The organism is Pseudomonas sp. H9, assembly GCF_004353925.1.
Lineage (GTDB): Bacteria > Pseudomonadota > Gammaproteobacteria > Pseudomonadales > Pseudomonadaceae > Aquipseudomonas.
This window is the reverse complement of sequence record NZ_SMOK01000012.1, coordinates 1-56,347: the sequence shown is the minus strand read 5'-3', so window position 1 is coordinate 56,347 and position 56,347 is coordinate 1. Positions and strand designations below refer to the sequence as shown.

At 59.0% G+C, this 56,347-nt stretch carries 53 protein-coding genes; 22 read left to right on the top strand and 31 right to left on the bottom strand.

Annotated elements, in window-relative coordinates; genetic code table 11:
• Window positions 1–29: 29 nt before the first annotated feature.
• The 5 genes from E1573_RS10795 to E1573_RS10775 are packed head-to-tail and all read left to right on the top strand — an operon-like array spanning window position 30 to window position 3,934.
• Complete coding sequence (locus E1573_RS10795) at window positions 30–770, top strand: SURF1 family protein (protein ID WP_133213458.1); 741 nt, start codon at window positions 30–32, stop codon at window positions 768–770.
• Window positions 736–1,329: a hypothetical protein gene (locus E1573_RS10790; protein ID WP_133213456.1), complete on the top strand. Its 594-nt coding sequence runs from the start codon at window positions 736–738 to the stop codon at window positions 1,327–1,329. The genes E1573_RS10795 and E1573_RS10790 overlap by 35 nt, the downstream gene beginning before the upstream one ends.
• Window positions 1,330–1,338: 9 nt before the next feature.
• The gene (locus E1573_RS10785; RefSeq protein ID WP_133213454.1) at window positions 1,339–2,421 is read left to right on the top strand and encodes a heme A synthase; all 1,083 of its coding nucleotides are present in this window, start codon (window positions 1,339–1,341) and stop codon (window positions 2,419–2,421) included.
• A complete protein-coding gene (gene cyoE, locus E1573_RS10780) occupies window positions 2,406–3,305 on the top strand; it encodes a heme o synthase (RefSeq protein WP_133213452.1) in 900 nt (299 codons plus the stop codon). The genes E1573_RS10785 and cyoE overlap by 16 nt, the downstream gene beginning before the upstream one ends.
• Window positions 3,302–3,934, top strand: coding sequence for an SCO family protein (locus tag E1573_RS10775; protein WP_133213450.1), 633 nt, complete (start codon window positions 3,302–3,304; stop codon window positions 3,932–3,934). The genes cyoE and E1573_RS10775 overlap by 4 nt, the downstream gene beginning before the upstream one ends.
• Window positions 3,935–3,999: 65 nt before the next feature.
• On the opposite strand, the gene E1573_RS10770 is transcribed toward E1573_RS10775, so the two are convergent.
• From E1573_RS10770 to E1573_RS10760, 3 genes are all read right to left on the bottom strand, one after another.
• The gene (locus tag E1573_RS10770) at window positions 4,000–4,770 is read right to left on the bottom strand and encodes a MetQ/NlpA family ABC transporter substrate-binding protein (RefSeq protein ID WP_133213448.1); all 771 of its coding nucleotides are present in this window, start codon (window positions 4,768–4,770) and stop codon (window positions 4,000–4,002) included.
• A gap of 62 nt (window positions 4,771–4,832) precedes the next feature.
• The gene (locus tag E1573_RS10765) at window positions 4,833–5,504 is read right to left on the bottom strand and encodes a methionine ABC transporter permease (RefSeq protein WP_133213446.1); all 672 of its coding nucleotides are present in this window, start codon (window positions 5,502–5,504) and stop codon (window positions 4,833–4,835) included.
• Window positions 5,504–6,511 carry a methionine ABC transporter ATP-binding protein gene (locus tag E1573_RS10760; protein WP_133213444.1) on the bottom strand — a complete coding sequence of 336 codons (1,008 nt, stop codon included), beginning with the start codon at window positions 6,509–6,511 and terminating at the stop codon, window positions 5,504–5,506. The genes E1573_RS10765 and E1573_RS10760 overlap by 1 nt, the downstream gene beginning before the upstream one ends.
• A gap of 227 nt (window positions 6,512–6,738) precedes the next feature.
• Here E1573_RS10760 and katE point away from each other — a divergent pair, with 227 nt between their 5' ends.
• Window positions 6,739–8,877: a catalase HPII gene (gene katE, locus E1573_RS10755; RefSeq protein ID WP_133213442.1), complete on the top strand. Its 2,139-nt coding sequence runs from the start codon at window positions 6,739–6,741 to the stop codon at window positions 8,875–8,877.
• A 37-nt stretch (window positions 8,878–8,914) separates the two neighbouring features.
• On the opposite strand, the gene E1573_RS10750 is transcribed toward katE, so the two are convergent.
• The 4 genes from E1573_RS10750 to zur all read right to left on the bottom strand — a co-directional run bounded on the left by E1573_RS10750 (window position 8,915) and on the right by zur (window position 11,797).
• Window positions 8,915–9,628: a PA5502 family lipoprotein gene (locus E1573_RS10750; RefSeq protein ID WP_133213439.1), complete on the bottom strand. Its 714-nt coding sequence runs from the start codon at window positions 9,626–9,628 to the stop codon at window positions 8,915–8,917.
• A gap of 132 nt (window positions 9,629–9,760) precedes the next feature.
• Window positions 9,761–10,543, bottom strand: a complete 783-nt coding sequence (gene znuB / locus E1573_RS10745; RefSeq protein ID WP_133213437.1) for a zinc ABC transporter permease subunit ZnuB — start codon at window positions 10,541–10,543, stop codon at window positions 9,761–9,763.
• Window positions 10,536–11,315: a zinc ABC transporter ATP-binding protein ZnuC gene (gene znuC / locus E1573_RS10740; RefSeq protein WP_133213435.1), complete on the bottom strand. Its 780-nt coding sequence runs from the start codon at window positions 11,313–11,315 to the stop codon at window positions 10,536–10,538. Before znuC ends, znuB begins: the two co-directional genes overlap by 8 nt.
• On the bottom strand, window positions 11,315–11,797 hold the full coding sequence (zur, locus tag E1573_RS10735; protein WP_133213433.1) for a zinc uptake transcriptional repressor Zur: 483 nt from the start codon (window positions 11,795–11,797) through the stop codon (window positions 11,315–11,317). Before zur ends, znuC begins: the two co-directional genes overlap by 1 nt.
• A gap of 66 nt (window positions 11,798–11,863) precedes the next feature.
• Between zur and E1573_RS10730 the strand changes: the two genes are divergently transcribed.
• Window positions 11,864–12,787, top strand: coding sequence for a zinc ABC transporter substrate-binding protein (locus tag E1573_RS10730; protein ID WP_133213431.1), 924 nt, complete (start codon window positions 11,864–11,866; stop codon window positions 12,785–12,787).
• A 66-nt stretch (window positions 12,788–12,853) separates the two neighbouring features.
• Here E1573_RS10730 and E1573_RS10725 read toward each other — a convergent pair whose 3' ends face one another.
• Together E1573_RS10725 and E1573_RS10720 are read right to left on the bottom strand one after the other, a co-directional pair.
• The gene (locus tag E1573_RS10725; protein ID WP_133213429.1) at window positions 12,854–13,804 is read right to left on the bottom strand and encodes a homoserine kinase; all 951 of its coding nucleotides are present in this window, start codon (window positions 13,802–13,804) and stop codon (window positions 12,854–12,856) included.
• Window positions 13,805–13,868: 64 nt separating this feature from the next.
• On the bottom strand, window positions 13,869–14,159 hold the full coding sequence (locus E1573_RS10720; RefSeq protein ID WP_133213427.1) for a DUF2782 domain-containing protein: 291 nt from the start codon (window positions 14,157–14,159) through the stop codon (window positions 13,869–13,871).
• Between the two features lie 74 nt (window positions 14,160–14,233).
• Here E1573_RS10720 and polA point away from each other — a divergent pair, with 74 nt between their 5' ends.
• Window positions 14,234–16,996, top strand: coding sequence for a DNA polymerase I (gene polA, locus E1573_RS10715; RefSeq protein ID WP_133213425.1), 2,763 nt, complete (start codon window positions 14,234–14,236; stop codon window positions 16,994–16,996).
• A gap of 301 nt (window positions 16,997–17,297) precedes the next feature.
• Here polA and yihA read toward each other — a convergent pair whose 3' ends face one another.
• Entirely contained in the window at window positions 17,298–17,930 is a 633-nt protein-coding gene (gene yihA / locus E1573_RS10710; protein ID WP_133213423.1) for a ribosome biogenesis GTP-binding protein YihA/YsxC, read from the bottom strand.
• 192 nt (window positions 17,931–18,122) lie between these two features.
• On the opposite strand from yihA, the gene E1573_RS10705 reads away from it, so the two are divergent.
• The 7 genes from E1573_RS10705 (at window position 18,123) to E1573_RS10675 (ending at window position 25,302) form a co-directional block, all read left to right on the top strand.
• Entirely contained in the window at window positions 18,123–18,425 is a 303-nt protein-coding gene (locus tag E1573_RS10705) for a cytochrome c5 family protein (RefSeq protein ID WP_133213421.1), read from the top strand.
• A gap of 33 nt (window positions 18,426–18,458) precedes the next feature.
• Entirely contained in the window at window positions 18,459–19,076 is a 618-nt protein-coding gene (locus tag E1573_RS10700) for a cytochrome c (RefSeq protein WP_133213419.1), read from the top strand.
• Window positions 19,077–19,243: 167 nt separating this feature from the next.
• Window positions 19,244–19,873 carry a thiol:disulfide interchange protein DsbA gene (gene dsbA, locus E1573_RS10695; protein ID WP_133213417.1) on the top strand — a complete coding sequence of 210 codons (630 nt, stop codon included), beginning with the start codon at window positions 19,244–19,246 and terminating at the stop codon, window positions 19,871–19,873.
• Between the two features lie 12 nt (window positions 19,874–19,885).
• Complete coding sequence (locus E1573_RS10690) at window positions 19,886–20,740, top strand: endonuclease/exonuclease/phosphatase family protein (protein ID WP_133213415.1); 855 nt, start codon at window positions 19,886–19,888, stop codon at window positions 20,738–20,740.
• A 28-nt stretch (window positions 20,741–20,768) separates the two neighbouring features.
• Entirely contained in the window at window positions 20,769–22,769 is a 2,001-nt protein-coding gene (locus E1573_RS10685) for a GGDEF domain-containing protein (protein WP_133213413.1), read from the top strand.
• Window positions 22,770–22,830: 61 nt separating this feature from the next.
• Window positions 22,831–23,604: an N-acetylmuramoyl-L-alanine amidase gene (locus E1573_RS10680; RefSeq protein ID WP_133213411.1), complete on the top strand. Its 774-nt coding sequence runs from the start codon at window positions 22,831–22,833 to the stop codon at window positions 23,602–23,604.
• A 78-nt stretch (window positions 23,605–23,682) separates the two neighbouring features.
• Window positions 23,683–25,302: an EAL domain-containing protein gene (locus tag E1573_RS10675; protein ID WP_133213409.1), complete on the top strand. Its 1,620-nt coding sequence runs from the start codon at window positions 23,683–23,685 to the stop codon at window positions 25,300–25,302.
• A 12-nt stretch (window positions 25,303–25,314) separates the two neighbouring features.
• Here E1573_RS10675 and E1573_RS10670 read toward each other — a convergent pair whose 3' ends face one another.
• Window positions 25,315–27,105 carry a KinB sensor domain-containing domain gene (locus E1573_RS10670; RefSeq protein WP_133213407.1) on the bottom strand — a complete coding sequence of 597 codons (1,791 nt, stop codon included), beginning with the start codon at window positions 27,103–27,105 and terminating at the stop codon, window positions 25,315–25,317.
• Window positions 27,102–28,448 (bottom strand): sigma-54-dependent response regulator transcription factor AlgB, encoded by a 1,347-nt coding sequence (algB, locus tag E1573_RS10665; protein WP_133213405.1) that lies wholly within the window; start codon window positions 28,446–28,448, stop codon window positions 27,102–27,104. Before algB ends, E1573_RS10670 begins: the two co-directional genes overlap by 4 nt.
• A gap of 356 nt (window positions 28,449–28,804) precedes the next feature.
• On the opposite strand from algB, the gene E1573_RS10660 reads away from it, so the two are divergent.
• The 4 genes from E1573_RS10660 to E1573_RS10645 all read left to right on the top strand — a co-directional run bounded on the left by E1573_RS10660 (window position 28,805) and on the right by E1573_RS10645 (window position 32,793).
• Window positions 28,805–29,077, top strand: coding sequence for a hypothetical protein (locus E1573_RS10660; RefSeq protein ID WP_256659516.1), 273 nt, complete (start codon window positions 28,805–28,807; stop codon window positions 29,075–29,077).
• Window positions 29,078–29,121: 44 nt separating this feature from the next.
• Entirely contained in the window at window positions 29,122–29,283 is a 162-nt protein-coding gene (locus tag E1573_RS10655) for a DUF1328 domain-containing protein (protein WP_008092060.1), read from the top strand.
• 764 nt (window positions 29,284–30,047) lie between these two features.
• The gene (gltP, locus tag E1573_RS10650; RefSeq protein ID WP_133213401.1) at window positions 30,048–31,379 is read left to right on the top strand and encodes a glutamate/aspartate:proton symporter GltP; all 1,332 of its coding nucleotides are present in this window, start codon (window positions 30,048–30,050) and stop codon (window positions 31,377–31,379) included.
• Between the two features lie 184 nt (window positions 31,380–31,563).
• Complete coding sequence (locus tag E1573_RS10645; RefSeq protein WP_133213399.1) at window positions 31,564–32,793, top strand: nucleoside recognition domain-containing protein; 1,230 nt, start codon at window positions 31,564–31,566, stop codon at window positions 32,791–32,793.
• On the opposite strand, the gene E1573_RS10640 is transcribed toward E1573_RS10645, so the two are convergent.
• The 9 genes from E1573_RS10640 to E1573_RS10600 form a co-directional block, all read right to left on the bottom strand.
• Window positions 32,775–33,410, bottom strand: a complete 636-nt coding sequence (locus E1573_RS10640; RefSeq protein ID WP_133213397.1) for an ABC-type transport auxiliary lipoprotein family protein — start codon at window positions 33,408–33,410, stop codon at window positions 32,775–32,777. The genes E1573_RS10645 and E1573_RS10640 overlap by 19 nt on opposite strands.
• On the bottom strand, window positions 33,407–34,345 hold the full coding sequence (locus tag E1573_RS10635) for an MlaD family protein (RefSeq protein ID WP_133213395.1): 939 nt from the start codon (window positions 34,343–34,345) through the stop codon (window positions 33,407–33,409). The genes E1573_RS10640 and E1573_RS10635 overlap by 4 nt, the downstream gene beginning before the upstream one ends.
• 1 nt (window position 34,346) lies before the next feature.
• Window positions 34,347–35,117, bottom strand: a complete 771-nt coding sequence (locus tag E1573_RS10630) for an ABC transporter ATP-binding protein (protein WP_371925159.1) — start codon at window positions 35,115–35,117, stop codon at window positions 34,347–34,349.
• Window positions 35,118–35,146: 29 nt separating this feature from the next.
• The gene (locus tag E1573_RS10625; protein ID WP_133213391.1) at window positions 35,147–36,289 is read right to left on the bottom strand and encodes an ABC transporter permease; all 1,143 of its coding nucleotides are present in this window, start codon (window positions 36,287–36,289) and stop codon (window positions 35,147–35,149) included.
• 38 nt (window positions 36,290–36,327) lie between these two features.
• A complete protein-coding gene (locus E1573_RS10620) occupies window positions 36,328–37,347 on the bottom strand; it encodes a DUF5924 family protein (RefSeq protein ID WP_133213389.1) in 1,020 nt (339 codons plus the stop codon).
• A 107-nt stretch (window positions 37,348–37,454) separates the two neighbouring features.
• Window positions 37,455–38,822, bottom strand: a complete 1,368-nt coding sequence (locus tag E1573_RS10615) for a pitrilysin family protein (protein WP_133213387.1) — start codon at window positions 38,820–38,822, stop codon at window positions 37,455–37,457.
• A gap of 34 nt (window positions 38,823–38,856) precedes the next feature.
• The gene (locus E1573_RS10610; protein ID WP_133213385.1) at window positions 38,857–40,515 is read right to left on the bottom strand and encodes a Na/Pi cotransporter family protein; all 1,659 of its coding nucleotides are present in this window, start codon (window positions 40,513–40,515) and stop codon (window positions 38,857–38,859) included.
• A gap of 218 nt (window positions 40,516–40,733) precedes the next feature.
• Window positions 40,734–41,507 carry a TerC family protein gene (locus E1573_RS10605; RefSeq protein WP_133213383.1) on the bottom strand — a complete coding sequence of 258 codons (774 nt, stop codon included), beginning with the start codon at window positions 41,505–41,507 and terminating at the stop codon, window positions 40,734–40,736.
• Window positions 41,508–41,580: 73 nt separating this feature from the next.
• Entirely contained in the window at window positions 41,581–42,888 is a 1,308-nt protein-coding gene (locus E1573_RS10600) for a CitMHS family transporter (RefSeq protein WP_133213381.1), read from the bottom strand.
• 303 nt (window positions 42,889–43,191) lie between these two features.
• Here E1573_RS10600 and E1573_RS10595 point away from each other — a divergent pair, with 303 nt between their 5' ends.
• Window positions 43,192–43,593, top strand: a complete 402-nt coding sequence (locus tag E1573_RS10595; protein WP_133213379.1) for a GFA family protein — start codon at window positions 43,192–43,194, stop codon at window positions 43,591–43,593.
• 10 nt (window positions 43,594–43,603) lie between these two features.
• Here E1573_RS10595 and E1573_RS10590 read toward each other — a convergent pair whose 3' ends face one another.
• The 10 genes from E1573_RS10590 to E1573_RS10545 form a co-directional block, all read right to left on the bottom strand.
• A complete protein-coding gene (locus E1573_RS10590; protein ID WP_133213377.1) occupies window positions 43,604–45,562 on the bottom strand; it encodes a DUF4105 domain-containing protein in 1,959 nt (652 codons plus the stop codon).
• Window positions 45,559–45,879, bottom strand: coding sequence for a DUF2388 domain-containing protein (locus E1573_RS10585; RefSeq protein WP_133213375.1), 321 nt, complete (start codon window positions 45,877–45,879; stop codon window positions 45,559–45,561). Before E1573_RS10585 ends, E1573_RS10590 begins: the two co-directional genes overlap by 4 nt.
• 27 nt (window positions 45,880–45,906) lie before the next feature.
• Window positions 45,907–46,200: a DUF2388 domain-containing protein gene (locus E1573_RS10580; protein ID WP_133213373.1), complete on the bottom strand. Its 294-nt coding sequence runs from the start codon at window positions 46,198–46,200 to the stop codon at window positions 45,907–45,909.
• 121 nt (window positions 46,201–46,321) lie between these two features.
• A complete protein-coding gene (locus E1573_RS10575; RefSeq protein ID WP_133213371.1) occupies window positions 46,322–46,639 on the bottom strand; it encodes a DUF2388 domain-containing protein in 318 nt (105 codons plus the stop codon).
• Between the two features lie 291 nt (window positions 46,640–46,930).
• Window positions 46,931–47,146, bottom strand: a complete 216-nt coding sequence (locus tag E1573_RS10570; protein WP_133213369.1) for a DUF1127 domain-containing protein — start codon at window positions 47,144–47,146, stop codon at window positions 46,931–46,933.
• A gap of 318 nt (window positions 47,147–47,464) precedes the next feature.
• Complete coding sequence (locus tag E1573_RS10565) at window positions 47,465–48,958, bottom strand: acetyl-CoA hydrolase/transferase family protein (protein WP_133213367.1); 1,494 nt, start codon at window positions 48,956–48,958, stop codon at window positions 47,465–47,467.
• 177 nt (window positions 48,959–49,135) lie between these two features.
• A complete protein-coding gene (locus E1573_RS10560; RefSeq protein WP_133213365.1) occupies window positions 49,136–50,572 on the bottom strand; it encodes an NAD(P)(+) transhydrogenase (Re/Si-specific) subunit beta in 1,437 nt (478 codons plus the stop codon).
• Window positions 50,573–50,890 (bottom strand): NAD(P) transhydrogenase subunit alpha, encoded by a 318-nt coding sequence (locus tag E1573_RS10555; RefSeq protein WP_133213363.1) that lies wholly within the window; start codon window positions 50,888–50,890, stop codon window positions 50,573–50,575.
• Window positions 50,891–50,901: 11 nt separating this feature from the next.
• Entirely contained in the window at window positions 50,902–52,023 is a 1,122-nt protein-coding gene (locus E1573_RS10550; protein ID WP_133213361.1) for a Re/Si-specific NAD(P)(+) transhydrogenase subunit alpha, read from the bottom strand.
• Window positions 52,024–52,429: 406 nt separating this feature from the next.
• A complete protein-coding gene (locus E1573_RS10545; protein WP_133213359.1) occupies window positions 52,430–53,356 on the bottom strand; it encodes a LysR family transcriptional regulator in 927 nt (308 codons plus the stop codon).
• A gap of 160 nt (window positions 53,357–53,516) precedes the next feature.
• Here E1573_RS10545 and E1573_RS10540 point away from each other — a divergent pair, with 160 nt between their 5' ends.
• Window positions 53,517–54,698 (top strand): acyl-CoA dehydrogenase, encoded by a 1,182-nt coding sequence (locus E1573_RS10540; protein ID WP_133213357.1) that lies wholly within the window; start codon window positions 53,517–53,519, stop codon window positions 54,696–54,698.
• 14 nt (window positions 54,699–54,712) lie between these two features.
• A complete protein-coding gene (locus E1573_RS10535; RefSeq protein ID WP_133213355.1) occupies window positions 54,713–55,933 on the top strand; it encodes a CaiB/BaiF CoA-transferase family protein in 1,221 nt (406 codons plus the stop codon).
• Window positions 55,934–56,347: the final 414 nt, after the last annotated feature.

The following is a 56,347-nucleotide window of genomic DNA, read 5'->3' as shown; positions in this document are numbered from 1 at the left end:
AGTATAGCGAGTGACCATGGGGTGACCGGGTGAAGCCATTTCGCCCAGGATGGGTGCCGACCCTGGTGGTACTGATGCTGTTGCCCGGGCTGATCGCATTGGGCTGCTGGCAATTGTCGCGCGCCCAGGAAAAGCGTGAGCTGCTGGCCCGCTATGCCGAGCGTCAGGCCGGTGAAGCCATTGCCGCGGCACAACTGCCACAGGTGCAAGACCCGGCGTATCGCCGGGTGCGCCTGTACGGACATTTCGATGCCGCGCATAGCTTGTTGCTCGACAACCGCCTGCGGGATGGCCAGGTCGGTGTCGAACTGCTGCAGCCCTTCCTCGACCAGAGCAGCGGGCTCTGGCTGTTGATCAACCGTGGCTGGTTGCCTTGGCCGGATCGGCGTAACCCTGTGCAGTTCACTACTCCGGAGCAGGCCTTGAGCCTCGATGCTTGGGTGTATGTCTCTCCCGGCGCGGCCTTTCAGCTACATGCCGACCCGCAAGGCGGCAGTTGGCCGCGGCTGCTGACGGCGATTGATGCCAGTCACCTGTGGCCAGAACTGGCTCGCGAAGGGTTCGCTCACGAATTACGTCTGGAAGCGGGGCCGGCCAGCTACCGGCTGGACTGGCCGGTGGTGGCGCTGGGCCCGGAAAAGCACTTGGGCTATGCCGTTCAGTGGTTTGCCCTGGCCCTGGCGTTGGTCCTGCTTTACCTCTATTTCGGCTGGCATAACAACAAGGAGAAACAGCATGGGAGCCGTCACGAGTCCACTCAACATGTCTGAAGGCAAGACGCCGTCCGGGCGCGCTCGTGGGCGTCTGCAATTGATCTTGATTCTGCTGGTGGTCATCGGCCCGATGATGCTGGCGACCGCCATGTACAAACTGCAGTTCTGGGTGCCCGACAGCCGCAGTTATCACGGCGAAATGATCGGCAACGGTCAGAGCCGTGCCGACCTTGGAGTCAGTGCCGATGAGCAGCGCTGGCAGCTACTGGTGAGCGCACCCAAGGACTGCGGGCTGGACTGTCAGCAGTTGGTGTACCTGGCCCGGCAAATCCAGATTGGCCTGGGTCGTGATGCCAGTCGCGCCAGCCATGCACTGGCCGTGAACCAGCCGTTGAGTGCCGACTACCAGGCGCGAGTCGAACGTGAATACCCACAGCTGCAACGCTACCCGTTGGACTTGAGCAAGTACGAGGCAGTCAGTCAGGGCAAGCAGGATGCACAGCTGTGGATCATCGACCCTCACGGCAACCTGGTGCTGCGCTACGACGCCAGGGTCAAGGGCAAGGACTTGCTCAATGACCTGCGCCACCTGCTGAAACTGTCCAACATCGGCTAGGACATCATCATGGCCAGACCCGGATTTCGCCTCGCTGTGTTCGCTACCTTGCTGGCACTGGTGGTTGTCCTGCTCGGTGCCTATACCCGTCTCACTCATGCGGGCCTGGGCTGCCCGGATTGGCCGGGTTGCTACGGTTTCATCAGTGTGCCCAAAACCGAAGCTCAGCTGGCCCATGCTGAGCGGCACTTTCCGGATACACCGGTGGAGGAGCACAAGGGCCGCAACGAGATGGTTCATCGCTACTTTGCCGGCACCCTGGCCCTGGTGATTACCCTGCTCGCTGTGCAGGCCTGGCGCCGTCATGGCCGTGACGGTCAGCCGTATCGCTTACCCTTGCTGCTGCTTGGTGTGGTGTTCGCTCAGGCTGCCTTCGGTATGTGGACGGTGACCCTCAAGCTGTGGCCGCAAGTGGTCACTGCGCACCTGTTGGGCGGCTTTGCCACCTTGAGCCTGTTGTTTTTGCTGAGCCTACGTTTGTCGCGGGCGTTCGCCCCACTGGCTAAGTTGCCGCTGAGTGTGAGGCGTGTGGCGGCCCTGGCGCTGCTGGTGGTGATAGGCCAAATTGCCTTGGGCGGTTGGGTCAGTGCCAACTACGCTGCGGTGGCCTGTGTCGATTTACCCACCTGCCATGGCCAGTGGTGGCCACAGGCAGACTTCGCCAACGGCTTTCATCTGACCCAGCACATCGGTCCCAATTACTTGGGCGGGCAACTGGACAGTGACGCACGCACCGCCATTCACCTCAGCCATCGCATGGGCGCGCTGCTGGTCACCGGGGTGCTGCTGATACTGAGCTGGAAGCTTTATCGCCATGGTCTGGGCGGGTTGGCACGGCTGGTGTTGCTGGCGCTGGCCGTGCAGGTTGGCCTGGGTATCAGCAATGTTCTGTTTCACCTGCCATTGCCGGTGGCTGTCGCCCACAATGCCGGAGGTGCCATGTTGTTGCTGAGCATGGTGCTGGTCAATTACCGCATTCGCCTGGTGGCCAGGGCGAAGGCCCGCCGGGTCAGCCAGGGCTGGCGCCTGACACCGCTGAGCAGCGGGGGTGTCGTTCATTATCTGGGAGATAACTCATGGCGACGCTTCTGAGCGAGCGCAAGCTCCAGGCGGGCTGGCGCGATTACCTGGAGCTGACCAAACCGAAGGTCGTGGTACTGATGCTGATCACCTCGCTGGTGGGGATGTTTCTCGCCACCCGCGCCGGTGTGCCCTGGACGGTGCTGCTGTTCGGCAACCTGGGTATTGCCTGCTGCGCTGGCGCCGCTGCTGCAGTTAATCATGTGTTGGACCGGCGCATCGATGCGCTGATGGCGCGGACCCACAAGCGCCCTTTGGTCGAAGGCCGGGTAGCACCACTGGCGGCAGTGACTTTTGCCTTGCTGCTGGCGCTGTCGGGCATGGCTTTGCTGTTGGTGTTCACCAATGCCCTCACCGCCTGGCTGACCTTGGCTTCGCTGCTCGGTTATGCGGTGATCTACACCGGCTTTCTCAAACGAGCGACACCGCAGAACATCGTAATTGGTGGGCTGGCAGGCGCTGCACCACCGTTGCTAGGCTGGGTCGCGGTCAGTGGGCACATCAGCGCTGAGCCGCTGCTGTTGGTGCTGATTATCTTTGCCTGGACACCACCACACTTCTGGGCGTTGGCCATTCACCGCAAGGCAGAGTACGCCAAGGCCGATATCCCGATGTTACCGGTCACCCACGGCGAGCATTACACCAAGGTCCACATCCTGCTCTACACCTTGGTATTGCTGGCGGTCAGCTTGCTGCCTTATGTCATCCACATGAGCGGGCTGCTGTACCTGGTGAGTGCCGTGGTGCTGGGTGTGCGCTTCCTGCAATGGGCTTGGGTGTTGTACCGTGGCAGTCGGCCGCACGCGGCGATCAAGACCTTCAAGTACTCTGTCTGGTACCTGCTGCTGTTGTTCATCGCGCTGCTTGTAGACCACTACTTACTGTTGAACCTATGACTCGAACCCAGAAAACCGTCTTTATCCTCGTTGCCCTGGTCGCCGTGATTCTTGGGCTTACTGTCAACAAGAAGCTCAATGAGCGCAGTGAGGGCAACCCGACCGAGTTGATCGATGCCGGCATTATCCTGCTGCCGCAGAGCCGCACCGTGCCAGCACTGGAGATGACCGACGAGAACGGCCAAGCGCTGCAGATGGATGAACTCAAGGGTAAGTGGTCGCTGCTGTTTTTCGGCTACACCTTCTGCCCGGACATCTGCCCGACCACACTGGCGCAATTGCGTCAGGTGAAAAGCGAGTTGCCTAAAGAGGCTGTGGAGCGGCTGCAAGTGGTGTTGGTCAGCGTTGACCCGAACCGGGACACGCCGGCACAGCTCAAGCAGTACCTGGGGTATTTCGACAAAGACTTCCGCGGTGTGACCGGTTCACTGGACAACCTGCAGAAGCTGGCCAATGCGGTGAGTATTCCGTTCATTCCGGCCGATACCAGCAAGCCTAACTACACGGTAGACCACAGTGGCAACCTGGCGCTGCTGGGGCCGGATGGCAAGCAGCGTGGCTTTATTCGTGCGCCATTCAACAATCAGAAGCTGGTGGCTCAATTGCCGGGGCTGGTTAAGCGGGACTGAAAAGCATCGCGGGGCAAGCCCGCTCCTACCGTAGGAGCGGGCTTGCCCCGCGATTAGCAGTTAAATCAGAACGCCGGCTTGACCGCGCCCTTGTACTTCTCTTCGATGAACTTCTTCACTTCCGGGGTGTGCAGGGCTGCAACCAGCTTCTTCACCGCGTCAGCGTCTTTGTTGTCTTCACGGGTTACCAGAATGTTCACGTAAGGCGAATCGGAGCCTTCGATAACCAGTGCATCGCTTTCTGGGTTCAGCTTGGCTTCCAGCGCGTAGTTGGTGTTGATCAGCGCCAGGTCGACCTGAGTCAGCACACGCGGAATGGTTGCCGCTTCCAGCTCGCGGAACTTCAGGTTCTTGCTGTTCTCGGCAATGTCTTTGACGGTCGAGAGGATGTTGGTGTTGTCTTTGAGCTTGATCACACCGGCCTTGTCCAGCAGCAGCAAAGCACGACCGCCGTTGGTGGCGTCGTTCGGGATGACGACGGTAGCGGTCGATGGCAGCTCATCCAGCTTCTTGTACTTGCTGGAGTAAGCGCCCAGTGGCTCCAGGTGCACACCGGCTACGCTGACCAGTTTGGTGCCCTTGGCCTTGTTGAACTCATCCAGGTACGGCTGGTGCTGGAAGAAGTTGGCGTCCAGGCGCTTTTCGGCCACCTGCACGTTCGGCTGGATGTAATCGGTGAAAACTTTCACCTTCAAGTCCACGCCTTCTTTGGCCAGGGCCGGTTTGACGAACTCGAGGATCTCGGCGTGCGGCACCGGGGTGGCGGCTACGGTCAGGGTCTCGGCTTGGGCCGAGAAGGCCGCAACGGCGGCAACAACAGCAAGCAGCTTTTTCATCAAATCACTCCTTGTGAGGGCCTAACCGGCCCCCGGTGCGTCGGCAGCGCCGACCCATGGGGTTACTTACGGGAAAAATGCACAACCAGTTTGTCGCCCACGCTCTGCAACACTTGAACCAGTATCAGCAGCAGGACCACGGTGACCACCATGACGTCGGTCTGGAAACGCTGGTAACCAAAGCGGATTGCCAGGTCACCGAGACCGCCCGCACCGACCACGCCGGCCATCGCGGTGTAGGACACCAGGGTGATGGCAGTAACGGTGATGGCTGCGAAGATGCCCGGACGGGCCTCAGGCAGCAAGGCGTTCATGATGATCTGCCGGGTGGTGGCGCCCATCGATTGGGTGGCTTCGATAATGCCGCGATCAACCTCGCGCAGCGCGGTTTCCACCAGGCGTGCGAAGAACGGCGTTGCCCCCACCACCAGCGGTGGGATGGCCCCGGCGACACCGAGCGAGGTGCCGGTGATCAAGACCGTGAACGGGATCATCACAATCAGCAGGATGATGAACGGCAGCGAACGCAGCACGTTGACCACAAACGACAGCAGCGCATACACGCCTTTCTGCTCGAACATCTGCCGCGGGCCACAAAGGAACAGCAGCACGCCCAACGGCAGACCCAGCAGCACGGTGAACAGCAGCGAGCCGAACAGCATGATCATGGTGTCGATGGTAGCGAGCCAGATTTCCGCCCAGTCGACGTTGGCAAAGAAACTCAAAGCGTCCATTAACGCAGTACCTCCATATGAACATCAGCCGCCGTGAAGCGGGCAAAGGCCGCCTCCATGTCGCCGCCAGTGACGGCCAGGGTCAGCTGCCCATACGGGGTGTCTTTGATGCGGTCGATGCGACCGGCAAGGATGCTGTAGTCCACGCCTGTTTCGCGGGCTACCGTGCCCAGCAGCGGCGCGTAGGTGGAATCGCCCTGGAAGGTCAGGCGCACGATGCGGCCCGGCACATGGGCGAAATCGTCGCGCTGCTCGTCTTCGTCGATCTGCTCGTCTTCCTGGACGAAGCGCTTGGTAGTCGGGTGCTGCGGATGCAGGAACACATCGGCCACCGGCCCGTGTTCGACGATCTGCCCGGCATCCATCACCGCAACCCGGTCACAAACCCGGCGGATCACGTCCATTTCATGAGTGATCAGCACGATGGTCAGGTTCAGTTCGCGGTTGATTTCGGCCAGCAATTGCAGGACCGAAGCCGTGGTTTGCGGGTCGAGCGCACTGGTGGCTTCATCGCAGAGCAGAATTTTCGGCTTGGTGGCCAGGGCGCGGGCAATACCGACGCGTTGTTTCTGGCCACCGGACAACTGCGCTGGATACTTCTTGGCGTGTTCAGAAAGCCCGACGCGGGCCAGCAGCTCACTCACCCGGCTATCGATCTCTTTACGCGACAGTTCGCCGGCCAGAGTCAGTGGCAGCGCGACGTTGTCGGCAACGGTCTTGGAGGCCAGCAGGTTGAAGTGTTGGAAGATCATTCCGACTTGCTGGCGGAAGCGCCGCAGGTCGTTAGCGTTGAATGCGGTGACATCTTCACCGTCAACGATGATCTTGCCGCCGCTTGGCGCTTCCAGACGGTTAATCAGGCGCAGCAGCGTACTTTTGCCGGCGCCGGAATGGCCGATCAGTCCGAACACCTGGCCGTTTTCAACGCTCAGGCTGGTCGGGTGCAGCGCGGGGATGTCCCTACCGGCAACGCGGTAGGTTTTATGCACATTTTGAAACTCGATCACGTAGCGAACCTTGTGGGGCGCATGGAATAAGGGTCAGCGGTTAGCCGGGGCGCGCATTTTAGCCTGTTCGTATAGAGGTTCTTAGCATTTATTTCGCAATTGACCAATGCTACGGGAATATCACGATCAGTGGTCAATCCGAATGAACGCTCGCCAGGCCTCGTCAGTCACTACAGAAAGGGCCCGCCGTGGGGTCAGAACCAAGACTGATCGAGGAGAGCGTTCCAATGCCCAGCAAGAAGAATCCACCCAAGGAAAGTCAACTGGCCGGGACCCAGACTCCGGACCGGGCCAATACCAACGCCAAGCTGCAAAGCCTGGAAGTATTTCGCAGTGATGCCACCGGCCAAGCCTTGCGTACCAACCAGGGCGTCAAGGTTGCCGACAACCAAAACAGTCTGCGAGCCGGTGAACGTGGTCCGTCATTGCTGGAAGACTTCATCATGCGTGAGAAAATCACGCACTTTGACCATGAGCGAATTCCTGAGCGCATTGTGCATGCCCGAGGCAGTGGTGCCCATGGCTACTTCCAGGCCTATAAATCCCATGCAGCGTTGACCAAAGCCGGATTTCTTCAGGACCCAGAGAAAATGACGCCGGTGTTCGTGCGCTTTTCTACTGTGCAGGGGCCGCGTGGGTCTGGCGATACGGTGCGTGACGTGCGCGGTTTTGCCGTCAAATTTTTCACCGAAGAAGGCAATTTCGACCTGGTCGGCAACAACATGCCGGTATTTTTCATCCAGGACGCGATCAAGTTTCCTGACTTTGTCCATGCGGTGAAACCCGAACCACATAATGAAATGCCCACCGGCGGCTCGGCTCACGACACCTTCTGGGACTTCGTTTCACTGGTGCCGGAGTCGGCGCACATGGTGATCTGGACGATGTCTGACCGCGCGATTCCAAAGAGTTTGCGCACTATGCAAGGTTTCGGTGTGCATACCTTCAGATTGATCAATGCCAAGGGCAAGTCCAGCTTCGTCAAATTCCACTGGAAGCCCAAAGCCGGGGTACGTTCCCTGCTATGGGACGAAGCGCAGAAACTGGCGGGTAAAGATGCGGATTACCATCGCCGAGACCTCTGGGAGGCGATTGAGACTGGCAATTACCCTGAGTGGGAGTTCGGTGTACAGATCGTTGCGGAAGAAGACGAGCACAAATTCGATTTTGACCTGCTCGACCCGACCAAGATCATTCCTGAAGAACTGGTACCGGTGACACCGCTGGGCAAGATGGTGCTCAACCGCAACCCTGACAACTTCTTCGCCGAGACCGAGCAGGTTGCCTTCTGCCCTGGGCATATCGTTCCCGGTATCGATTTTTCCAATGACCCGTTGCTGCAGGGACGGCTGTTTTCTTACACCGACACCCAAATCAGCCGCCTCGGTGGCCCAAACTTTCATGAGATTCCCATCAATCGGCCGTTGGCGCCCAATCACAATGGTCAGCGCGATGCTCTGCACCGGGTAACGCTGGACAAAGGCCGCGCTTCGTATGAGCCCAATTCCATCGATGGCGGTTGGCCGAAAGAAACGCCAGCGGCTGCCTCCGAGGGCGGTTTTGAGTCGTACCCGGAGCGGATCGAAGCGCACAAAGTTCGCCAACGTAGCCCGTCGTTTGCCGATCACTTCTCTCAGGCACGGCTGTTCTACCGAAGCATGAGCCCGACTGAGCAAGCGCACATCGTCAATGCTTACAGCTTTGAACTGGGTAAGGTTGAGCGCGTCGATATCCGCAGGCGTGAGGTGAACGAGATCCTGGCCAACATTGACCTCAAGCTGGCAGCGCAGGTGGCGGCGAGTCTTGGCTTACCGGCGCCGAAAAAAGGTACGGTTAACGTCCCGGAGCTGCCTCTCAAACAGTCACCTGCCTTGAGCCAGATGAATTTGCTGAGCGAAGGCATCCGAGGGCACAAAGTTGCTGTACTTGTGGCCGACGGCGTTGATGACAAGCATGTCGATGCCGTGGTCAAGGCGTTGGAGGCAGAAAGCGCGCAGATCAAACTGCTGGGGCTCACCTTAGCACCGGTGCAGACTGCCCAAGGCAAACTGTTGGCAGTGGATGCTTCGATCGAAGGCATGCCGTCGGTGTTGTTCGATGCCGTGTGGGTAGCCGCTGGCAAGACGTCGACACAAGCCTTGCTGGGTAGCGGTGATGCATTGCATTTCCTGCTGGAGGCTTACAAGCACCTCAAGCCTATGGGACTTGCCAGCGAGGCGCAGCCGTTGCTCGATAGGTTGGGCTTGAAATCTGATGGTGGCTTGCTGTCAGGGGACGATCCGAAAACGTACAAAGCTTTCATCAACGCAATGGGCAAGCATCGGGTGTGGGCGCGGGAGGGCGCGGCCGAGGCGATCCCCGCTTAAGTGCAGTAGCTGGGTGCCCGCTTGGGCACCCGCTCGCTCAAGGACGGCGCGGAATCAGCACTACCTGGGCTGGCTGATTGCGGTGGATCTCGTGGGACTGCTGCAGGGCGAATTCGCTGTCGAGCTTATGGACGCGCTTGCCTAGCAGAGTCTTCAGCCACGGAGCGTCATCTTTGCGCGGCACCTGGAATACCACGTCACACTGGTAATTCACCACATCTGTGGCGATGTCATCCAGTTGTCGGCGCATTGCGCGAATATCTGTAGTTTTCAATGCCACGACGGTGCTGGGAGCGGTTGGGTCGATGAGCTTGGCCGCAGGACGCGCTTCGGCCGCCTTGAGGGCTGCTTCGGCCTTTTCCAGTTCGGCTTTGCGCGCCTGGGCGATGGCACCGTTGACGCCACCAGTCAATGCTGGGGCTTTGGGCATCAGGGCACGCGCGCGGCTCAGGGCTGTGGCGGCGGCGTTGACGTCACCTTTTTGCAGGACGATCTGGCTGCGTTGCAGATAGGCTTCGGCCAATTGCCGTTGATACTGCTCGACGCGGGCGTCGTTGGGCGCCTGAGCCTGCAGAGCGGTCAGTTGATCTTCGGCGGTGGCCAGCTCGCTGCTGGCGATGCTTTGCTCCAGTTGCTGCCAGGCATCGGCCTGGGCAGGCGTATCAGCGCTGTCGGTCGGGGCGCTGGAGCATGCAGCCAGGAACAGCGAAAACGCGGCAAGGAGCAGATAACGGGAGGAGAACGGCTTCATTCCTGCGTCTCTCTAAGTTTGCGCAAAAAGCGAGCAAGTCTACACCCAGTCCGCAGACTCGAAAATAAATCTTCAGGGCCCTGCATGATTTAAATGTCGCAGGGTGCAACCGCCGAAGCTGCACCCTGAGGCTCAGCGGCGGGGCAAGGCCAGGCTCAGCAAGAATAGCACTGCAGCGCAGACCACGATCGAAGGACCGGCCGGGGTGTCTTTGAACCACGACAATGCCAGCCCCAAGCATACAGCCGTAACCCCCAGCAGGCTGGCGCCCAAGGCCATTTGCTCAGGTGAGCGCGCGTGACGTTGCGCCGCAGCTGCTGGGATGATCAGCAGCGAAGTGATCAGCAACACGCCGACGATCTTCATGGCTACGGCAATTACCACAGCAATCAACAGCATCAGCGCCAGGCGCAGCGCCGCGACTGGCAGGCCTTCAACCATCGCCAGCTCTTCATGCACGGTGACTGCCAGCAACGGTCGCCAAAGCACGGCCAGCAACAGCAACACGACAGCACTACCGCCAAGAATCCAGGTCAGGTCGCCGGGGCTGATGGCCAACAGATCACCGAACAAATAGGCCATCAGGTCGATGCGCACATCGTGCATGAAACTCAGTGCCACGAGGCCAAGCGACAGGGTACTGGGAGCCAAAATGCCCAACAGGGTGTCGGAGGCTAGCGGCTGGCGCTGTTGCAGGGTAACCAGCAGCATCGCCAGCAACAGGCAGCCGACGGTGACGGCCAGCGCCGGGCTGATGTCCAGCACGAAGCCCAAGGCCACACCCAGCAGGGCAGCGTGAGAAAGGGTGTCGCCGAAATAGGCCATGCGCCGCCAGACCACGAATGACCCCAAAGGGCCGGCGACTACTGCCAGGGCCAGACCTGCGAGCAGGGCGTAAAGCAGAAAATCAGCCATGCTTGCAGTGTTCTCCATGTACGTGGCCGCCTTGGGCCGGTGCAACCACCGACCCGTGCAAGTCGTGGGCGTGGTCGTGATGGTGGTGATAGATCGCCAGGCTTGGCGCATTGCTGCCGAACAGCTCGACGAAGGCTGGATCGCCGCTGACCTGCTCCGGGTGGCCGGAACAGCACACATGACGATTCAGGCAGACCACCTGATCGGTGGTGCTCATGACCAGGTGCAGGTCGTGAGAAACCATCAGCACACCGCAGCCGTGGCGGTCGCGCAAACGGGTGATCAAGCTGTACAGCTCGGCCTGGCCGGCCACATCGACACCTTGAACTGGTTCATCCAGCACCAGCAGTTCAGGTTCGCGCAGCAAGGCGCGAGCCAGCAGGACGCGCTGCATTTCACCGCCGGAAATGGTCTGGATCGGGCTATCAATCACCTGTTCGGCGCCGACTTCGTTCAGCGCGCTTAGTGCGGCCGCGCGGTCGACGCCCGGCACCAGGCGCAAGAAGCGCAGCACCGACAGCGGTAAGGTGGCATCTACCTGAAGCTTCTGCGGCATGTAGCCAACCCGCAGGCGCGGTTTGCGCCAGACTTTACCGGTGTGGGGTTTGAGCAAGCCCAGAACGGCGCGTACCAAGGTGGTTTTACCCGCGCCGTTGGGGCCGATCAGGGTGACGATTTGCCCGGGCTCGACGGCCAGGTCGATGCTGTCGAGCACGGCTTGCCCGGAGAACGTTACGCCAACCTGTTCGAGGCGAATCAGCGTATTGCTCATCAGGCGCTCCGGCAGTTGCCGCACAAGCCGACAACTTCGACGGTCTGCGCTTCAACGCTGAACCCGACGTCATTGGCGCTGGCGACGATGGCATTGCTGATGCTGGTTTGTTCCAGCTCAATCGCCACATGACATTCACGGCAGATCAGGAACTGTCCTTGGTGGGCATGTTCCGGGTGACTGCAGCCGATGAAGGCGTTGAGCGAGGCGATGCGGTGCACCAAGCTGTTTTCCAGCAGGAAATCCAGAGCCCGGTAGACGGTTGGTGGCGCTGCCCGACGCCCATCCTGTTCGCTCAACACTGCCAGAATGTCATAGGCCCCTAGGGGTTTATGGCTCTGCCAGACCAGTTCCAGTACGCGTCGACGCAAGGCAGTCAGGCGCAGGCCCTTGCGAGTGCACAGCACATCAGCCTCTGCCAGGGCGCTGTGTACGCAGTGGGAGTGGTCGTGGGGACGGTTGGCCAGCGGGGTTATAGGCATGAGCGGCGACGGTTCCGATTAGAGACGTTATTATGTTACCTGTTCCTGTCCCTGTGAGTGGTCATCGTGTCCCGATTTTTTACTCTTTTTGTCGCTTTTATCGCCACTATGGTGATGGCCCAGGCACAGGCCGAAGTCCGTGTCCTGACCAGCATCAAGCCTCTGCAGCAGATCGCTGCAGCGGTTCAGGACGGTGTCGGCAGCCCCGAAGTGTTGCTGCCACCGGGCGCTTCACCACATCACTATGCCTTGCGTCCTTCAGATGTGCGGCGAGTTGGTGATTACGAGTTGCTGTACTGGATCGGGCCCGACATGGAAGGCTTCCTGCCACGCGTGCTCAAGGGCCGTAGCAAGCCCAGCGTGGCCGTGCAGGATCTGCCTGGCTTGCACCTGCGCCATTTCGGTGAAGACAGCCATTCCCATGACCATGATGACGATGCCGACGAGCATGATCATGACCATCGCCCCGGCAGCCTTGATGCTCACCTGTGGCTATCGTCGGCCAATGCCCGAGTGATTGCCGCGAAAATGGCAGCTGATCTCAGCACCGCTGACCCTGCCAATGCCGCTCGCTACCAGAGCAACCTGAAGGCTTTTGGTGAGCGTCTGGATGCGTTGGATGCGCGCCTGAAGAAGCGTCTGGCGGGTATCAGCGGCAAGCCGTTCTTCGTGTTCCATGAGGCGTTCGACTATTTCGAGTCGGCGTATGGTCTCAAGCACACTGGTGTGTTCAGTGTGGCTGCCGAAGTGCAGCCGGGCGCCCAGCATGTGGCGGCCATGCGCAAGCGCTTGCAGGACGTGGGCAAGACCTGTGTATTCAGTGAGCCGCCACTGCGCCCGCGCCTGGCCGAAACGCTTACAGCTGGTTTGCCGGTAACCCTGGCGGAGCTGGATGCCTTGGGCGGGACTGCGCCGGCCAGTGCTCAAGGGTACGAGCAACTGCTGGAGAAGTTGGGTAATGATCTGGCGGGGTGCCTGGAAAAGCTATAGTGCTGTAATCGCGGGGCAAGCCCGCTCCCACATGACCTGTAGGAGCGGGCTTGCCCCGCGATGGGCTTACAAAGCAAACGGCAAGGCAATCTCTACGCGCTGGCGTGCAGCCAGGCGCACTTCAAAATCAGCCGGGTCATGAATCAGCACGTCCATACCGGCAAACGATTCGGCAGCGATCAGGCGTGACAACCAGAAACGCACGCAAGCGATGCGCAGCATGATCGGCCACACATGCGCCTCTGCCGAGGTGAATGGGCGCAGCTTCGCGTAAGCACCCAGCAGTGCCCGCGCCCGCGGCGCATCGATCAACCCGGCGTCGTCACAGCACCAGTCGTTGAGGGTGATCGCCAGGTCATAGAGCATCGGCCCTGAGCAGGCGTTATAGAAGTCGATCAGGCCGGTCAGGTGAGTGCCTTCGAACAGCACGTTGTCGCGGAACAGGTCGGCGTGCAGGTTAGCTCTGGGCAGGGCCATGATCTGCGCTTTGTGCTCAGCGATTTCGTCCAGGCAACCCTGCAGCAACTGGCGTTGTTGCGTGTTCAGACGCGGCATCAACTCGGCACCGGTTTCCAGCATCCAGTCCAGACCACGGTCGGTTTTGCGCTCCAGCACCTTGTCGCGTGTGGCCAGGTGCAGGTGGCCGAGCAGTTCACCAATCTGTACGCAGTGCTGGTTGTTGACCTCTTTAATGTGCTTGCCGGGCAGCCGCGGCTGCAGCAGCGCAGGCTTGCCGGCCAGCTCGCGCAGGGCTACTCCATCGTTGCCGCGCAATGCATAAGGCACGGGCAGATCGGCTTCGTGCAGCACATCCAGCAGCTCGATGAAGAACGGCAGGTCCTGGATGGGGCCGCGTTCTACCAGTGTCAGCACGTACTCTCCCTGTTCCAGACTGACAAAGAAGTTGCTGTTCTCGGTGCCAGCGGCAATGCCCTGGAAGTCCCGTAGGCGGCCCAGGCCGTATGGCGCCAGAAAAGTTTCCAGCTCAGGCCGGGTCAGGGGGGTGAAGACTGACATGATCAAAAATTGCCCATACGGGCACTTCTGCAGGGAAGTGCCAGGTTGATGTAAAAGGTACGGCTTACTTCCACTCGAAGATTTTCCACGAGGGGATCAGCATGTCGGGTTGGTCGGAGCGAACGAAGTTGCCGTCCGAGCCATCTGCGCGCACCAGGAAATAAGGTTTGCCGCCTTTCGGGGTGACCTTGATTGCATACAGGAAGCCATTTTGACGGTATTCCTGAATGGTTTTGTCGCCTTCCGTGCGAATGGTTACTTCCGGGTCAGCCGATGGCGCGTCATCCGCAGCCAGAGCGACAACCGGTGTGACTGCAAACAGGCTGAGCAGCAACAGGCGATTTAGTGTGCGCATGATAACCTTGTCCCTTTGTCGTCAATGTTCCGGACATTCTAGCGCCGGGCCCGTCGAAAAGGTTGATTCTGCTCATGAGCCAAGCTCCCCTCGTCCTGGTGGACGGTTCCTCATACCTCTACCGCGCCTTTCACGCGTTGCCGCCGCTGACCACGTCCAAGGGCATGCCGACCGGTGCGGTCAAAGGCGTGCTGAACATGCTCAAGAGCCTGCGCAAACAGTACCCTGACAGCTTGTTCGCGGTGGTCTTCGACGCTAAAGGTGGCACCTTCCGCGATGAAATGTTCGCGGAGTACAAAGCCAACCGCCCGAGCATGCCTGACGATCTGCGCGTGCAGATCGAGCCGTTGCATGCCAGTGTGCGCGCGTTGGGCTATCCGTTGTTGTGCGTCGAGGGTGTTGAAGCCGACGACGTGATCGGCACCCTGGCGCGCAGCAGCGCCGCAGCCGGTCGCCCAGTCATCATTTCAACCGGTGACAAGGACATGGCGCAGCTGGTGGACGGTCACATTACGCTGGTCAACACCATGACCGGTAGCGTCCTCGATGTCCCTGGCGTGCATGAGAAGTTTGGCGTCGGTCCTGAGCACATCATCGATTTTCTTGCGCTGATGGGCGACAAAGTCGACAACATTCCCGGTGTTCCGGGTGTGGGTGAAAAAACTGCCGTGGGGTTGCTGACCGGTATCGGTGGCGGCCTGCGCGACCTGTACGAGAACCTCGACAAGGTGCCCGGTCTGGCGATTCGTGGCGCCAAAACGCTGCCTGCCAAGCTGGAAGAACACCGCGACGCGGCGTTTCTGTCTTATGAACTGGCGACCATCAAGATCGATGTGCCGCTGGACGTTGAAGTGGATGCATTGGTGTGCGGTGAGCCTGACCGCGAAGCACTGCTTGAGCTGTACACCGAGATGGAGTTCAAGAGCTGGATCGATGAGGTGCAGCGCGACGCCAAGCGGGCTGGCCTGGAGATCGTTGCTGAAGCGCCTGAGGAAGTGGTCGAGGCGAAATACGAAACCATCCTCGATCAGGCTCGTTTTGAGGCCTGGCTGGAAAAGCTGCATAATGCGCCGCTGTTCGCCTTTGATACCGAAACCACAGGCCTGGATGCGCAGCAGGCGCAACTGGTAGGGCTTTCGTTCGCGGTGCAAGCGCATGAAGCCGCTTACGTGCCGTTGGCTCACACCTACTTGGGCGCACCTGAGCAACTGGACCGTGACCGTGTGCTACTGGCGCTCAAACCGCTGCTCGAAGACCCGAAAAAGCTCAAGGTCGGCCAAAACGCCAAGTACGACATGAACATCTTGGCCAACTGCGCCATTGGCGGCGACATTGCCAACGGCATCCAGATGCAGGGTGTGGCCTACGACACCATGCTCGAGTCTTATGTGCTCGACTCCACCGCCACCCGTCACGACATGGACAGCCTGGCACTCAAGTACCTGAACCACACGACGATCGGCTTTACCGATATTGCCGGTAAGGGTGCCAAGCAGTTGACCTTCGACCAGATCAATCTGGAGCAGGCCGGCCCTTACGCCGCTGAAGATGCGGATGTCACTCTGCGCCTGCACCAGGCATTGCAACAAAAGCTGGCCAAGACGCCGAGCGTGCTGCCAGTGCTGAACGAAATCGAAATGCCACTGGTCCCTGTGCTGGCGAAAATCGAGCGTCAAGGCGCGCTGGTCGATGCCAAGCTACTTGGCATCCAGAGCATTGAACTGGGTGAGAAGCTGGTTCAACTGGAACAGGAAGCCTTCGAAATCGCCGGTGAGGAGTTCAATCTCGGCTCGCCCAAGCAGTTGGGTGTCATCCTCTATGACAAGCTGGGCATGCCGGTGCTGAACAAAACCGCCAAGGGCCAGGCGTCGACGGCCGAAGCCGTGTTGGCTGAACTGGCCGAGATGGATTACCCGCTGCCCAAGGTGTTGATGCAGTACCGCTCCCTGAGCAAGCTCAAAAGTACCTACACCGACCGTTTGCCAGAGCAGATCAACCCACGCACCGGGCGAATTCACACCTCCTACCAACAGGCAGTGGCAGCTACCGGTCGTTTGTCGTCCAGCGACCCGAACCTGCAGAACATTCCGATCCGCACCGCCGAAGGCCGACGTATCCGCCAGGCGTTCATCGCGGCGCCTGGCTACAAGCTGCTGGCGGCGGACTATTCGCAAATCGAGCTGCGGATCATGGCCCATCTGGCTAAAGACGAAGGTCTGTTGCACGCCTTCCGCAACGACCTGGACGTGCACCGGGCAACGGCTGCGGAGGTTTTTGGCGTCGATCTGGCCGATGTCACCACTGACCAGCGCCGCAGTGCCAAAGCTATCAACTTCGGCCTGATCTATGGCATGAGCGCCTTTGGCCTGGCCAAGCAGATCGGCGTCGACCGCAAGCAATCGCAGGCCTACATCGACCGCTATTTTGCCCGCTACCCCGGCGTATTGGCTTATATGGAGCGCACGCGTGCGCAGGCCGCTGAACAAGGTTTTGTTGAAACGCTGTTCGGTCGTCGCCTGTACCTACCGGACATCAATGCAAAGAACCCGGCCTTGCGCAAAGGCGCAGAACGCACGGCGATCAACGCGCCGATGCAGGGTACTGCGGCCGATATCATCAAACGGGCCATGGTGGCAGTGGATAACTGGCTGACTGATTCGGGCCTGGACGCCCGGGTTATCCTGCAGGTGCACGACGAACTGGTGCTGGAAGTGCGCGAAGACCTTGTTGAGCAAGTGCGTGAACAAATTCGTCCACACATGAGCAACGCGGCAACGCTCGATGTACCTCTGTTGGTGGAGGTCGGAACAGGGGCAAATTGGGACGAAGCGCACTAAAAATGCCGCTAAATGTTGGGAAAAGCTGCGACATATCGTCGCGGCTTTTTTGAGGGGAAAAGTGCAGGTTGTAAAAATAACCGGGGCTATCGCAAATAGTTTCAAAAACGTTGGAACTAAACCGGTGAACTGCGACTCAGAGTAACTGAATGGCTGGTGAAGCCCTTCGATGCTCCTATGTTGTGTTAAGTGTTGGCAGATATCTGGACCCCGCCCTAGCGGTCCGGAACTTGAACCCCGAACTTCCCCCTCCCCATACGAAGTCCGGGGTTTTTTTTGCCCGGCGTTTGCCGGGCAGCCCTTATTCTGCGGGCTTGTCTGCCAGTTCCATCCAGTTCGCCAGCACGCCGTAGGCTTCTTCCAGGCCTTGGCGCTTCGGCGCCGAGAACAGCTGGATGGTTACGGCATCTCCCCAGCCTTTACGGATTTCCGACTGAACCTTCAGTAGGGTGTTTTTCGCGGCACCAAAGGTCAATTTGTCGGCTTTTGTCAGCAAAATGTGCATAGGCATGCCCGCGGCCTGGGACCAGTCGAGCATCATTTTGTCGAAGTCGGTCATTGGATGGCGCACGTCCATCATCAGGATCAAACCCTTCAGGCACTCACGGCTGCCCAAGTAGGCTTCCAGGTGCTTTTGCCAGTGTTGCTTGAGCGGAATCGGTACTTTTGCATAACCGTAACCCGGCAAGTCGACCAAACGCCGTTCATCGTCCAGACTGAAGAAATTCAGCAACTGGGTACGCCCCGGGGTTTTCGAGGTGCGGGCCAGGCTGGCGTGGGTCAGGGTATTCAGGGCGCTGGACTTGCCGGCGTTGGAGCGGCCCGCGAAGGCTACTTCATAACCCTGGTCGTCCGGGCACTGGTCGACCTTGGCAGCGCTGAGAGCGAATTTGGCCTGTTGGCAGAGACCGAGGATGGGGTTTTTGACTTGCATGGTTTATCCGGTTGGGCGTTGCGCGAGGGGGTCTCGGCAAGCGGTGTCGTTTCCGTTTCAGTAACGGGAGTATATAATGCCCCAGTTTTTGTGTGCGCATTATCCCGGCGTAGGAGGATGTGCACGGGGGCGGTTGATTCAAGCTTGCGCGGTAGAACGCAGTGCAACCCCCAACCCTGAAAGGTCGTTCGTATGACGAAATGGCTGCTTGCTGCAGGTGTCTTGATACCGTTGTTCAGCGCTCAGGCTACACAGGATCCCCAGGCAGTGTACAAGCGAGCATGTGCCGCTTGCCATGCCGGACAGCTACCACAGGCACCGCAACCGGGTGACCGGGCAGCATGGGAGCCACGGCTGGCGCAGGGGATGGAGACGCTGGTGAAGCATGTCACACAGGGTTTTAAGGCTATGCCGCCGCGTGGATTGTGCATGGACTGCAGTGCCGAGGACTACCAGGCGATCATCCTGTGGATGAGCCGGAGTCCCGATACATAACTCTTTCACCCTTAGCCGTAGTTGGATTAGCTGATGAACAAACTACTCGTGAGTCTGCTGTTGACCTTGGGCGTCACTGGTGCAGCCAATGCCGCAGAGCCTATCAAAGGGGATGCCGCTGCTGGTCAGGCCAAAACTGCTGTATGTGGCGCCTGTCACAATCCGGACGGCAACAGCCTGGCGCCGAACTTCCCGAAACTTGCAGGCCAGGGTGAGAAGTACCTGGAAAAACAATTGCACGACATCAAGTCGGGCAAGCGCACCGTGCTGGAAATGACCGGCATGCTCGCCAACTTCAACGATCAGGACATGGCCGACATCGCTGCTTACTTCGCTAGCCAGAAGGGCAGCGTGGGCGCGACCGATCCGAAGCTGGTCGAGCGCGGTCGTGCCCTGTTCAACGGTGGTGATATCGAGAAAGGCCTGCCAGCTTGCACCGGTTGCCACTCGCCTAACGGCGCAGGCATTGCCCTGGCCGGCTTCCCGCACCTGGGTGGCCAGCACTCGCAGTATGTGGCCAAGCAACTGACTGACTTCCGCGAAGGCAACCGTACCAATGACGGTGATGCCACCACCATGCGCACCATTGCGGCCAAGCTCAGCAACAAAGACATCGAAGCGCTGTCCAGCTACATTCAGGGGCTGCACTGATCCGCGCATTAACGCTGGGTTAATACTGCGGTGTAATGATGAAAAGGGTGGCTTAGGCCGCCCTTTTTTGTGCCCGCTGCCGTTACACTAACGAACTCGGGCCCGCTTCGACCTGTCTTACTGCAGGTCGTGTCGAGGCGACCAAATAGATTGCTCAGGAGTGAAGCATGCGTAATTTGATTCTCAGCGCCACGCTGGTCGCTGCCAGCGTATTCGGTATGACCGCCCAGGCTGCAGAGCCAGTAGCGGGTAAGGAGTATGTCGAGCTGAGCAACGCGGTACCGGTGTCGGTGCCCGGCAAAATCGAAGTGGTTGAGCTGTTCTGGTACGGCTGCCCACATTGCTACAACTTTGAGCCGTATGTGAATAAGTGGACCGAGAAGCTGCCAGCAGACGTCAATTTCAAGCGCGTGCCTGCCATGTTCGGCGGCGCATGGGATGCTCATGGTCAGATGTTCCTGACCCTTGAAGCGATGGGTGTAGAACACAGCGTTCATGCTGCTGTTTTCGATGCTATTCAGAACCAGCGCAAGCAGTTGACCAAGCCTGAAGACATGGCTGACTTCCTGGCCACCCAGGGTGTCGACAAGGAGAAGTTCCTGGCCACCTTTAACTCCTTTGCTATTAAAGGCCAGGTGCAGAAAGCTAAGGAACTGGCGAAGAAGTATGAAATCACTGGCGTTCCAAGCATGGTCGTCAACGGTAAATATCGCTTTGACTTGGGTACCGCTGGCGGTCCGGACGGCGTCCTAAACGTAGCTGACTCCCTGATCGAAAAGGAGCGCGCCGCCAAGTAAGCGGCGCTCACCATGCGTCGTTGGAGAGCTGAGCGAGGCGTTGGCCTGCACGATCCGCGGGTCAACGAACATCATCTGCAGGCCAATGGTCTGCCGGAGGATGGTCGCCTGCGTCTGCTCAGCTTCAACATCCAGGTGGGTATCAACACTGAGCGTTACCGGCATTATCTGACCAAGAGCTGGCAGCATCTGCTGCCGCACACTGGGCGTGCCGGTAACCTGCAGAAGATCGGCGATCTGCTCGGCGATTTCGATTTAGTGGCCCTGCAGGAAGCCGATGGCGGCAGCATGCGTTCCGGCTACATCAACCAGGTTGAACACCTGGCTCAGCTCGGTGCCTTTCCTTATTGGTACCAACAGCTCAATCGCAACCTCGGGCGTCTGGCCCAGCACAGTAACGGTGTGCTCAGCCGGCTCAAACCCCAATTGATCGAAGACCATCCCCTGCCCGGCCCAGCTGGACGTGGGGCAATCCTGGTGCGCTTCGGTGAAGGTGAAGACGCCCTTGTAGTGGTCATGATGCACCTTGCGCTGGGCTCCAAGACCCGTGTCCGGCAGTTGGCCTATATCCGTGAGCTGATTGGTGGCTATCGCCATCAGGTGCTGATGGGTGACATGAACACCCATGCCAATGACCTGCTGGAGCACTCTCCCCTGCGGGATTTGGGGCTGGTTGCGCCGCAAGTGCAGGCAACCTTCCCCAGTTGGCGCCCACAGCGCTGCCTTGATCATATTTTGCTCAGCCCAAGCCTGACCCTGGAACGGGTCGAGGTGTTGGCACAGCCCATTTCCGATCATCTTCCGGTCGCGGTTGAGATTCGTTTGCCTGATGCCCTTACTGTGGATACGCTGCCCGCTTTGAGCTAATTGCCATCACCCCTTTGTGGACCCAGGCATGACCGACGAAGCCCAGCGCTGGAAAGAAAAGTACCTCAAGAGTATCGAACAGCAAGAGAAGCTCGAGCGCCGTTGGGAAGCCCGCCTCGACCTGTTGCGCCGTGGTCTGGTGCGTAGCACGCTGGCTGCCGAAGGCAGCGACCGGGCGGTGGATCAGTGCATGAAAGAGATGCGCGAAGTCATCCGCACCGACAACATGGACGCCGCCCTCGCCGGGTTGATCCCGCGACTGGAAAAGGCCGTGCTTGATTCCGAGCAGCGCCGCGAAACTCGCATTGGCCAAGTCAGCACGGCCCTGAATGCGCTGGTGAGCCAGTTGCAAAGCTTGCCTTTGCCCAGTGACGTCAGCCGGCCTTTGAAGAAACTGGCCAAGCAGGTCGAAGTCCGCGCCAGCCAGTCTCGCGAAGTGCCTTTGCTGCTGGGGGAACTGAGCAATTTACAGGGGCAAGCATTAGCGGCGCTTGAGCGCCCTGAAGACGCGCATCGTCCTGGTTTTTTGCAGCGTTTGTTTGGCACCCGTGAAACCGAGGCGCAAGCGCTGCAACCTGCTATGGCGGGTGCTGGGCCGATTGTGTCTGAGGTCTTTGAGGTGCCTGCGCCGGTATCACGGGCTCATGAAAGCACCGAGCCCCAAGCACAAGTACTTGCCGATGCCGACGAACTGCAACCCCTGGAGGCCAACCCGGAAGGTGTTGCCGAAGCAGTAGAACACGCAACGGTCGAGACGCAGGTCTGCGACGAACCTGTGCCTGAAAGCTGTCCGCCCGACAAACCCGAGCCTGTGCTTGAAACCGAGGTGGCTGCGTCGCTCGATCAGCCTGAAGCCCCAAGCGAAGCCGAGCTGCTGGCGCAACCCGAACACCCTGAGGATGAGCCGGAAAGTCGCGAGCCTGAGGTCGCACAGGCGCTAGAGGAAGATCCTCAGTACGCCCTGCCCGATAGCACCGAGCCTTCCTACAGTTCGGTTGCGGCACACATCGAAGAGACCCTGTTGGGTCTGCTCGATGACCTGACGTTACCCGAGCGTTACAAGGCCCAGGCCCAGTCCTTGCGGGCGCGCCTGGAGCACGGCCTGAACTGGTATGAGCTGCTGCCGGTGCTCGATGACCTGGCGGTGCTGATGCTGGCGATCAACGACAGTGGTCAGCATGAGTTCGAGGCCTACCTGCAGCAACTCAACGAGCGCCTGGAGTCATTTCAGAGCCACTTGCATGAAGCCAGTGAAGGCCATGCCGACAACAGCTCGGCGGCACGTGATCTGGACAACCAGTTGCGTGAGCAGGTCGATGGCCTGCAAAGCAGCGTGCAGGGTGCGGCTGACCTGGGCAGCCTCAAGCACATTCTGGAAAAACGCCTCGAAGGCCTGCTCGGTACCATGGACGAGCATCAGCACAAGCGTGACCAGCGCGAGCAAGACATGGCCAACCGCTTGCAGGGCCTGGCCGAGCGCGTCGCCAGCATGGAGCAGGAGGCCATGGGCTATCGTGAGCACTTGGAAGAACAGCGGCAAAAAGCCCTGATCGACCCCCTCACCGGCCTGCCGAACCGCGCCGCGTGGTCTGAGCGGGTAGATCAGGAAGTGCTGGAGTGGCAGGAAAGCGGAGGCCATCTGTTGATGGCAATCCTCGACCTCGATCACTTCAAGCGTATCAATGACAGCTACGGTCACCAGGCGGGTGACAAAGTGCTGAAAATCGTCGCCAGCGTGCTGCGTAAGCGGCTGCGCAGCCGAGATTTCATCGCTCGTTTCGGTGGTGAAGAGTTTGTCTTGCTGATCCCGCAGACAGCTCTGACTGCAGGCTGCCAGTTGGCGGAAAGTCTGCGTGCAGCCATTGAAGCGTGTCCGTTCCACTTCAAAGGTGAGCGGGTGACGATTACGCTGTCGATCGGGATCAGTGCGTTTCGCAGCGGCGAACGCAGCGAGATCGTACTCAAGCGTGCCGATGAGGCGCTGTATCGGGCGAAACATCTCGGTAGAAATAGAGTTGAACAGGGCTGAGTGGCGCCCGCGAGGATACGTTATGCTATTGCATTACAAGTCATCACATGTGCCCTTTTCCATGAAAGCCATATTCACTGCGCTCCTGCTGCTCGCCCTGGCAGGCTGCAGCAGTGGCCTGCGGATTGACCGCAGCCACACGTCGGTCAACCAGGACAACCGTATCCAGTTCGTCGTCCTGCACTACACCAACGCCTCGCTGGAGCGCTCCCTCAAGCTGCTGACGCATGGCGAAGTCAGTAGCCATTACCTGGTTGGTGATTCTCCTGCGACCGTTTATCAACTGGTCGATGAAAGCCGCCGTGCCTGGCATGCTGGCGACAGCCAGTGGGATGGCCGTACCTGGCTGAACTCCAGCTCCATTGGTATCGAAATCGTTAACCCAGGATTCACCGACACCCCGACCGGGCGTGTCTGGCACCCTTATACCGAAGCGCAAATCGAAGCGTTGATTGCGTTGCTCAAAGATATCGTCAAACGCAACAACATCCAGCCGCGCTACATCATTGGCCACAGCGACATCGCGCCAGCGCGCAAACTCGACCCGGGTCCGCTGTTTCCCTGGAAGCGCCTGGCTGATGCTGGCCTCGGCGTCTGGCCGGATGCGCGCGCGGTAGCCCAACAGCAGGCGCGGTTCAGCGTCAATCCGCCGAGCATTACCTGGTATCAGCAGCAACTGGCGCGCTTTGGCTATGCCATCGAGCAGACCGGCGTCTACGACGTGAACACCAAGCATGTAATCGCGGCGTTCCAGATGCGATTCCGCCCTCAGCGTTTCGACGGTGTGGCGGACGCGCAAACTGCAGCCATGCTGCAGGTGCTCAACAGCCGTTAAGCAACGGCGCCGCCAAACGGGCAGGCTGACTTCATCAGCAGTTGCTATACCTCTTGGTATTCAACTGGATGCTTCTTAATGTCATCTGCCCTTGCCGTGCTGCGCCACTTGCTTTACCGCCCCTGGTTACTGGCCACACTTGCGGCTGCGGCCAGCGCAGCGCTGTTGCTGGTTGCCAGTATCGGTGTCGCGATGCACCAGATGCAGCAAAGCGAAAGTGAGCAGATGAACGCCAAAGGCGAGCGTTTTCTCGAACGGCTGGAGCAAATCTTCGGGCAACTGCGTGAAGGCGTCGATGAGCTGCAGGCACAACCCCTGCGCGGTTGTGATGCGGCAATGCTGAGCATGCTGCAACAGATTGGCTTCAGGTACCGCTTTGTTTATGAAGCCGCCTATGTCGATGGCACGATTGCCTGCTCCAACCGCATAGGCGAGCGCACCATCAATCCCTTACGACCTCCGGACATTCAGGGGCCGACGTACAGTTATTGGCTCAATACCACCAATGAGCCTGATGACAATATTGCGGCATTGATGTTGGGCCGAGGCAAATTTCTGGTGGCGACCTCTCGTGGCCATTTGACCGATGTAGTCGACTTGCCTCCGGAAGGCAGCTTGCTGGTGGTATTGGACAACGGTGCACGTGCCGTACCGGTGTTAGGCCCACCCCAGGCCTGGCCACCTTCGGCAAATTGGCCGCCGAACTCCATGGATGCGTTGCTGGAGTTACCCGACCGCTTGATTTACCGCATGTCGACCAAGTCGCCAGATTATGAGTTGGTGTTGATTGCGCCCCGGGCCAGCTTGCCCTTGAAGATGAACGGTGTGCTCTGGCTGCTGTTCCCCGGCAGCCTGGTGTTGGCCTGGTGTATTGGCTGGCTGGTGCTGCAGTTGGTACGCCAGCGCCGCTCGATGAGTTCCGAGCTGCAGGGTGCGCTGCGCCGTGGTGAGCTGCAGGTGTTGTACCAGCCTATCTTCGAGCTCAATAGCCGCCGCTGTGTGGGCGCTGAAGCATTGGTCCGCTGGCGTCGTCCTGATGGCACCTTGACCAGCCCGGATTTATTCATTCCCTTGGCGGAAAATACCGGCCAGATTCGTCAGATCACCGATTTTGTTTTGCAGCGTGTCCTTGAGCAGCTGGGGCATTTGTTACGCGCCAACAAGCACCTTTATATCTCGGTCAACCTTGCCGCCTGCGACGTGATGGTACCCAGAATTGGCCGGGTCGCGGCACGTTTGCTGGCCATGCACCATGTCGCTGCCAGTCAGATTGCGTTTGAGGTCACCGAGCGCGGGCTGATCGATGTGGTCGTCGCCCGTGACAACCTGCAAGCGCTGCGCGAAGTCGGTCATCAGGTACTGATCGATGACTTCGGTACAGGCTATTGCAGCCTCGCTTACCTGCAGACCTTGCCAGTGGATTGCTTGAAAATCGACAAGGCTTTTATCGACGCGCTGGGACATGATGCTGCCAGCAGCGGTGTGGCGCCCCATATCATCCGTATGGCTCACGCGTTGCAATTACGTGTGATCGCGGAAGGTGTCGAGTACGAAGATCAGGCCATGTTGCTCAACAGTGAAGGCGTGAATTATGGCCAGGGCTGGCTGTTCGCCCATCCTCTGAGCGCCCGGCAGTTCGTTGAGTTGGTTACCCGTGGCCGGCGTGCCGCTGCGCGGCGCTTCGATGACGAGGCGTAAGGCAGCAGCCATTTAGACCGGTAGGGCCATATAAAACTGTGTGCCTTGCCCCGGGCGCGAGTAAACACCCATACGCCCACCATGCAGTTGGATGATCTCCTTGCAAAGTGCCAAGCCAAGCCCTGCCCCGCCTTTCTTGCGTCCGACCTGAACGAAGGGTTCGAAGATCCGCCCCTGCTGGCTGTAAGCAATACCTTCACCACTGTCTTCAATGCTGATAATCACCCGCTCGGCATGACGTCTGGCGTGCAGGCGAATGTTTCCGGCAACCGGGGTGTGACGCACGGCATTGTCCAAGAGATTGTCCATGACCCGGTCGAGCTGCAGGCAGTCGGCCTGGATGTGCGGCAGTGGCGGTACCAGTTCTACCTGCAGTTGGATCTGCTTGTCGCCTGCAGGCCCGGCAAAGCGTTCGCAAGCCCTGGCCAGTAGTTCATCAATGGCACAGGGCATCAGTTCGAGTTTTTGTTGGCCGCTCTGGTAGCGGGAGAAGTTCAGCAGGTCATTGATCAGTTGTGTCAGGCGTTGCATCTCTTCGCCGATGGTCTCGAGCAGATCGGTCTCTCGCGCCTGTGGGGGGAAGTCCAGGCGCTCGCGCAGCAACCCGAAGGCCATGTGCATACCGGTGACTGGCGTACGCAGTTCGTGAGAGGCACGCAAGACAAACTCACTGCGCACACGCTCGAAGGCACGTTGTTCGGTGACGTCGCGCAGCACCATGACCGCGCCGAGAATCTGTCCGTCAGGGTGACAGACCGGCGTCAGCTGATACGCCAGCAGGCGAGGTTCTTCATCGATATCGAAGCTCAGGTCTACTGGTGCCCGATCCAGATTGGTGCCGCGCAGCACCTGTTGCAGTTGTTCATCCAGCTCCGGCCGTTGCAGCGCTTCGCCCAAGCCCTTGCCCAGATGGCTGTCATTCCAGCTCAGTTGCCGCTGGGCGACTGGGTTGATGTGTTCCAGATGACCTTGGCGGTCGATGATCAACAAGCCATCGTCGATGCTGTCGAGTACCGCTTGCAGGCGCTGCTGCCCAGCGAGCAGCTCATCGATATTGGTTGCCTGATGTTTGCTCAGGGCCTCAGCCATCAAACCAAAGCGCCGGGTTAGCAGGTTCATTTCCACGGATTGAGACACTGGCAAGGTAACCTTGAAGTCACCCTGGCCTATCTGGTCGGCGGCTTTGGCCAGTGCTTCAATTGGCTGACCGAAGCGCCGGGCAATGCCGTGGGCAGTGACGAAGCCCAGGATCAGCACGCTCAAGCCTACCAGGCCAAGCAAACTGGATATCAACAAGGCCCGGTCATAGGTCACCTGTTCACTGTGGTTGATGTGATCCAGTGCGCGTTTATGGGCGCCGAGCAGATCGTTGCGCAGCACACCGAAGGCTTTACCCAGTGGTTGCTCGGTGCCCAGGCCGAGAGCGGGGTTGACGGTGTCGCGATACGCCTGGAGGTAGTGTTGGTAGTGTTGAGTGGTGTCGGCAAAGTATTTGCTGGATTCGTGGTCCTGCTCTTGTTGGATGCCCTCGTTCAACAATAGCTGGAACTGCGTTTGCAAACCTTCTATCGCGGTTCGATCCGCCGATTCGGTGAGCATCAAGGTGAGTTGTTCACCGAGGTTCTGTCGTAGCTTCAGGCCAAGGTCCAGGGTGGCGGTGTTTTCCCGGATCAGGGCCTGTTGCGAGCTGGCCATCTGCAGGACACTCACCAGGCCCAGTAACAGACCAAGCAATGCCACGGTGATCAGCGCCGAAATGCTGAGAAAAAGCCGCGTACGCAGCTTCATCATCGCCCATTTCATAGGTTGTACTGCTTACGCTTGCGATACAGGGTGGAGGCATCGATCCCCAGGGTTTTGGCGGCTTGGTCCAGGGTTTCGCTGGTGGCCAGCACGGCTTCGATGTGGGCGCGTTCCAGTTCATCGAGGCTCAGGGCAGCGCCGATACGTGGCGCATTGTTGGTGGCTTGCTCGCCCATGCCAAGATGGCCGAGCTCGACGCGTTCCTGTGGGCAGATGATGCTGGCACGTTCCACCACGTTGCGCAGTTCACGGATGTTTCCCGGCCAGCGGTAATTGAGCAGTGCAGCCCTCGCTTCGTCGCTGAATCCGCGGGCGGGCCGCGCATACTCTTTGACGAAGCGTGCCAGGAAGCGATCGGCAAGGGTCAGGATATCTTCGCTGCGTTCGCGCAGAGGCGGCAGGTGCAAAGTGATGACATTCAGGCGATACAACAGGTCTTCGCGGAAGCGCCCTTCGCGGACCATGTCCTCAAGGATAAGGTTAGTGGCGGCCAGAATGCGCACATCGGCACGTCGTGTAACCGGGTCGCCGACCCGTTCGTACTCTTTGTCCTGAATAAAGCGTAGTAACTTGGGTTGGAGAGTCAGGGGGAAATCGCCGATCTCGTCGAGGAATAAGGTGCCGCCATCAGCCTGGTTCACCCGACCCAAGGTGCTTTCGCTGGCTCCGGTAAAGGCGCCGCGGCTATGCCCAAACAGCTCGCTCTCCATGAGTTCGGCAGTGAGTGAAGGGCAGTTGATCGTTACACAGGCTTTGCGGGCGCGCTTGCTCCAACCGTGAATGGCTCTGGCCAGCTCGCCCTTGCCGGTGCCGGATTCGCCGAGAATCAGAATATTGGCGTCAGTGGTAGCGACCTGGCGAGCGGTCTCCAGCACCGCCATCATCGCGGGGCTATGCGAATCCAGCCCGTCTTTGCTTTTCTTTACTTCACCTTCCAGCGCTTCCAGCCGAGCTGACAGTTGGCGTATTTCTAGCTGCTTGGCCGCAGCCAGGCGTAGCTGGTCGGGGCTGCAGGGTTTCACCAGATAGTCGGCCGCGCCTGCCTGGATCGCATCAACTGCTGTGTCGACCGCCGAGTGAGCCGTGACGATAACGATGCGCATCCAGGGTGCTTGGATACGCATTTGTGCCAGTACATCCAGGCCATTGTCTTCACCCAGACGCAGGTCGAGGAAACACAGATCGAAGACCTGGCGCTGCAGCAAGGTTTCGGCCTGAGCGGCACTGTTGGCAGTGGCAACGCTATAGCCTTGGTCTTCCAGGCAGTAACGGAAGGTACGCAGGATGGCAGATTCGTCGTCGACCAACAGGATACGGCCTTGATGTTCCTGGGTTGACTCCATTTCCTACGCTCCTTTTAAGAATGTTCTCTATTAGTGCCGGAGAAATCGGGCAAGTTGCATGCTTTTTTCTGATTTATTTCGTTTCCTGCATGGTAGCCGTTGGCCTACGACATATCTAACCCGCCTCAGCGTCGACTTCGGCACCTGAAAGTCACCTCAGCTGTGGTGGGGGCCGGCCAGCGCATCATGCAAATCGCACGACCCTTCAGCAGCCATCGTGCAGGATACGCCCCGTACGAACGCATGCCATGCTTCTAACGTGTTGATTCAATTCAGCTTTTATTTTTACAAAAGCCTGGCATGCACAGTGCAACACCTCTTGCAGACAACAATGAATGCGGCAGGAGGAGTTCAGCATGATTCGGCATCCCGCCACCCTCGCGCAGGTTTCTCCACTTCAATTGCGCCAGGGGCTGTTCTTTAGCTTGGCCTTGCTGCTGACGCTCATTGCCGGTCAGCTCTATCACCACTGGCAGCACGCTCAGGTGGTTCGTGCAGTACCTGAGCACGTCACCCTGCTGCACAAGGCATCCGTTTCAGCACCCAGGCTGCAGATGCAGTCGCGGCCTGCAGCGCTGAGCAGCACCTCGGATGAAGTCAGCCCAGCGCAGCAACGCTGGGTGTTCTGAGCGCCAGTAGACGGTTTCTTTCAAGAACGGTAAGGAGAATCACCATGTTAAGTTGGGCTATCACCTTCCTGATTATCGCGATCATCGCCGCCGTGCTGGGCTTTGGTGGCATAGCCGGTGCAGCGACCGGTATTGCGAAGATCCTATTCATTGTTTTCCTGGTGCTCTTCGTGGCGTCCTTCTTCTTTGGCCGCGGTAGAGGCTGAGCATGAACAGGTACTGAGTGTGACTGGACACTTATGTACATATATAGAAGCTGAACCTTTTTTGATTCCAGGCTTCTATGTTGTGCCCGCCTGAGGAAGGCCGGCACATGACCAAGGGGCTGGGCTGCTCTGATTGTTCCAGGATCGGAGAGGCCTAGAGGTACATGGAGTGCCTCCGATGAGGGCCGGGTCGGGTGAAGCGGTCACGGGAGTTTCAGGTCTGGCGGTTCCCATCAGAAGGGGATGCTTGAACTGGCTTCCGTATCGCTTTGGAAATTGTTCGCCTCCTATCGAATTTTTCGAATGCTCCCGCCAAGTACGTCAAGGCACATTTCAGTGCGACCGTATATCGATATTTTTTCACCCTCCTACGTTGCCCGATCCGAGGTGATTTCACGCATTCGGATTGTCGAACAACGCCCTTTCACACTCAGCTGGATACGTCCAAATCTGCCGAAATGTGGCGCTTTGGCCATCGTCGGAATTCCGAACGCCTCTCGCGTAACCCTCTGGGACGCTCGTTTTGGCTCGAAAAGATCATGCCGATTCGGCATAGGCTAGTCGTTTACGGCATTAGACGCTCCCCCCTCACGTGGGAATAGTTGCGCCTTTTTTCGCTGGCCTGAGCGTTCAAACGCTCGCTCGCGGTGACCTTCTACGGAGTCACCTGCCGACAGCCATCAACGACCAGAAGTCACTGGAAACAGCTCTGGATCGCGGTTGTTAGCTAGGTGCCCGTGGCCACTTGAAGAAAAGGTAATGATATGAAGAAGGCAAAGCTAAGCCTCGCCTGGCAGATCCTCATCGGTCTGGTATTGGGGATTGCAATTGGCGCTTTACTGAATCATTTCAGTGCAGAAAAGGCATGGTGGATCAGCAACGTCCTGCAACCTGCCGGTGACATCTTCATTCGCCTGATCAAGATGATCGTCATCCCGATCGTGATTTCGTCGCTGATCGTGGGTATCGCCGGAGTTGGCGATGCGAAAAAACTGGGCAGTATCGGCCTCAAGACCATCATCTACTTCGAGGTGGTGACAACCATCGCCATCGTGGTCGGTCTGGTGCTGGCTAACCTGTTCCACCCAGGTGCCGGTATCGACATGAGTACCTTGGGCACCGTCGATATTTCCAAGTATCAGGCTACTGCCGCAGAGGTTCAGCATGAGCATGCGTTCATTGAAACCATCCTCAACCTGATCCCGTCGAACATCTTCGCAGCGCTGATGCGTGGCGAAATGCTGCCGATCATCTTCTTCTCGGTCCTGTTCGGCCTGGGCTTGTCGAGCCTGCAGGCAGAGATTCGCGATCCGCTGGTGAAGACCTTCCAGGGCGTCTCCGAAGCCATGTTCAAGGTCACTCACATGATCATGAACTACGCGCCAATCGGTGTGTTCGCGCTGATCGCGGTGACTGTTGCCAACTTCGGTTTCGCTTCGCTGTTGCCACTGGCCAAGCTGGTGCTGCTGGTTTACTTCGCCATCGCCTTCTTCGGCTTCATGGTGCTGGGCCTGATTGCTCGTCTGTTTGGTTTCTCGATCCTGAAGGTGATGCGCATCTTCAAGGACGAACTGGTTCTGGCCTACTCCACCGCCAGTTCGGAAACCGTACTGCCGCGCGTTATCGAGAAGATGGAAGCCTATGGTGCGCCGAAAGCCATCTGCAGCTTCGTGGTGCCGACCGGTTACTCGTTCAACCTTGACGGCTCGACCCTGTACCAGAGCATCGCGGCCATCTTTATCGCCCAGCTGTACGGTATCGATCTGTCGATCAGCCAGCAGTTGCTGCTGGTATTGACCCTGATGGTTACCTCCAAGGGTATTGCCGGCGTGCCAGGCGTGTCTTTCGTGGTACTGCTGGCTACGCTGGGCAGTGTGGGCATCCCGCTGGAAGGTCTGGCCTTCATCGCTGGTGTCGACCGCATCATGGACATGGCCCGTACCGCCCTCAACGTTATCGGTAACGCCCTGGCCGTGCTGGTTATCGCACGCTGGGAAGGCATGTACGACGACGCCAAAGGTCAGCGCTACTGGAACTCGCTGCCGCACTGGCGCAGCAAAGAAGCCGCCCCTGCCGGCAAGACTGCCAACCACTAATGTTGCACGTTGGCTAAACGAAGAGCCCCGACCTGGTCGGGGCTTTTTCGTTCCGGTAGGAGCGGGCTTGCCCCGCGATAGCGGTTTGTCAGACACACCATATCGCGGGGCGAGCCCGCTCCTACGGTTTTCCGCAGCGGCGGCTACCGCTATCATTCTTCGCAACTGTGTGGGGGAACAACGGATGCTCAACGGCCTTTGGCTTGGTTTTTTCTTGGTCGCGGCCATCTCCGCGCTGGCGCAATGGCTGGTAGGGGGCAATGCCGGTGTGTTCGCCGCCATGGTTGAAAGCATCTTCGCCATGGCCAAACTGTCGGTTGAAGTGATGGTGCTGCTGTTCGGCACCCTCACCCTCTGGCTGGGTTTCCTGAAGATTGCCGAGCAGGCCGGTATCGTTGAATGGTTGGCCAAGGTACTCGGCCCGCTGTTTGCCCGTCTGATGCCGGAAGTCCCACCTGGTCACCCGGCTCTGGGTCTTATCACCCTGAACTTCGCTGCCAATGGTCTGGGTCTGGATAACGCGGCCACTCCAATTGGTCTCAAGGCAATGCGCGCGCTGCAGGAGTTGAACCCCAGCTCGACCACCGCCAGTAACGCGCAGATCCTCTTTCTGGTGCTTAATGCTTCGTCTTTGACCCTGCTGCCGGTGACCATCTTCATGTACCGCGCCCAGCAAGGGGCTACCGACCCGACCCTGGTGTTCCTGCCGATCTTGCTGGCCACCAGCGCTTCGACCCTGGTCGGCCTGCTGTCGGTCGCGGTGATGCAGCGCCTGCGATTGTGGGATCCGGTGGTGCTTGCCTATTTGGTGCCCGGTGCCCTGCTGCTGGGTGGCTTCATGGCGTTTCTAGGCACGCTGTCGGCCACCGCGCTGGCCGGACTGTCGTCGATTCTCGGCAACCTCACGCTATTCGGCCTGATCATAGTGTTCTTGGTGATTGGTGCCTTCAAGCGGGTGAAGGTCTATGAAACCTTCGTGGAGGGCGCCAAGGAGGGCTTTGACGTCGCCAAGAGCCTGCTGCCCTATCTGGTTGCCATGCTGTGCGCAGTCGGCGTGCTGCGCGCCTCAGGCGCTCTGGAGCTGAGCCTGGATGGTATCCGCCATGTGGTGGAGTGGCTGGGGATGGACACGCGTTTTGTTGAGGGCCTGCCTACGGCGCTGGTCAAACCGTTCTCGGGCAGTGCCGCCCGGGCGATGTTGATTGAAACCATGCAGACACACGGGGTCGATAGCTTTCCGGCGCTGGTTGCCGCGACTATTCAGGGCAGCACCGAAACCACCTTCTATGTGCTGGCGGTGTATTTCGGTGCTGTCGGTATTCAGCGCGCCCGCCATGCGGTGGGGTGTGCGCTGCTCGCTGAGTTTGCCGGAGTGGTCGCGGCGATTTGCGTTTGCTACTGGTTCTTTGCCTGAAGCTGCGCCTGGTTGGCCTGGGCCAGGGTCCAGGCCACCAGTTGCGCCATCAGTTGGTCGCTGGCGCTGCCGAAGCCGTTGACCACGGCTGGCACTTGTTTGTCACTCACCGGCTGGCGCACTTCAAAGCGGCGACTGGCGAGAATACGCTGGCTACGCCCTTGTACCAGTCGCGCGTCATAGCGAATCACCACGGCCAGGCCGCTGGCACTGTACTCACTCTGGAAGGCTTGTAGCTCGCCTGCCAACTCATAGTCAGCCTGCAGGTTGCTGTCATCGGCACTCAGCCGAGGCACCCTGCCATCGCGCTGGAAGGCATCGAGCATACGGTTGCGTAGCAGCAAGGGTGCCGGGTCGCTCCAGCGTGCGCCTTTGTAGTTGCTGATGAGGTTGCCTTCGGGCACCACGGCGATCTTTGAATTGTTGAGAGTGTCACTGGCCAGCGGCTTGTTTATCCGCAGTGACCAGTTGGCTGCTGCGCTCGCAGGTGCTACCTGACTGGCGTGTGCCGAAGGCAGGCGATAAACGTCGGCAGGTTCGGCCTTGGGCAGAATCGAGCAAGCACTGCTGAGGCTCACCACCACAGCCAAGGCCAGAAAACGGCGGGTGCGACTCATGGCGTGAACTCCTTGTTGTTGTCACGGCCGAGCAGGTAGCCGCTTGGGTTGGCTTCCAGGCGCTGAGAAATGGCCTTCAGTGAATTGAGGGTCTCGCGCAGTTCACGGATGGCCGGGGCCAGTTGATTCAGGCCTTGCGCGCCACCGTCGAGGGCTTCGCGGTTGTCGTTAAGCAAACTGTTGATGGTTTCGGTGCTCTGCGCCAGCGACTGCATGGCCTGTTCGGCGCTGCCAAAGGCCTGCTTGCCCTGATTGCTGAGCAAGCCGTTGGCGTTGCGCATCAGCGCGCTGGTTTGTTCAAGCATGCTGCTGGCCTGGTTACCAACTTGGGTCAGTTGCTGGAGTGCCGTGCGGATATCGCCGCGTTGCTCGCTGAACGCCGCCGTGGTCTGCTCCAGGTGATTGAGGGTGTTGGTCAGGCTCTTGGCGTTGTCTTCGGAGAACAGCTGGTTGGCGTTGTGCACCAGCATGTTGATGTTAGTCAGCAGGTCACTGCCGTCATCGAGCAGCCGTGCGATAGGCGATGGTGACGCGACGATCACCGGCAGTTTACCGTCTTTGCCTTTGAGCTCCGGGCTTTCTGGCGTACCGCCACTGAGCTGAATGAATGAAGTGCCGGTGATGCCGGTCAATGTCAGCTTGGCCCGGGTATCTTCCTTGACCGGTGTGTCGGCGCTCAAACGCACGCGGGCGAGCACGCGGCGAGGGTCTTCGGGGTCCAGGCGCAGGCTGGTGACATCCCCCACCTTGATGCCGCTGTACTGCACCGAGCTGCCCCGGGACAGGCCGGACACCGCTTCGTTGAACACCACTTCGTAATCCTTGAAAGTGCTATCGACACTGGACTTGGTCAGCCACAGGCCGAACAACATGGCGCCGGTGACCACAATGACGGTGACCAGGCCGATCAGCACATGATGTGCACGGGTTTCCATCTCAAAGCTCCTTTGCCGCTGTGGCGGCCTGATACGCTGCACGACCACGCGGGCCGTGAAAGTATTCATGAATCCAGGCGTCGTCGGTGTCTTCGACCTGGGCAATCGGGCCCGCCACCAGTACCTTTTTCTGCGACAGCACCGCGACCCGGTCGGTGATGGTGTAAAGCGTGTCCAAGTCGTGGGTGATCAGGAACACACTCAGGCCCAAGGCATCGCGCAGGGTCAGAATCAATTGGTCGAAGGCCGCTGCCCCAATCGGGTCGAGGCCTGCGGTGGGTTCATCGAGAAACAGTATGTCTGGGTCCAGGGCCAAGGCCCGGGCCAGTGCGGCGCGTTTGATCATGCCGCCGGACAACGACGCGGGGTATTTGTCGGCAGCGGAGATCGGCAAGCCGGCCAGGGCCAGCTTGACCCCGGCCAGGTGCTCGGCATCAGCGCGGGACAGGCCGGCGTGCTCGATCAGCGGCAAGGCGACGTTCTCGGTGACGGTCAGTGATGAGAACAGCGCGCCCTTCTGGAATAGCACGCCAAAGCGACGTTCAACTTTCGAGCGCTGATCGTCGTTGAGGCCGCTGAGGTCTTGGCCAAACACTTTGACCTGGCCCTCGTTGGGGCGGCGCAGGCCAACGATACTGCGCAGCAATACGGATTTACCGCTACCAGAGCCGCCCACTACAGCCAGGATTTCGCCACGGTACAGATCCAGGTCCAGTTGTTCATGCACGCTTTGAGTGCCGAAGCGGTTGCAGATGCCGCGGGCCTCGATCACTGCCTCGCGGGTGTTGGGGGTTGTCTGGCTCACCAGCCCATCTCCATGAAGAACAACGCGGCCACCGCGTCCAAAACGATGACCACAAAGATCGATTGCACCACGCTGGAAGTGGTATGAGCCCCCACCGATTCGGCGCTGCCGCTAACCTTGAAGCCTTCCAGGCAACCAATAGCGGCGATCAGGAAGGCAAAGAACGGTGCTTTGGCCAGGCCGACCAGGAAGTGCTGAACCCCGATGTCGCTTTGCAACAAAGACAGAAACATGGCCGGTGAGATATCCAGCGACAAGGCGCACACCACTGCCCCACCGATAATGCCGCAGATCATCGCGACGAACGTCAGCAGTGGCAGCGCAATCAGCAGCGCCAGAACCCTGGGTACAACCAGCAGCTCGACCGGGTCCAGGCCCAGGGTACGAATAGCGTCGATTTCTTCGTTGGCTTTCATCGAGCCGATCTGCGCGGTAAAAGCGCTGGCAGTACGGCCAGCCATGAGAATGGCGGTGAGCAACACGCCGAATTCACGCAGGAAGGAAAAAGCCACCAGGTCGACCGTGAAGATACTGGCGCCAAACCCCGCCAGCACGGTCGCGCCGAGGAAGGCCACTACCGCACCTACCAGAAAGGTCAGCAGGGCAACAATCGGCGCGGCATCCAGGCCGGTTTGTTCAATATGGGCGACCACAGAAGTGACCCGCCAACGCTTCGGCTGAAACAGGCGTAGTACCAGGGTTTGCAGGATCAGGCCGATAAAACCCAGTACCTGCAAGGTATCTTGCCAGAGGGTGTCGACCGCACAGCCGATGCGGCTGAGCAACTGAATCAGCACTGATTTTTCAGGCTGCTTTTCGGGAATGCAGAAGTCTTGCACCGAGCAGTAGACCGTTTGCAGCAATGCCCGGCTCGCTTCTGGCAGTTGTGCGTTCTGGGCCAGGCGAGACAAGCGCTCAGAGCCTAGAAGATCGACCAGCAGTGCGGCACCGGCGGTGTCCAGGTGACCGAGCTGGTCGAGATCGACTTCAGTGCTCTGATCGTACTGGCCGATCAGGCTCTCGCTGGTGCGCTTGAGGCTGGCGTAGTTGGCCAGGGTCCAGTCACCGACAATGCGCAAGCGCGCAGGGTTGCTTGTAGTGTCCAGGGTTGCGCTGGCTTGTGTAGTCATAGGCTCCATGCAGTTCGACCGACGGTTCGCAGCTTCAGAGCATAGCGTTACTCGGTCTTTGCTGCTTGACCATCGTCAACCACCTTGAAACGCAGCACGCCGATGACCTGCCCATCTTCGGTCAGCACCCTGACCTGCCAGCGCCCGACCGGGTTGCCCGGGAAGTTCTGCTTGTGTGTCCAGGCTCGGTAGCCTTCCTTGCGCCCGCCGTGGATGTCCAGGGCGATGCGATCAACCTCTTTACCGTTAAATTGCCATACATGGTAAATCCGTTCGTTCAGCCCGCGTGGTGCATTGATGGCGGTAAAGGCATAAAGCCCGGCGCGCATTTCGCTCGCTTTGACTTCCTTCAGGCTTTTTCCGGGTGTGCGGTTCTCTACCTGGGTGCTGACGGCTACCTCGGTCATCCATAGCGTTGCAGGCGGCACCCAGGAACGCAGCATCCAGCCGCTGGCGCCCACCGCGAGGGTAATCACCACAAGCATCACACCACGCCGCCAGTGGCTGATCGGGAAGCTGCTGGCCAGGCTTGGGAATGACAGCAACATGGCAATGCCCAACGCCAGTTTGAAGCTCTGCGAAGTGGTCAGGTGCAGAATGATCGGTAGAGCGGTAAGCAACGCGGCGAACAGGGTCAGGGTGTGCAGGGCGAGGAACAGCCAGCGTCGCGGCGCGAGCCATTTGTAGTACAGCGGGTCGATGATCGATATCAGACCGGCTGCGCCGAGCAAACCGGTGAATACCATTTGGCCGCTGTTCCAGGTAGTGGTGACGAAAAAGAACGGCAGCACAAAGAACAGGCTTTCCTGATGGATCATCTGCGTGGCGTAGCGCAGCAATGGCTGCGGTATTTCACGCTTGAACACCTTGGCGAACAGTTGAGTGAAGGTGTTTTCCAGCATCAGCCAGATCCAGCTGATGAGCATGACGATGGCGATCCAGCTGGCCAGGCTTTCCTGGCGGTCGACCAGCATGAAGCTGGCAATACCTGAGATAAAGCCGCCAAGGGCGATGACGCCCGGATAGCGTTTGATCAGCTCGATCAAACGCTGAACGTAGTGAGGCATGAAGGTGTTCGCAGGGTGAGGTTCAAACCAGCACAGGATACGCTGGTTTGTAGGAGCGGGCTTGCCCCGCGATTGCAATTCAACTGACACACCGCTATCGCGGGACGTCAGCGACGCCGCCAGATCAGCCCGCCAACGATCAGAATCCCCAGCCCCAGCGCAATGAGCCCGTACAGCCCGTCATAACTGAGCAAAGGCTGTTCGATACGCACATAGCCGGGTTTGGCCAGCAACCGCTGCAAGGCCTGATTGGCATCTTTCAGGCTGACCCGGCGTAGGGTGCGCACCGGGTCGGCAAAGTGATCGTCGAGGTAATCGTTCAGGGCTCCCCAATAATAGTCCGCCAAGGCGGCGTTACCTTGGGTAGTCCAGGCTTCGCGGTCAATTGTGGCTTGTTTGACTCGCTCGAAGGTGGCCGGGTCCAGGCCATTTTTGCGCAGTCGTTCGAGCATATCGCTTAAAGCTTGCTCGGCCTGCGGGAGGTCTGCGCGATCAAGGTCGGCGTTAAGGCTCATCAATCCGGTGTCGCCGAAGCTTTCCCGCTGGGTGAACGGCCCATAAGACAAGCCGCGCTTAAGCCTCAACTCTTCATACAATTCCCAGTCCAGATAGCGCTGAAGCAAGTCGTAGGTCTGGCCGTGGTCGTTGTCCAGCACAGGTTCCAGGAAAAACCAGTGCAATCGGGCGCTGTCACCCAGCCAGCCGCGGGTCAGCGTTCGATGAACTTCGGCTTTCTTGGTGACACCATCCAGTGTCCGGCGTTCGCCCGGTTCGGCCGGTGGCAACTGGGCATAGGTGCGCTCCAGATAGGCCGGAAGCATGCGATCCAGGCCGCCGACGATGATCAGGCTCATGTTGTTGGCGGCATACCAGTGCTCTCGCACGTTATTCACCTGTTCCACGGTCATGTCAGCAACTGCCGAGCGTTCGGCGCATTTCAGCCCCAACTCCACCGCCAACTGGTCACTGGCACGATGGCCGAGGTCCTGGCGGTCGAGCCAGCGCTGCAAGTGTGTGTAGTGCCCGCCGTCTTCTCGCTCAACGATCTTCTTCGACAGCGCCAGGGTCTTTTCGTCGATGCGAGTGTCTTTAATCACGGCCAGCAACAGGTCGAGCACCCTGCGCAAGTTGCGCGAAGGCGCTTCGATGACGAATGTGGTGTCGGCGCTGCTGGTATAGGCGTTCCATTCACCGCCCAGGGCTTGCATGCGCGCCTCCAGGCCGCCTTCGCCACTGTCGTCGATACCACTGAACAATACGTGTTCGAGCAAGTGCGGCAGTTCTTGCTGCTCGCAGGGGAAGTCGTCGAAACCGACCCCAACCACCAGGCGAATCGACACATGGTTGCGTTCATAGCCCGGCTTGAGCAGCACCTGCAGGCCATTGGGCAGCAGGTAGCCTTCGACCTGTGAACGGTCGAGGGCAAAACTGGGCAAAGCGCCCAGTAGCAGGCACAGGAACATCAGGCAACGCATGGCGAGCTTCCTTGCGGGAGTTCTGGGGTAACGCTCAAGGTGAATGGGCATCGTCCGGCACACTGTCGAGCAGTAGGCCGCCGGTATCGGATCCGCCCAATACCACATAGGCACTGCTGCAAAACAAGGAGTTCAAACGCTTCATATCGGCAATCAGTTCCAGGTGCAAGGCACTGGTCTCGATACTTTGCAACACTTTACGTTGCAGTCGGCTGACATGGGCATGGGCGAGGCGCCGTTCCTGGGCGCGAAAACGACGTTTCTCCCGCAGTAGTTGGCGGGCACTCTCTGGGTCAGCGCTGAGAAACACCGACAGGCCAAGGCGCAGGTTGGCGAGTAACTGGCTGTGCAACCCGGTCAACTCTTCCAGACCGACGTCAGAGAACTCCCGGCGTTGGGAAGTTTTTTGCTGCTGTACCTTGCGCAACATACGTTCGATCAGGTCACTGGCCAGCTTGAGGTTGATCGCTAGCTCAATGATCTCGGCCCAACGCTTGCTGTCCTGGGCGCTCAAGTCTTCGCGGGGCATCTGCGCCAGGTACAGTTTGATTGCGTTGTTCAGCGCTTCAACATCTTCGCCCAGGCTGCGCACTTGCTGGGTCATTGCCGTCTGGGTGCCGAGCAGCACACTGTGCATGGCATCGAGCATGTTATCGACCAAGTCACCCACCCGCAGGGTTTCGCGTACGGCGTTGGCCAACGCCAGGCTGGGAGTACTGAGAGCGGCGGGGTCCAGATGGCGTGGCCGGGCGCGACCGTTGACCTCTTCCCGTTCTGGCAGCAACCAACTGCAAACGCGTGCCATGGGCGTGACCGTCGGCAGCATAATCAGGCAGCGCAGGCTGTTGTAGAGCAGGTGGAAGCCAATCACCAGTTCCTGGGCACTGAAACTTAAGGAGTCCATCCAGTGCACCAGCGGATCGAGCACCGGGATGATCAGCACCAGGCCGATCAGTTTGTACAACAGGCTGCCCAAGGCCACTTGGCGACCGGCCGCGTTCTGCATGCTGGTGCTGAGAAACGCCAACAGGCCACTGCCGATGTTGGCGCCAATCACCAGACCGATGGCCACCGGCAAACTGATCAGGTCGGCGCCAGCCAGGGTCGCGGTGAGCAGGACGGCAGCCAGGCTGGAATAAGAAACCAGCGCAAACAGCGCACCGACCAGGGCGTCGAGGAGGATATCTCCGGTCAGTGAGGCGAACAGGACTTTTACACCCTGCGCCTGAGTAATCGGAGCGGCGGCTTCGACGATCAGTTGCAGGGCAAGGATGATCAGGCCAAGGCCGATGCCTACGCGGCCCAGTTGCCCGGCGCGGGTCTGCTTGCGGGAAAGGAAAAAGATCACCCCGAGGAAGATCAGCAGCGGTGACAACCAGGACAGGTCGAAGGTCAGCACCCGCGCCATCAGCGCCGTACCAACATCGGCGCCAAGCATGATTGCCAGGGCCGGGGTCAGGGTCATCAGGCCCTGGCCGACAAACGAGGTCACCAGCATCGCCGTGGCGTTGCTGCTCTGGACCATGGCCGTCACTAGGATCCCGGCAATGAAAGCCAGTGGGCGCTTGGCCATGTTCTGGCTCAGCACACGTCGCAGGTTAGAGCCGTAAACCCGCAGGATACCGGTACGCACAATGTGTGTGCCCCAGATCAACAGCGCCACGGCGGAAAGCAGATTGAGCAGGGTCAGCATTGAACAGGCCCCCTGTTGACCGCGCCCCAGCGGGGCAAATGGATGATGCCGTGAGCCTGGCCTGATCGCAGGCGGTTTTTACCAGTGCTCACTTAAGCTTTAGTTGGCCCAAAGGCTTGGCGCCAGCATCGCATAGCTAACGCAGGCGTTGAAACAATACTGTCATGAAAACAAACGAAAAAAGGGCCCGTTCAGGCCCTTTTTCTAGACGCTCCAGATTACTGACCCGGAATATCCTTGCGAAGTTTCACCGGTTCGCCTTGTTCCTGGTTTTTCTTCCGGGCCATGGCCGTGCGCATCTTGATGTTGATGGCCTCGACTGCCAGGGAGAATGCCATGGCGAAGTACACGTAGCCTTTTGGCACATGCACATCGAACGCTTCGGCGATCAGCACGGTACCCACCACGATCAGGAACGACAGGGCGAGCATCTTCAGCGAAGGGTGCTTGTCGATGAAGTTACTGATGGTGCCGGCGCAGAGCATCATCACCAGTACGGCAACTACGATCGCGGCGATCATTACCGGGACGTGGGAAACCATACCGACTGCGGTGATTACCGAATCCAGCGAGAACACGATGTCGATGATGGCAATCTGGATGATGGTGTAGAGGAACTTGCCGCCTGCGCCGCTAGGCGCATCGTGGGTTTCATCTTCACCTTCCAGGCCATGGTAAATCTCCTGGGAACTCTTCCACAGCAGGAACAGGCCACCGAAGAACAAGATCAGGTCACGTCCGGAAATGCCCTGGTCGAACACCACGAACAGGTCGGCCGTCAGGCGCATGACCCACGTGATCGATAGCAACAGCAGAATACGCGTGACCATGGCCAGGGCCAGGCCGAAAATCCGGGTGCGTTGCTGCATGTGCTTGGGCATGCGGCTGACCAGGATCGAGATCATGATGATGTTGTCGATGCCGAGAACGATCTCAAGAGCCGTCAAGGTAAAAAAGGCAACCCAGATTTCTGGGCTGGTCAGCCATTCCATGTGTATTCCTTCGCGCAATCAGTGCAGAGCGCCCGGGCGAAGGGCGTCTCTGCGGTTAGATGAAACCGTAGTCTTATACGCTGCTGAACAGAGGGAAAATTCCCATCATCAGCGCGGCGAACATTATGCACAGGCAGACCAGTACTGCCCACTTCAGGGTGAAGCGTTGATGATCGCCGAAGTCGATACCGGCCAAGGCCACCAGCAGATAGGTAGAGGGTACCAGCGGGCTGAGCAAGTGGACGGGTTGGCCGACGATCGACGCCCGGGCCATTTCCACTGGCGAAATACCGTAATGGCTGGCCGCTTCGGACAGCACGGGCAGCACGCCGTAGTAGAAGGCATCGTTGGACATGAAGAAGGTAAACGGCATGCTGACGATTGCAGTGATCACCGCCAGGTAAGGGCCCAGGGCTTCAGGAATCACCGCCAGCAGGCTCTTGGACATGGCCTCGACCATGCCGGTACCGGAGAGAATACCGGTGAAGATACCCGCTGCGAAAATCAGCCCGACTACTGCTAGAACGTTGCCGGAGTGGGCGGCAACGCGCTCTTTCTGCATTTGCAGGCATGGGTAGTTGACGATCATGGCGATACTGAATGCGACCATGAACAGTACAGGCAGTGGCAGCAGGCCTGCGACCAGGGCAACCATCAATGCTGCAGTCAGGGCGCCGTTGAACCAGATCATTTTCGGGCGACGCGCATCGGGGAACTGCGAAACGCTGATCTCGCTGTGGTTGATCTCGTCACCCGGCAGGTGCAATTCGCCTAGGCGAGCACGTTCACGCTTACCGTACATGTAGGCGATGGCCAAAATTGCCAGCACGCCAGCCAGCATCGCCGGGATCATTGGAACGAAGACGTCCGACGGGTCGACATGCAGGGCGCTGGCCGCGCGGGCCGTTGGGCCGCCCCACGGCGTCATGTTCATGACCCCGCCCGCCAGAATGATCAGGCCGGCCATGATGCGTGGGCTCATGCCCAGGCGGCTGTACAGCGGGAGCATGGCTGCGACGCAGATCATATAAGTCGTGGCGCCGTCACCGTCCATCGACACAACCAGTGCCAGCACGGCGGTACCCACCGATACTTTCAACGGGTCGCCTTTGACCATCTTGAGGATCTTGCGCACGGCCGGGTCAAATAGACCGGAGTCAATCATCAGGCCGAAGTACAGGATGGCGAACATCAACATCACCCCGGTCGGGGCCAGTTTGGTGATGCCTTGCAGCATCATTGGGCCGATATCGCCCGAAAAGCCGCCGAACAGGGCGAACAGAATCGGTACCAGAATCAGGGCGATCAAGGCCGACAGGCGCTTGGTCATGATCAGGTACATGAAGGTGATGACCATGGCAAAGCCGAGGAAGGTCAGCATAGGAGTACTCCAGGCGTATCGCGTCGAATGGGGAACGAGTCGGGCGGATCAGCGCGCAGGGCGCGGCGCATGGAATAACGGAGGGCGTGCAGCGAGGAGGCGGTTGTAAGCGAACATCAGAATCACCATTGTTGTTGTTCATTGGGCCGGGTGCTGCGCAAGGAGGCAGGTGCGTCGGCTGACCGGTCTGTGCCGGTAGTGGAGGCAATCCTAAGGTGACAAGCTTTCAGCCAGCTTTCGCTGGCCGTCAGGCGACGAGAGGTGCATTGTGAGTGTTTGGCGAAGTGCCAGGAGGGACAGGCGATGCAACAGATGTACGAGGGCGGTTGCCATTGCGGCGCCTTGAGGTACCGGGTCAAGGGGCCTCTGACAGACGTTGCCCACTGTCATTGTTCAGTGTGCCGGCGTGTCAGCGGTGGTTTGCTGGTCACCTGGGCCACCCTGCCCTGCAGTGATTTCCAGTGGCTGAGCGGCACGCCTCAGTGCTACGACTCGTCGCCCAGTTGCGTGCGCTACTTCTGTAGCCGCTGCGGCAGCCACTTGGCCCTGACCACAGACCTGAGCCCGGAAACCATCGACATCACCATTACCACCCTTGATCAGCCTGAAGTGGCCCAGCCGAAAAAGCATATCTGGACCACTAGCCGTTTACCGTGGCTGCACTTGGACGAACACCTGCCGGGTGAAGGCGAAGAGACCCTCTAGCGATTCAGACTCAAGGTAACTGCAGCCCGCCTGCTGCCTTGTGTAGGGCGCGCAAGTGTTCACCGACCTGCTTGATGTTGGCCTCGACGGCATTGATTTCCGCCGCCCGGGTCGGGCCCAGCAGTGCCCGAACTTCCTTGTCGAGATCGGTAGTAAGCGACTGTAGCTGTTGCTGGCGTTGAGTGGACTCTCGGATCAGCAATTGCTGTTCGCTGGCTTGTGGCAAACCGTAGCCGTGGTTGCCCAGCAGCTCCGCTGGCCTGCTGAGGAAGCCGCTATTGGCGAGAATCTGCTGCAAGGTGCCATTGGCCTTGGAGACGCTGGCATCGTTGGCTTCCCGCCCGCTGAGGTAGCGCTGCTTGACCTCCTCTTGGGCCAACAGCAATTGCTGGCGCAAGCTGGCTTGTTCCAGCAGGAGCAAGGCTGCGCTGGTGCGTAGATCGGCACGCTCAAACCACTGCTGGCGTTGCTTGGCAGATTGTTCAAGCCAAGCTTCGACGGTGTCTTGAGGAATCGGCAGCTGCTTTTTCAGTACCAGGAACATGGCCTGGTAGCGGTCGCGGTAAGAATCGAATCGGTACCCCAGGCGCAGTGCTTCGCGCGGATCATCAAGCACGCTGGTATCGGCCAGGCCACGCCCTTGCAACACTTCGAGCAGACCGTTGGGCATGATGTTGTCCAGGTCTGTCAGGCGCGGGTTGGCGGTGCCGCTACGCAGCAGCTTCAGGGTTTCGACTGCACAGTTGTTGGACAGGAAATAGTAATTACCGTCGTAGCTCCAATGCATCTCGGCCGCCTGGCGTACCAGGTTTTCCAGTTCGTTGCGATTGAGCTTGAGTGGAATGGAGGCGAGGCTGCGCAGTTCGGTCTTGGTGTACTCGTCAATGACCTGGGCCAAGGGCAGGACAAACAGGCGCGACGGGTAGGCGCCCGTCAGCCCGCCCCAGCTCGATAGCTGTACATCGTTGACGAAGGCGCGATACGACAGCACCAAGTGCTGGTCGAGGTCGAGGCGGCAGTCAGGGCCGCGAGGTCGCCCGGGGGCGCAGATAACCAGGCGCAACATGCTGTGCCCCCAGCGGCTGACCAGATTCTGGTTGGCTTCCGCCAGCAGGTAGTCGACGGAGTAGACCCGTTCCGGATCGATTTCACCCAAGGGGGCCTTGGCAAAATCGTTGCCGGCATTGAGGAACGGCAACGCCTGTGGGCAGGCCGGATGCTCCGGCGCCCAGTCGAAATGTGCTTTCAGGTAGCTGTGCAAAGCGGGCCGACGGCAGGCGAAGCTTGGGTCCAGGAGGAAGTACTCCATATTGACCGCAATGAATTCCTTGGGGCTGCTCAGCTCATAAGTGTCTGGGCTACGGGCCACCTGACGGTTGTGCTGTTCACGCTCCCCTCGCCTGCCGACATATTGCGGCCAACCGGCAAGGTCGAGCAGGCGCGGATCATCGCTGAGGGTGAAGCGTCGTTCGGTTTGCCCGCGACATTCTTCGGGCAGCCCGACCTTGCCTTGGCTGCTCAATTGTCGGGTGCAGCGGCTGATCAACTGGCGATCGGTGCCTTGCCAGAGGCGCGCTCGATCATAGATATGGGTCAACTCGTGCAGCACGGTGGCCAGTAGCTCCTGGCGCACTGTGCCATGGGGGCGACCGGTTTTGCTGGTGGCTGCGCTGCCATCGGTGAGTGCAGGCAGTAGCTGGCGATTCAGTTCCAGGGTAGATACCAGCGATGCCTGGCCATAGGCATCATCCGGCATCTTTGTACCCCAGCTCACCCGGATTTTACGGTCAAGCCGGGCCTTGAAGCTGGGCGGCAACGCCTGCATAGCTTCGTCCAGAAGCGCCTGAGTGGCATGTTGCTGTGCAGGTTCAAGGCCATCAGTCTGGAGTTGCAGCTGCAGGTCGGCCAACACAGGGCTGCCCAATAGCGTCAGGAGGCTACCGAGCAGCCAGGCGCGCAGGGATTTCACAGGGCAAGAATGGCTTCGGCCAGGACCTGATCGCTGGCTTCGCGTGCTTCAGGCACGCGCTGGCGCAGGGTGTCGAACGCGGACTCGAGCTGCGAACCACGAATTTCACCGTTGCTGGCGACGTAGCTGGCGGCGTCGTCACGGGCTTCACGCACGACTTTGGAGTCACGGATGGAGGTCGTGGTGTCGGACGTGAAGTCGATCGAGCGGCCGAACGCACGAACGATGATATTGCTGGTGGCCACCAGGGTTTGTGCCTGGGCTACATCGGCCAGCAACATAAGGCCAAGGGTGGCGGCAATCAGCGGGTTACGCATGGAGCATCTCCGGAAGAACAAGGGTAATCATTGGACGAGAATTGCCTGCGCCAGTTCAAGGTCGCTGGCATGAAGTTGGTAGTTGGCCTGACGAACCCGGTGCAGGGCGGCTTGCAATCGGGCGCCGCGCATTTGGCCATCACTGGCGACAAACAGGGCGGCATCGTCCTGAGCATCCCGCAGCAGTTTGCGATCGAAGGGTGCTGAGGTCACCTTGCTGGTGACGTAACCACTGACGACAAGGTTGGCGGTGGTGAGGTCCAGGGCTTGAGCGGAACCGCTCCAGCACACTACAAACAACAGCAATGTCGGATAACGCATGGGTCTCGTTAGGCTGGTGAATCACACGGCAAGGCTATCCCAATGCGCTGGCAAGGGCCAGCGCAGGGCATCCGGCTTCTTTGCATGTTGTTACATGATTGAAGCCAGATTCAGACGTTACTTACAGGGCCAGGATAGCCTGGGCCAGCTGAGCATCGCTGGCTTGCAGGTTCGGGGCCTGTTGACGAATGTGGGAGAAAGCACTTTCAAGTTTCACACCGCGGATGTCGCCCTGGCTGGCAACGAAGCTGGCAGCGTCATCGCGAGCAGCGCGTACGATCTTGTCGTCACGGAACGAAGAAGAAACGTCGGAGGTTGCATCGGTGGACGCCGCAACACCGCGAACGATGGTGTCAGTGGTGACGACGAAGCTGGTGGCGTTGGCAGTAGAAGCCAGAGTGAGCACCAGTGCGGCGCCAAGCAAGCGTGTACGGAACATGGTCGATCTCCTGATTGGACGGGCTCTTTGTGTCAGACGCACGCACAGCTGGTTGCGCTACTTTTACCGAGCTGGGTGCTGTAAGGGTATCACGCGTTGAGCGACTGCGAGTTGGACAAGGTAACAGCGAAATTTATCAACTGTACCTGTGAAAAATAACTCTTTACGAACTGTACCTGTAAAGTAGGCAACCGCTCTATTCCGGGGCTCCAGAATGACAAAACCCGTCAGCAGCGACCTGCGACGGGTTTTGTGGAATTCGGGGGGCCGGCCTTGGCCGGCGCGCCCTGCTTAACGCCAGAACGGCTTGCTCAGCTCTTCGTAGCGTTGTGCTTCGCTGATGCCTGCGTCGGCCAGCAGACGCGAATCCAGGCGGGCCAACTGGTGGCGGCTGGCGATGCGGCGTTGCCACAGCATCAGGTTAGCCAGCAGGCGCAGTGGCAGCGCGGCCTTGGATTGTTTTTCGGAGCGTTCAAAAACCAGATCGGAACTGAGGGTACGTTCCATGATGTCATCCTTCCGCTTGTGGCGGCATTAGGTAGTGATTTAACTGGTGCCAATGATCCTCCTCTATTGGCCATAACAGTAGATACAGTTCATCTACATTGTGATGGGCCAGTTAACTGTTTTACGGCACTGTTGCACTCGAAACAGACGCAACTGTACCGGTCTGCACCGATTTGATGCATTTTTGTTCAGGAGATGGTCGCGGGAAAGGAAAAACGGGGCTAAATCACCGGTACAGTAGAACAGTTTGTGTTTTCAAACTGTACCAATGTGTCAGCCGGTGGACATTGCGCACCACCGGCTGATCACTGTGCGGTCTTAGCTGGCGAGCATACGACCGGTTTCTTCCAGGTTTTCGTGCCAGGCCAGCGCTTCGCGCAGGATGTGCGGCGTATGGCCGCCACGCTCGCAGGCACGGCTGAAGTAATCGTTCAGCGCTTCGCGATAGTCTGGGTGCACACAGTTGTCGATGATCACGCGGGCACGTTCACGTGGTGCCAGGCCACGCAGATCGGCCAGACCTTGTTCGGTCACCAGGATGTCGACGTCATGCTCGGTGTGGTCGACGTGGCTGACCATCGGCACCACACTGGAAATCGCACCGCCCTTGGCAATGGACTTGGTGACGAAGATCGCCAGGTGGGCATTACGCGCGAAGTCGCCGGAACCGCCGATGCCGTTCATCATCCGTGTGCCACAGACATGCGTGGAGTTGACGTTGCCGTACAGGTCGAACTCAAGGGCGGTGTTGATGCCGATGATACCCAGGCGACGCACCACTTCCGGGTGGTTGGAGATTTCCTGAGGACGCAATACCAGCTTGTCTTTGTAACGCTCCAGGTTGCCGAAGACGTCGGCGTTACGACGGCTCGACAGGGTAATGGAACTGCCCGAGGCGAAGCTCAGCTTACCGGCGTCGATCAGGTCGAAGGTCGAATCCTGCAGTACTTCGGAGTACATGGTCAGGTCTTCGAACGGCGAATCGATCAGGCCGCACATGACGGCGTTGGCAATGCTGCCGATACCGGCTTGCAGCGGGCCGAGTTTGTTGGTCATGCGCCCTGCTGCCACTTCTTGCTTGAAGAAGTTGATCAGATGGTTGGCGATGCCTTGGGTTTCATCATCCGGCGGCAGCACGGTAGATGGCGAATCTGGCTGCTCGGTGATGACGATGCCGACAATCTTGGCCGGGTCGATCGGGATCGCGGTGCTACCGATGCGGTCATCGACTTTTACCAGCGGGATCGGCGTACGGGTAGGTCGGTAGGTCGGGATGTAGATGTCGTGCAGGCCTTCCAGGTTGGCATTGTGTGCCATGTTGATCTCGACGATCACCTGTTTGGCGAAAATGGCGAAGCTGGCCGAGTTGCCTACCGAGGTGGTCGGTACGATGTGGCCTTGTTCGGTGATGGCTACTGCCTCGATGACTGCGATGTCCGGCAGCTTCAGTTGCTGGTTGCGCAGTTGTTCCACGGTTTCCGACAGATGCTGGTCGATGAACATGACCTTGCCATCGTTGATGGCCTTGCGCAGGGTGCTGTCGACCTGGAATGGCATGCGGCGCGCCAGGACGCCGGCTTCGGTCAGTTCCTTGTCCAGGTCGTTGCCCAGGCTGGCGCCGGTCATCAGGCTGATTTGCAGCGGTGATTGCTTGGCACGTTCGGCCAGTGCATGGGGCACAGCCTTGGCTTCGCCGGCGCGGGTGAAACCGCTCATGCCGACGGTCATGCCGTCCTCGATCAGGCCAGCGGCATCAGCCGCACTCATTACCTTGCTGTGCAGGGAGGACAAGCGGATACGATCACGGTACATGGATTGTTATCTCAGGCTACTAAAGCTAGATGCGCAGTCTAGTGATTTAGCAGCTCGGCGTCCCGCGACCAAGGTCGAATGCCAGGCCATGAAATAGAGCCTTCTGTCGGCGGGCCGGGCATTAAAAAGCCCCAGCCGGTACCGCGCTGGGGCTAATTGTCACAGGCCTGAATCGACTCAGTCGACAGCCTTGACCATGTCTTCGATGACCTTCTTGGCGTCACCGAAAACCATCATGGTTTTGTCCAGATAGAACAATTCGTTATCAAGGCCCGCATAGCCGCTGGCCATGGAGCGCTTGTTGACGATGATGGTCTTGGCTTTGAACGCTTCAAGAATCGGCATGCCAGCGATAGGCGACTTCGGATCGTTCTTCGCCGCTGGGTTGACCACGTCGTTGGCACCCAGCACCAACACCACGTCGGCCTGGCCGAATTCGGAGTTGATGTCTTCCATCTCGAACACCTGGTCGTACGGTACTTCGGCTTCTGCCAGCAGTACGTTCATGTGCCCGGGCATGCGCCCTGCTACCGGGTGGATCGCGTAACGCACCGTTACACCGTTGTGGGTCAGCTTCTCGGTCAGTTCTTTGAGTGCGTGCTGAGCACGGGCTACCGCCAGACCGTAGCCAGGCACAATGATCACCGAGTCGGCGTTGCTCAGCAGGAAGGTAGCGTCGTCGGCCGAACCGGATTTCACTGGACGGGCTTCTTGCGCACCGGCTGGGCCGCCTGCATCTGCCGCACCACCGAAGCCACCGAGAATCACGTTGAAGAACGAACGGTTCATCGCCTTGCACATAATGTACGAGAGGATCGCACCGGACGAACCGACCAGAGAGCCGGCGATGATCAGCATCGAGTTGTTCAGCGAGAAACCGATACCAGCCGCCGCCCAGCCCGAATAGCTGTTGAGCATCGACACCACCACCGGCATGTCGGCTCCACCAATCGGGATGATGATCAACACACCCATGACGAACGCCAGGATCAGCATCAGGGCAAAAGCACTGTAGCTACCGGTAAAGGTGAAGATCAGGCCGAGGCCGATGGTTGTCAGGCCGAGGATCAAGTTCAGCTTGTGCTGGCCATTGAACTGTACCGGTGCGCCCTGGAACAGTCGGAACTTGTACTTGCCAGACAGTTTGCCGAAGGCAATGACCGAACCGGAGAAGGTGATCGCGCCAATGGCCGCGCCGAGGAACAGCTCCAGGCGGTTACCGGTCGGGATTGGGTCGCTGATGCTGGAGACAATGCCCAGCGACTGCGGCTCAACCACTGCAGCAATGGCAATGAATACCGCTGCCAGACCGATCATGCTGTGCATGAAGGCAACCAGCTCAGGCATCTTGGTCATTTCAACGCGTTTAGCCATGATCGAGCCAGCCGTGCCGCCGACCAGTAGGCCGACGATCACATAACCGATGCCATCAGTAGCCAGTTCCGCTCCCAGCTTGTAGATCAAGCCGACAGTGGTGACGATTGCCAGGGCCATGCCCAGCATGCCGAACAGGTTGCCGCGACGCGACGTGGTCGGATGCGAAAGCCCCTTCAGCGCCTGGATGAAGCACACCGAGGCGACGAGGTAGAGAAGTGTTACCAGGTTCATGCTCATTTACTGCTTCCCCTCAGCCTTTGCGGCCTTCTTCTTGAACATCTCCAGCATGCGCCGGGTGACGAGGAATCCACCGAATACGTTGACCGCTGCCAGGGCAACCGCCAGAGTGCCCATGACCTTGCCCAGAGGGGTTACGGTCAGGGCCGCAGCCAGCATGGCGCCGACGATGACGATGGCAGAAATGGCGTTGGTGACCGCCATCAGAGGGGTGTGCAGTGCTGGGGTGACGTTCCAGACCACGTGATAACCGACATAGATCGCCAGCACGAAAATGATCAGGTTATAGACGCCGTGAGAGATCAGCATGTCTTCCATTGTCTGGCTCCTTATCCGTTCTTGCGGATGATCTGGCCGTCGCGGCACATCAGGCACGCGGCGACGATATCGTCTTCGAGGTTGATCACCAGCTGTCCGTCCTTGTCGAACAGCAGCTTCATGAAGTCGAGCAGGTTGCGGGCATAGAGCGCCGAGGCGTCAGCACCTACCTGCGCAGGCAGATTGGTCGGGCCGACGATGGTCACGCCCTGCTCTACCACCACCTGGTCGGCGACGGTCAGCGGGCAGTTGCCACCCTGAGCGGCCGCGAGGTCAATGACCACCGAACCTGGCTTCATTTGCGCAACGGTTTCTGCGCTGAGCAGAGTTGGTGCCTTGCGCCCTGGGATCAGTGCGGTGGTGATGACGATATCGGCCTGCTTGGCGCGCTCGTGCACGGCTTGAGCCTGGCGTTGCATCCAGCTGGCAGGCATCGGGCGGGCATAACCACCGACACCTTCGGCACATTCGCGTTCTTCGTCGGTCTCGTAGGGCACATCGATGAACTTGGCACCCAGCGACTCGATCTGCTCTTTAACCGCTGGACGCACGTCCGAGGCTTCGATCACTGCACCCAGGCGCTTGGCCGTGGCAATGGCCTGCAGACCGGCAACGCCTGCACCCAGAATCAACACGCGAGCGGCTTTTACGGTGCCGGCGGCGGTCATCAGCATCGGCATGAAGCGCGGATAGTGATGAGCTGCCAGCAGCACGGCCTTGTAGCCAGCAATGTTGGCTTGCGAAGACAACACGTCGAGGCTCTGCGCCCGAGAGGTGCGCGGTGCCGCTTCCAGGGCGAAGGCGGTAATACCGCATTCAGCCATCTTGGCGATGTTGTCGTTGTTGAACGGGTTGAGCATACCCACCAGAACGGTGCCGCTCTTGATCAGGGACAGTTCGCTATCGTTGGGAGCCACAACTTTCAAAATCAGTTGTGCACCAAACGCATCGGCAGCGCTGCCAATAATGGCGCCTGCTGCTTCATAAGCACTGTCCGGAACGCTGGCATTGGTGCCGGCGCCACTTTGGACGGTGACTTTATGCCCCTGACCAATCAGCTTTTTGATGGTTTCCGGGGTTGCAGCAACCCGTGTTTCGCCCGTCTGCGTTTCGAGAGGAACACCAATGTGCACGTCAAATCTCCTGCGTGATCTTTTGTTGGTAAACCAGCGCACTGCGGATGGTGCGTCTGGGGCGGCCGATCAGCACGATCCCGCCGAATTCAGGCGGGGCGCGGCATTTTGCAGGTGATTGCTGAATTGCATCAACCGGTTTTGAAGGGTGACGGCATTCAAACTACAAGTCACCCTGTGACCGTATGTCGCAATAACAGGCTTCGAGCCCGTCAAATACGGGCATTAGGGAGATTACGTTAATTTTTGAAAAGATTCCGCCGATTTTTCTGAAACCTGTAATAAAAACGCGATTTATGCGGTGAAAGCCGCATGAAACAAAGGGGTAATGGGTTTTTGAGCGGCGTCAAAACAGTTATATGAAATGCGACATTTCCTTATATCTGTAGGGTGAATATTTTGCTGACTACGGGGTCAGGTTATAGCTATCATCCTTATGCGCTGCGGTATAGCGCTCTGCTTGGTCGAGCAGCCAATCGCGAAATGCACGTAACGAGGCCGATTCGACCTTGCGCTCCGGAATCATCAAGTAATAGGCCTTGATGCTTGACAGGCCGTGACGATTCGCCACAACCAAGCGCCCCTCTGCCAATTCGCGTTGAATCAGGAACGGTGGAATCAGCGCTACACCCATCTCATGCATAGCCGCTTGTGCCAGCATCGAGAATAGCTCATAGCGAGGGCCGGTCATGTCGCGTGTAACGTGCATGTCCAGGCTGTTGAACCATTGGCGCCAGGCATAAGGGCGCGTGGTTTGCTGGAGCAGCGGCATCTGGGCGATCTGCCTGGCGTCGAGGTGCCCTGCTCCCTCCAGTAAGTTCGGGCTGCACACGGGGACCGGGCTTTCGCTCATCAGACGGTGGGCATGAGTACCTGACCAGTCGGCATCGCCAAAATAGATCGCGGCGTCGAAGGGTGTGTCAGCAAACAGAAAAGGCCGTGTGCGGTTGGTCAGGTTGACCGTGACGTCCGGGTGGCGCTGCTGGAAGTCTTTGAGCCTAGGCAGCAGCCATTGGGTGCCGAAGGTCGGTACCACCGCGAGCTCGATCACATTGGCACCCTGCTGCCTCATAACCGACAAGGTGTCGCGCTCTACTGCGTCCAGCTGCGTGGCCACCTGGCGGCTGTAGGAGAGCCCGGCTTCGGTGAGCTTTACCCCGCGGCGTGAACGACGGAACAGCTCTACGTTGAGAAACTCCTCCAGCCCGGCGATTTGCCGACATACGGCGCCTTGCGTGAGGGACAGTTCTTGCGAAGCCTTGGTAAAGCTCTCGTGGCGGGCGGCGGCTTCAAAACAAACCAGGGCTGCGGTGCTGGGGATCTTCCGACGCATGTACATCAACCTCACTAATAAGGCTTGAAGATGGGCTTTTAGCTCATTACGGAGTGAGAAATTATCACAAGACTATGCGTATTCCTCGTTTGTCTCGTCGGCCGATCAGGCCTAGGATCAATGCACAACAACTCTGGTCCCATCTTTCGAGGATTCACTCATGGCCGGTAAAGCAAGCTTCAACTGGATCGACCCGCTGCTGCTGGACCAGCAGCTCACTGAAGAAGAGCGCATGGTGCGTGACAGCGCTTATCAGTTCGCCCAGGACAAGTTGGCGCCGCGCGTACTGGAAGCATTCCGCCATGAGCAAACCGACCCGAAGATCTTCCGCGAGATGGGTGAAGTCGGTCTGCTAGGCGCCACCATCCCAGAGCAGTACGGTGGCAGCGGCCTCAACTACGTTTGCTATGGCTTGATTGCGCGTGAAGTTGAGCGCATCGATTCCGGCTATCGCTCGATGATGAGTGTGCAGTCTTCGCTGGTCATGGTGCCGATCAACGAGTTCGGGTCTGAAGCCACAAAACAGAAGTACCTGCCTAAGCTGGCCAGCGGTGAGTGGATCGGCTGCTTCGGTCTGACCGAGCCTGACCATGGTTCCGATCCAGGCTCGATGATCACCCGGGCGAAGAAAGTCGACGGTGGCTACCGCCTGACCGGCAACAAAATGTGGATTACCAACAGCCCGATCGCTGATGTATTTGTAGTGTGGGCCAAGGACGATGCTGGCGATATCCGCGGTTTCGTATTGGAGAAAGGTTGGCAAGGCCTCACCGCTCCTGCGATTCACGGCAAGGTGGGCCTGCGTGCGTCCATCACCGGTGAAATCGTTATGGACAACGTTTTCGTTCCGGAAGAAAACATGTTCCCGGAAGTGCGCGGTTTGAAAGGCCCGTTCACCTGTCTGAACTCGGCGCGTTATGGCATCTCCTGGGGCGCCTTGGGTGCCGCAGAAGCGTGCTGGCACACCGCTCGCCAGTACACCCTGGACCGTAAGCAGTTTGGTCGCCCTCTGGCCGCCAATCAGTTGATCCAGAAGAAGCTGGCCGACATGCAGACCGAGATCACCCTCGCCCTGCAAGGTTGCCTGCGCCTCGGCCGGATGAAAGACGAAGGCACCGCTGCAGTTGAAATTACCTCGATCATGAAGCGCAACTCCTGTGGCAAGGCCCTGGATATCGCCCGTTTGGCGCGTGACATGCTGGGTGGCAACGGCATCTCTGATGAGTTCGGCGTAGCTCGTCACCTGGTCAACCTGGAAGTGGTTAATACCTACGAAGGTACCCACGACGTGCATGCGCTGATTCTTGGTCGCGCACAAACTGGCATCCAGGCCTTCTACTAATAAGGAGCCAGCCCATGGGCGCGCTATCTCATCTGCGGGTGCTTGATCTGTCGCGAGTGCTGGCCGGGCCATGGGCCGGGCAGATCCTCGCTGACCTTGGGGCCGAAGTAATCAAGGTCGAGCGTCCGGGAACCGGCGATGACACGCGCGCCTGGGGGCCGCCCTTCCTCAAGGACGCCTATGGTGAGAACACCACCGAGGCGGCTTACTACCTGTCGGCCAACCGTAACAAGCGTTCGGTGACTATCGACTTCACTCAGCCTGAAGGTCAGCGCTTGGTGCGTGAGCTGGCGGCGAAGTCTGATGTGGTCATCGAGAACTTTAAAGTAGGTGGCCTGGCTGCCTACGGCCTGGACTACGAAAGCCTGAAGGCCATCAACCCACAGCTTATCTACTGTTCGATCACGGGCTTCGGCCAGACCGGGCCGTATGCCAAGCGTGCCGGTTACGACTTTATGATTCAGGGGTTGGGCGGCCTGATGAGCCTGACAGGGCGCCCTGAAGGCGAAGAAGGTGCCGGGCCGGTCAAGGTTGGTGTGGCACTGACGGATATTTTGACGGGGCTGTATTCCACCGTGGCGATTCTGGCAGCACTTGCCAACCGCGACCATGGTGGCCAGGGGCAGCACATCGACATGGCGTTGCTCGACGTTCAGGTCGCGTGCCTTGCCAATCAGGCCATGAACTACCTGACTACCGGTACAGCACCACGGCGTTTGGGTAATGCCCATCCCAATATCGTGCCTTACCAGGACTTCCCGACTGCTGATGGTGATTTCATCCTCACCGTGGGCAATGACGGTCAATTTCGCAAGTTCGCTGAAGTGGCTGGGCAGCCGCAATGGGCGGACGACCCGCGTTTTGCTACTAATAAGCAACGGGTGGCTAATCGTGCCGAACTGATTCCGCTGATCCGCCAGGCGACGGTGTTCAAAACCACCGCTGAATGGGTGGCCCAGTTGGAGAAGGCAGGCGTGCCATGCGGGCCGATCAATGATCTGGCGCAGATGTTTGCCGATCCTCAGGTCAAATCCCGAGGGTTGGCTATTGAGATACCACATCCGCTGGCGGGCAAGGTGCCGCAAGTGGCTAGCCCTATACGTCTCTCCGAGACGCCGGTGCAGTACCGCAATGCACCACCGCTACTCGGCGAACACACTGAGCAGGTGCTGGGTGAGGTGCTGGGATTGCCGGCGTCAGAGATTGAACGCCTGCGTTCGGGTGGAGTGCTTTAAGCGGCAAGCTATCAGCTTCAAGCTGCAAGTAGGTGTACGCCCGCCTTTACTTGCAGCTCCAAGCTTGCTGCTTATAGCCAAAACGCCCCCGCCGAAACAAAATTGAAATAAGTGCTTGACGCCCCCTCAGATCTCTCTATAATTCGCCCCACTTCCGGCGCAGTCGGAACGGAAAACTCCTTGAGATTCAATGAGTTAGATGTTCCAGGTGGTGCTGGAAGGGCTTCGATCGAAAGATCGGCAGCGGTGAAAAAGGTGGTTGACAGCGAATTGAAACGCTGTAGAATTCGCCTCCCGCTGACGAGAGATCGCAGCGAGTTAAGCGGTTGAAGTTGAAAGAGAAATTCTGAAAAACTTCAAAATAAACGCTTGACACACTCTGAGGAAAGCGTAGAATGCGCGCCTCGGTTGAAG

Excerpts from the sequence above, each read along its gene's own strand:
- E1573_RS10690 (WP_133213415.1), top strand. The coding sequence starts at position 19,886 with ATGCGTCGTTGGAGAGCTGAGCGAGGCGTTGGCCTGCACGATCCGCGG.
- E1573_RS10580 (WP_133213373.1), bottom strand. The coding sequence starts at position 46,200 with ATGCGTTATCCGACATTGCTGTTGTTTGTAGTGTGCTGGAGCGGTTCC.
- E1573_RS10675 (WP_133213409.1), top strand. The coding sequence starts at position 23,683 with ATGTCATCTGCCCTTGCCGTGCTGCGCCACTTGCTTTACCGCCCCTGG.
- E1573_RS10545 (WP_133213359.1), bottom strand. The coding sequence starts at position 53,356 with ATGCGTCGGAAGATCCCCAGCACCGCAGCCCTGGTTTGTTTTGAAGCC.
- cyoE (WP_133213452.1), top strand. The coding sequence starts at position 2,406 with ATGGCGACGCTTCTGAGCGAGCGCAAGCTCCAGGCGGGCTGGCGCGAT.
- E1573_RS10655 (WP_008092060.1), top strand. The coding sequence starts at position 29,122 with ATGTTAAGTTGGGCTATCACCTTCCTGATTATCGCGATCATCGCCGCC.
- E1573_RS10645 (WP_133213399.1), top strand. The coding sequence starts at position 31,564 with ATGCTCAACGGCCTTTGGCTTGGTTTTTTCTTGGTCGCGGCCATCTCC.
- E1573_RS10720 (WP_133213427.1), bottom strand. The coding sequence starts at position 14,159 with ATGCGCACACTAAATCGCCTGTTGCTGCTCAGCCTGTTTGCAGTCACA.
- E1573_RS10610 (WP_133213385.1), bottom strand. The coding sequence starts at position 40,515 with ATGCTGACCCTGCTCAATCTGCTTTCCGCCGTGGCGCTGTTGATCTGG.
- znuC (WP_133213435.1), bottom strand. The coding sequence starts at position 11,315 with ATGAGCAATACGCTGATTCGCCTCGAACAGGTTGGCGTAACGTTCTCC.
- dsbA (WP_133213417.1), top strand. The coding sequence starts at position 19,244 with ATGCGTAATTTGATTCTCAGCGCCACGCTGGTCGCTGCCAGCGTATTC.
- E1573_RS10585 (WP_133213375.1), bottom strand. The coding sequence starts at position 45,879 with ATGCGTAACCCGCTGATTGCCGCCACCCTTGGCCTTATGTTGCTGGCC.
- E1573_RS10640 (WP_133213397.1), bottom strand. The coding sequence starts at position 33,410 with ATGAGTCGCACCCGCCGTTTTCTGGCCTTGGCTGTGGTGGTGAGCCTC.
- E1573_RS10775 (WP_133213450.1), top strand. The coding sequence starts at position 3,302 with ATGACTCGAACCCAGAAAACCGTCTTTATCCTCGTTGCCCTGGTCGCC.
- E1573_RS10625 (WP_133213391.1), bottom strand. The coding sequence starts at position 36,289 with ATGGAGCCTATGACTACACAAGCCAGCGCAACCCTGGACACTACAAGC.
- E1573_RS10575 (WP_133213371.1), bottom strand. The coding sequence starts at position 46,639 with ATGTTCCGTACACGCTTGCTTGGCGCCGCACTGGTGCTCACTCTGGCT.
- E1573_RS10685 (WP_133213413.1), top strand. The coding sequence starts at position 20,769 with ATGACCGACGAAGCCCAGCGCTGGAAAGAAAAGTACCTCAAGAGTATC.
- zur (WP_133213433.1), bottom strand. The coding sequence starts at position 11,797 with ATGCCTATAACCCCGCTGGCCAACCGTCCCCACGACCACTCCCACTGC.
- E1573_RS10605 (WP_133213383.1), bottom strand. The coding sequence starts at position 41,507 with ATGGAATGGCTGACCAGCCCAGAAATCTGGGTTGCCTTTTTTACCTTG.
- katE (WP_133213442.1), top strand. The coding sequence starts at position 6,739 with ATGCCCAGCAAGAAGAATCCACCCAAGGAAAGTCAACTGGCCGGGACC.
- E1573_RS10670 (WP_133213407.1), bottom strand. The coding sequence starts at position 27,105 with ATGAAATGGGCGATGATGAAGCTGCGTACGCGGCTTTTTCTCAGCATT.
- polA (WP_133213425.1), top strand. The coding sequence starts at position 14,234 with ATGAGCCAAGCTCCCCTCGTCCTGGTGGACGGTTCCTCATACCTCTAC.
- gltP (WP_133213401.1), top strand. The coding sequence starts at position 30,048 with ATGAAGAAGGCAAAGCTAAGCCTCGCCTGGCAGATCCTCATCGGTCTG.
- algB (WP_133213405.1), bottom strand. The coding sequence starts at position 28,448 with ATGGAGTCAACCCAGGAACATCAAGGCCGTATCCTGTTGGTCGACGAC.
- E1573_RS10620 (WP_133213389.1), bottom strand. The coding sequence starts at position 37,347 with ATGCCTCACTACGTTCAGCGTTTGATCGAGCTGATCAAACGCTATCCG.
- E1573_RS10565 (WP_133213367.1), bottom strand. The coding sequence starts at position 48,958 with ATGTACCGTGATCGTATCCGCTTGTCCTCCCTGCACAGCAAGGTAATG.
- E1573_RS10785 (WP_133213454.1), top strand. The coding sequence starts at position 1,339 with ATGGCCAGACCCGGATTTCGCCTCGCTGTGTTCGCTACCTTGCTGGCA.
- E1573_RS10765 (WP_133213446.1), bottom strand. The coding sequence starts at position 5,504 with ATGGACGCTTTGAGTTTCTTTGCCAACGTCGACTGGGCGGAAATCTGG.
- E1573_RS10555 (WP_133213363.1), bottom strand. The coding sequence starts at position 50,890 with ATGGAAGACATGCTGATCTCTCACGGCGTCTATAACCTGATCATTTTC.
- E1573_RS10770 (WP_133213448.1), bottom strand. The coding sequence starts at position 4,770 with ATGAAAAAGCTGCTTGCTGTTGTTGCCGCCGTTGCGGCCTTCTCGGCC.
- E1573_RS10600 (WP_133213381.1), bottom strand. The coding sequence starts at position 42,888 with ATGCTGACCTTCCTCGGCTTTGCCATGGTCATCACCTTCATGTACCTG.
- E1573_RS10560 (WP_133213365.1), bottom strand. The coding sequence starts at position 50,572 with ATGAGCATGAACCTGGTAACACTTCTCTACCTCGTCGCCTCGGTGTGC.
- E1573_RS10790 (WP_133213456.1), top strand. The coding sequence starts at position 736 with ATGGGAGCCGTCACGAGTCCACTCAACATGTCTGAAGGCAAGACGCCG.
- yihA (WP_133213423.1), bottom strand. The coding sequence starts at position 17,930 with ATGCAAGTCAAAAACCCCATCCTCGGTCTCTGCCAACAGGCCAAATTC.
- E1573_RS10705 (WP_133213421.1), top strand. The coding sequence starts at position 18,123 with ATGACGAAATGGCTGCTTGCTGCAGGTGTCTTGATACCGTTGTTCAGC.
- E1573_RS10635 (WP_133213395.1), bottom strand. The coding sequence starts at position 34,345 with ATGGAAACCCGTGCACATCATGTGCTGATCGGCCTGGTCACCGTCATT.
- E1573_RS10725 (WP_133213429.1), bottom strand. The coding sequence starts at position 13,804 with ATGTCAGTCTTCACCCCCCTGACCCGGCCTGAGCTGGAAACTTTTCTG.
- E1573_RS10750 (WP_133213439.1), bottom strand. The coding sequence starts at position 9,628 with ATGAAGCCGTTCTCCTCCCGTTATCTGCTCCTTGCCGCGTTTTCGCTG.
- E1573_RS10700 (WP_133213419.1), top strand. The coding sequence starts at position 18,459 with ATGAACAAACTACTCGTGAGTCTGCTGTTGACCTTGGGCGTCACTGGT.
- E1573_RS10540 (WP_133213357.1), top strand. The coding sequence starts at position 53,517 with ATGGCCGGTAAAGCAAGCTTCAACTGGATCGACCCGCTGCTGCTGGAC.
- znuB (WP_133213437.1), bottom strand. The coding sequence starts at position 10,543 with ATGGCTGATTTTCTGCTTTACGCCCTGCTCGCAGGTCTGGCCCTGGCA.
- E1573_RS10615 (WP_133213387.1), bottom strand. The coding sequence starts at position 38,822 with ATGCGTTGCCTGATGTTCCTGTGCCTGCTACTGGGCGCTTTGCCCAGT.
- E1573_RS10660 (WP_256659516.1), top strand. The coding sequence starts at position 28,805 with ATGATTCGGCATCCCGCCACCCTCGCGCAGGTTTCTCCACTTCAATTG.
- E1573_RS10535 (WP_133213355.1), top strand. The coding sequence starts at position 54,713 with ATGGGCGCGCTATCTCATCTGCGGGTGCTTGATCTGTCGCGAGTGCTG.
- E1573_RS10595 (WP_133213379.1), top strand. The coding sequence starts at position 43,192 with ATGCAACAGATGTACGAGGGCGGTTGCCATTGCGGCGCCTTGAGGTAC.
- E1573_RS10570 (WP_133213369.1), bottom strand. The coding sequence starts at position 47,146 with ATGGAACGTACCCTCAGTTCCGATCTGGTTTTTGAACGCTCCGAAAAA.
- E1573_RS10680 (WP_133213411.1), top strand. The coding sequence starts at position 22,831 with ATGAAAGCCATATTCACTGCGCTCCTGCTGCTCGCCCTGGCAGGCTGC.